The following is a 53329-nucleotide window of genomic DNA, read 5'->3' as shown; positions in this document are numbered from 1 at the left end:
CGCGCGGCGTGCGCAAGCTTCGGCTGACCGGCGGCGAACCGCTGGTGCGGCGCGACATGATCGATCTCGTGCGCGCCTTGGGACGCAAGCTGGGCGATGGGCTGGACGAACTGACGCTCACCACGAATGGCACGCGGCTGGCCGAGTTTGCGGATGATCTGGCGGCTGCGGGGGTCAAGCGGATCAACGTATCGCTCGATACGCTGGACCGCGCCGCCTTTGCAAAACTTTCGCGTCGTGACATGCTTCCGCAAGTGCTGGAAGGCATCGCGGCTGCAAAAGAAGCGGGGCTGAAGGTCAAGATCAACGCCGTGGCGCTGAAAGAGATCAACGAGGCGGAATTGCCCTCGCTGATCGCGTGGGCGCATGGCGAAGGCCATGACATGACGCTGATCGAGGTCATGCCGCTAGGCGAGGTTGAGGGGGATCGCTTTGATCATTACCTGCCGCTCGATGCGGTGCGCGGCGATCTGGAACGGCGCTGGACGCTGACACCCAGCGATGCGCGTTCGGGTGGTCCTGCGCGCTATGTCGATATTGCTGAAACTGGTGGGCGGCTTGGCTTCATTACGCCGTTGACCGGCAACTTCTGCGATGGTTGCAACCGCGTGCGGGTGACCGCAACCGGCCAGCTTTACATGTGCCTTGGCGGCGAAGGGCGTGTAGATCTGCGCGCTGCGTTGCGGTCTGACGATCCCGATGGCAAGCTGGCCGAATGCTTCGCCCGCGCGATGGGTGAAAAGCAGCAGCGCCACAGCTTCGCGATCGACAAGCCCGGTGGAGCGCCTGCCGTTTCGCGTCATATGTCGACCACCGGAGGGTGATAGCGATGGCGCGGCTGGTATTCATGGGGCGTCTGGAGGACGTGGCTGGCATGGGTGAAATGGCCGTTCAGGCTGGCCCGGTGGAGCAGGTTCTCGCGGGCCTTGATCCGGCGCTAGCGGTGGAACTGCTGGGCGAAAAAGTGCGCATGGCGCTTAACGGCAAATTGCTGACCGATATGGGCGGTGTGGTGCTGGTTGAGGGCGATGAACTGGCGTTTCTGCCTCCGGTCAGCGGTGGCTGAGGTCCGCCTTGCGCTTTCGCCGTTCGATCCGGCGGCGGAAATTGCCGGCTTCAACGCGCGTCATCCCCATGCGGGGGGCATCGTCACCTTTCTGGGGCAGGTGCGCGCGGGTGGCGGCGTAGAAGCGCTGGAACTTCAGCACTATGCGCCGATGACGCTGCCCGGCATGGAGGAACTTGCACGCATAGCGCAGGAGCGCTGGCCTGTTGAGGGGCTGCTGATTGTTCATCGTAGCGGCGTGATGGTGCCGGGCGATGCCATCGTGCTGGTTTGCGCGGCGGCACGTCACCGCCGCGATGCCTTTGCAGCGGCGGATTTCGCGATGGATCATCTCAAGAGCGAATCGTGGTTCTGGAAGCGAGAGAAGGCCGCGCAGGGCTGGCGCTGGATCGAGCCGCGGCCTGAAGATCATGAGGATCTGTCCCGCTGGGGTTAGGCGCCTAGCTTCGCCTTCAGTCCATCAATTCGCTGCGTTTCGGCTTGCACAAGCCCTTCCACTTCCGCTCGTGCCGCTCGCACTGCCTTTAGATCGGCATCCGAGCCGTCCACCGCGCGGTTGCTGGCTTCGGCTTCGAGCCGATCCAGATCGGCAAGCGGTAATGCGACGAGCGAACGCGCCGCTTCAAGCCCGGCGAGCGCGACTGATGCGACGGACCAGCTTTCGCTGCCTTTTGTAGCAGCGCCAGCCGCGCTGATAGTCCGAGTCGCAGAAGGGAGGCGTGATTCGAACGTGGCGTGGCCTTCGGCAGCCTTCGCGACGAGGGCGGACAAGCGGTCGGCAAGGCCCTCACTCATGATTGCTGGCGGCGTTGGGGCCGGGCGAACTGCCGATGCAGTTTGGTAGGCGTCCTCGGCTGGGCGGCGGGCGAGCGAAGGAAACTGGCTGCGGTCGGCGCAGCCCCCGATCAGCAGGGCAATTGCCGGTGCGGCCATTGCGGCAAGGGCGGAAATGCGCTTTGTCATTCCCGCGCCATAGCATGAGTGGCACCCGTCGCCAGTGTTCGCGTGTGGGGTCAGCGCAAAGACGCCTGATTTCAGGCAAGATCGCATTGACACGAGGCCCGGCTTTGACTATCCGCGCCCTTCTTTCCGGGGCCCTGCATATGGCGGGGAAACGGTCTTTTGCCCGTTGTCAGCGATTCGCAGGCGTAGGGCGCCTCATTTGGAATCGCCTCGGGCAACCGCAGGCTTTTGGAACGGATACACAGAACGATGTTCGCAATCGTGCGCACGGGCGGCAAGCAGTATCGGGTCGCTGCCGGAGACAAGATCGCGGTCGAGAAGCTGGCAGGCGAAGCCGGCGACAAGATCACGCTGGGTGAAGTCCTCCTCGCCGGTGAAGGCGATTCGCTGGCTGACGCCGCGAAGGTCACTGTTTCGGCAGAGATCATCGCTCAGGCGAAGTCGGAAAAGGTGATCGTGTTCAAGAAGCGCCGTCGCCACAACTATCGCCGCCGCAACGGTCACCGCCAGCAGATGACCCTGCTGCGCATCGTGTCGGTCGCCTGAGCGCAAACGGAATTCGGAGTAATCTGAGATGGCACATAAGAAAGCAGGCGGCTCTTCGCGCAACGGTCGCGACTCAGCAGGCCGCCGCCTTGGCGTTAAGAAGTTCGGCGGTCAGGAAGTGATCGGCGGCAACATCATCATCCGTCAGCGCGGAACCCGCGTATATCCGGGTGCGAACGTGGGCATGGGCAAGGACCACACCCTGTTCGCGCTGGCCGAAGGCCGCGTGCGCTTCCACGCCGGAAAGCTTGGCCGCAAGTACGTGTCGGTCGACATGATGGCTGAAGCAGCAGAATAACCGGATGGTCATTCAAAGGGCCGTCCTGATGGGATGGCCCCGCCAGCTTTTCGAAGCTGGCCGATAGAGGGGGAGGGCCAGGCCCGTCTCCCTCTTTTCATGTCTCCCTCGGATATCAACTCGCTTCCTCGCAATCGGACGTATTCCCCGTTCGATCCGGCGCAGGGCGCAATATCTCTGTCACGTCAGCAGCTTAGTTGCGCGTTGGCAGAGGGGCCGAGAATGGAGACTTGAGATGTTCATTCGCAGCGAACGGCTGTTCCTGCGGCCGGGCTGGCCGGAGGATTGGGCCGAACTCCACGCCCTGATCGATGACGAGGCCGTGGTCCGCAACCTTGCGCGCGCACCGTGGCCCTATGGTCCTGACGATGCCCGTCGCTTTGCCGCACTGCCGCAGGCAGGCCGACACCCGCATTTCTTCGTGACGCTTCCGGGCGTGCACGGGTCGCGGCTGATCGGATGCGTTGGGCTGACAGAAGCCGATGGTGATGCCGAAATGGGATACTGGATCGCGCAGCGTCACTGGGGGCAGGGCTATGCCACCGAAGCGGCGCGGGCCTTGCTGTCCCTTGCCCGCACGCTGGGGCACCGGCGCGTGATCGCCATGCCTTTTGCCGACAATGCCGCATCGGCGCGTGTGTTGGTCAAGGCCGGTTTCCGACCGACCGGCGAAGTGCGCCAGTTGCGCAGTCCGGCACGCATCGCGCCGACCGCAGCGCTTATTCATGCGGTCAACCTTGCAGCACCGGTCGATTGCGACGGGCCTGAGGATGGCGGTTTTGAGCCGATGCGACGGGCAGCATAACCAATAAAAAGGGCTTCCCGCAGGAAGCCCTTTTTCGTTCAGCCCCGCATCACGGCATCGGGAAATTCGCTGTCAGCCTTGCCGATCAGCGCCCGGTCGTCATGCTGCCAAGGGTGGAACCCCGGCAGGAAATAGCTGAGCCATGCGGGCAGGATGCGGCGGATCACGCCGGGTTTCCACAGAAGGTAGGCCGCCAGCTTCCACTTCCATTTCGCGCCGGTCAGGCCATCTTGCGCCAGCAGGTCCAGCGTGTCTTCGACGCGGTGCGTGATGAAGTTCTTCGTCACCACCACCATCATTAGCGATTTGACCTTCCAGCGTTTCCACCGGCTCCAGTCGCGCGTGGCGTGGAGCCAGGTGTCATAGGCGACGCCCTTGTGCTCGATCTCTTCGATTGCGTGCCAGCGCCACATGTCGGCCGCTTCCTGCTCAGCCCCGGCGAAATGCGCAGGGTTGGCAAGAAATTCGTGCGCCATCATCGCGGTGTAGTGTTCCAGCGCCATCGTTGCGGCAAGATTGAGGATGATCGGGCGGTCTTTGGTGAGCGCCAACATCTCTTCAACGCGCTTATCAATCCGCGCGATATCATAGCCCGCGTGTTCCGCCGCGCGGTTAAACGCAACGTGTTCGCGCGTGTGGTTGATTTCCTGGCGCACGAAGGCGCGGATTTCGGCTTCCAGCTTGGGTGGCACGCCATCGCGGTGGGCTTTTACCGCTTCGATGAAGAATGCTTCGCCGCGCGGGAACGTGGCGGACAGCGCATTGTGCCAAGCCGTTGCTACGGGATCATTGTTCAGCCACCAGCGGCCTGCGGGTTCGTTGCGGCCAAAGCGACGGTCGCGGATGGTGATCGTCAGGTCGGCGGGTGTCGGCGCAACCTTGCCGTTCGCGGCGCTGCGCTCTAGTGCGATAGTTTGGGTCATGGCTGTCATGGGTCACAATCTAGGCGTGCTTACATCAATGTCAATAAGGAAGCGTCTGCCGCCCGAAGAAAGCCGCATGGCCGCGCTCGAAGCCGCGCGCGCTCTGCTGGTGGAAACGGGACCGCAAGCCGTAACGCTTAAGGCTGTGGCCGGGCGAATCGGGCGCACGCACGCCAATCTTTTGCATCATTTCGGCTCGGCGGCGGGCCTGCAAAAGGCGCTGGCCAAACATCTGGCGGAAACTATTTGCGCGACGATTCGCGAAGCGGTGATCGCCAGCCGTTCCGGCATCGGCTGCCCGCGCGATGTGGTGGACCTCACGTTCGACGCTTTCGACAAGGAAGGCGCAGGCGCGCTTGCTTCGTGGATGCTGCTATCGGGCAATGAAGATGCGCTCGATCCCATCGTGGATACGATTCATGATCTGGTGGTGGATCTGGATGAATATCAGTCCGGTGCGCAGCGCAGCACTACGCTGGCGCTTACGCTGATGGCGCTGGGCGACGCGCTGATGGGTGGGCCACTGGCCCAGGCGCTTGATCTCCCGCGCACTGCCGCGCGGGACCGTGCCGAACAGATGCTGATCGAAGGGATCGCTGCGCAGGCTACTCAGGCGCCGTAAGCGACATCCACACCGGGGCGAGGGCTGGTGCAATGTCCTCGACCCGGCGATGATCCACTGCAAGGCCCAGATCGGGATAGGCGGCGCGCTGCCGCGGCGGGTCCGAATCGGTCAGCGGCACCACCACCAGCCTGCGGTTGACTTTCTGCCGCCAGTTCATGCGGGCGGTGTTTTCCTGCCCCACATAGCAGCCCTTGGTGAAACTGACCCCGTTCAGGTCCACCGCGTTGCATTCCAGCCACAAAACGTCGGAATTGCCCAGCTCTGCCTGTCCCTCGGTGACACCAAGCGAAAGGCGGTGCGCGCGCCAAGCATCGTCCGCAGCCTTGTCGTCAGCAGAAGCGGGCGCGATCCAGCGCTGACCGAGGGCGGAAAGGCGGGGGTCTGATGCGCCGCCATCGCCAGCGTGTGCTTCCCAGAACACGCCGAGTTCGTCCGCGCGTTCGATAGCAATCTTGCGCCGCAGCCGGTAAAGCGTCAGCCGTTTTGCCAGCGCGTTTGCCTGCGCGGCTTCGCAATCAATCAGCAGGCCATCAAACCCGTCTGGCCAGACGAGGAAGTCGAACATCACTTTGCCCTGCGGCGTCAGCAGCGCTGTCCATACCGGCAGCGCGCCTTTCACATCGTTGGTGACGAGGCCCTGCAGGAAAGCGGCAACGTCTTCGCCGGATTCCAGTGGCTTGAGGCGGACAAGGGCGCGTTCGAACAGGCGGGAAGGTGTGTCGGTCATGGGCTGGTAGATAGGCAGTGCCAAGGCTAAGGGGAAGGCCATGACGACCACGACTCTGACAATCCGTCGCCCTGACGACTGGCATGTTCACTTGCGCGACCGCGATGTGCTGGCGGGTGTCGCGCCCTATACGGCGCGGCAGTTTGCGCGCGCGATTGTCATGCCCAACCTTTCGCCACCGATGACCGATGTTGCGGGCGTTGCGGCTTATCGCGACCGTATTCTGGCCGCTTTGCCGCTGGGCAGTGATTTCACGCCGCTGATGACGCTTTACCTGACCGATTCGACTGATGTGGCCGAAGTTGAACGCGGTTTTGCCGAAGGCGTTTTCGTGGCGGCAAAGCTTTATCCTGCGCACGCCACCACCGGGTCGGCGCACGGCGTTACCGATATCCGCAACATCTACCCCGTGCTGGAAGTGATGCAGCGCATCGGAATGCCGCTGCTGATCCACGGCGAAGTGACTGAAGCGCACGTCGATATCTTTGATCGTGAGGCTGTGTTTATTGAACGCACACTGGCCTCGCTCGTGGCAGACATGCCCGAACTTCGTGTGGTGTTTGAACACATCACCACAGAAGAAGCCGCGCAATTCGTGGAAAGCGCCGGTCCGAACATTGCCGCGACGATTACGCCGCAGCACCTGCACATCAATCGCAATGCCATGCTGGTGGGCGGCATTCGCCCCCACGCTTTCTGCCTGCCCGTGGCCAAGCGTGAGAAGCATCGGCTTGCGCTGCGCAAGCTGGCGACGTCTGGCTGCGACCGGGTGTTCCTCGGCACCGATACCGCCCCCCATGCCAAGCACCTGAAGGAAGCGGCTTGCGGCTGTGCGGGCATTTTCAACGCGCCTTTCGCGCTGGAAAGCTATGTCACGGTGTTTGATGAGGAAGGCGCGCTCGACAAGTTCGAAGCCTTCGTCTCGCTCAATGGCCCGGCGTTTTATCGGATGCCGGTGAACGAAGGCACGATCACGCTGGAGAAAGCCCCGGTCGAAGTGCCTGAGGTTGTTGACTGCAACGGCACCATGATCGTGCCATTTCACGCGGGTGAGACGCTTAACTGGCGTATTGCCTAACCGGCGGAGCGCGACCGCTTCAGCATATCCCAGCTATAAAGCGCGATGGCCTTCCAGATCAGTGCAAAGCACGCAAGACGTGTGACGTCGAGCGATTCGCCAAACACCGTCAGCCCAAGAATGAAGCTGAGCGTGGGCGAAAGGAACTGGACGAAGCCTAGCGTCGATAGAGGCAACCGGCGCGCGGCAACGGCGAAAAGCAGAAGCGGAATGGCCGTCACTACGCCGGACGCCAGCAACATCGGCGTGATATGGCCACCCATGCCAAGGCTCGATCCTTCGGATGACAGGGCGGCTAACCACACGATCACGACGCCCGGCAACACCAGCAGCATCGTCTCTATCGTCAGGCCGGGCACGGCCCCCACCGGCGCTTTCTTGCGCACGAAGCCATAAAACGCGAACGTGAAGGCGAGCGACAGTGCCACCGCCAGCGTATCCAGTGCGCCACCCAGCAGCAGTGCGATACCCGCGCCTGCCAGCGCAACCGCTGCCCACTGCACCCGCGTCAACCGCTCGCCTAGAAAGACCGTGCCCAGCACCACGTTGATCAGGGGATTGATGTAGTAGCCAAGGCTGGTGGCCAGCACATGCCCGGTATTGATGGCGATCACGAAGATCAGCCAGTTAGATCCGATCAGCGTCGCGCTCAACGCCAGCAGGCCCAGCACATGGCGATTGCCCATCGCTGCCCGCACATCGGGCCACTGTTTGCGTGCCGAAATGATTGCAAGGCACACCGGCACGGTAAAGATCACGCGCCAACCCACGAGTTCGAGCGGCGGCACCGGGCGCAGTGCGTGAAAGAACAGCGGCAGGAGTCCCCAGCACACATAAGCGGCAAGTGCTGCGATGAGTCCGCGCCGCAAGGTCATGGATTCGTTCATATCCAGCGCCCTGCCAGTAATAACAGGCAGGGCCAAGCCCCTCGGAAAGAGTCGTTTCATCGGTGACCAGCTTCGGTCTGTCGCAAAATCTAAATCTGACGCTGCGGTTGCCATCTGTTCAGGTTGGAGAGCTTAAACCTTAACCAACGAAACAACAGGGCCAAGCTCCACACGGTGCGGGTCCGCCGAGAAATGAGGAGAACGATGATGTTCAACCTTAAGAATGCCGCATTGGCCCTTGTTGCCGCATCGACCGTTGCCACGGCAGTTCCGGCCGCCGCTGCCGTCCTGCCGCAGAGCCAGTCCGCCGCCGTGATGAACACCCAGTGGAACGAAGGCTGGGATGGTGAGCGCTGGGAACACGGTCGTGACCGCCGCGATTGGCGCAATGACCGCTACTATGGCCGCGGCGATCGCAATTACTATCGCAGCAATGACCGTGGTTACTATGGTGATCCGGTCTATCGGAACACCCGCGTTTGGCGCGGTAACGATGGACGTTACTACTGCCGTCGTTCGAATGGCACGACCGGCCTGTTGATCGGCGGCGCTGCCGGTGCCCTGCTTGGCCGCGAAGTGGCGGGTAACTATGGTGACCGCACGCTGGGCGCGATCCTTGGTGCTGCCGGTGGCGCGCTGCTGGGCCGTGAAGTTGACCGTGGCGGTTCGCGCTGTCGGTGATTTGGGTCGCTAAGAGTTAGACCGCCCTTCGGGTCGCACTGAAAGGTCGGCAAGGGAGCGCTCCGCTACGGCGAGGCGCTCCCTTTTTCTTAACCACACGGCACTAATCAGGATGGATGCGCTGCATACGCTTCACCATTCCGGGCCTGTGCCTTGCCCTTTCTGCTTGCGGTTCGCCGCAGGTGGAGCAGGATGGCGCGCCGCTCGATCCTGTCATGGCCGAAGCGTTGCAGGGGCAGTTGATGGTCGATCCAGATCTCAGCCAGCAGAACATGCGCAATCTGGCGATTGCGCCCGGTGGCCCGGTCGATCCCGCCTTGCCGCTCCCCGATCCGCAGAACTGACAGCCTTATTCGCTGCGCAGGCCTACGCCGATGCTGGCGCGCGGCTGGTCCATCTCGCTCGACGCGACCGGATAGGCGCAATAGTCTGCCGCGTAATAGGCGCTTGGCCGGTGGTTGCCTGAAAGCCCCACACCGCCAAAAGGCGCTGCCGATGATGCCCCATTCGTCGGGCGGTTCCAGTTGACCACGCCCGCGCGGATGTTTGCCCAGAAGCGGTTGTAATCCTGCGGATTACCGCCGATCAGCGATGCCGACAGCCCAAAGCGCGTATTGTTCGCCTCGGCAATCGCGGCGTCGAAGTCATCGACTTTCACGACTTGCAGCAGCGGGCCGAACAGTTCCACATCGGGCCGTTCTGCCACGCCCGTCACGTCGATGATCGCGGGCGAAAGGAACGGCAGATCGTCCTTCAGCCGTACCATGTGCTTGATCGGGCGACCGCCGGACGACAGCAGAAAGACGAAGCTTTCGGTCAGCCCGTCCGCCGTGCGGTTGTCGATCACCGGTCCCATGAACGGCGACGGTTCATCGAAAGGCGCGCCCACGATGATGCGGTCGGCAAGGCGCTTCACTTCGCCCACTACCTCGTCATACATTGATGCCTTGACGATCAGCCGGCGCGCTGCGGTGCATCGTTGCCCTGCGCTGGTGAAGGCCGATTGCACGATAAGTGTGGCCGCGTCCTGAACCTTTGGCGTGTCCCACACAACGATGGGGTTGTTGCCGCCCATTTCCAGCGCCAAGATCTTGCCGGGGTTTGAGGCCAGTTTCCGGTTGATCGCGATCCCGGCGTGGGCCGACCCGGTGAACAGCACGCCATCGATGCCATCATGCGCGACCAGCGCCTGCCCCTCTGCCGGGCCACCGATCAGCACTTGCAAGATTGCGGCCGAAATCCCCGCGCGATGGAAGCATTGTGCCAGCAATTCGCCAGTGGCGGGGGTCTTTTCGGAAGGTTTGAACACCACCACATTGCCCGCGATCAGCGCGGGCACGATATGCCCATTGGGCAGGTGCGCGGGGAAGTTGTACGGCCCCAGGACGGCCATCACGCCATGCGGCTTGTGGCGCAGCGCCGCCGTGCCCTGCAACGCCGAATCCAGCTTGCGCTGCGAAGTGCGGTCGGCATAGGCGCGGATCGAAATCTCGACCTTGTTGACGACGCTCTCAACCTCGGTCCGGGCTTCCCACATTGGCTTGCCCGTTTCGCGCGCGATTATCGTGGCGAGTTTATCGGCATCCTTGCGCACTTCGTTGGCAAAGCGGCGCACCAGTTCGATGCGCGTGGCAAGCGGTTGCGCCGCCCATGCGGGCCAGGCCCGCCGGGCGCGTGCGACCACATCGTCAACATCGCCAATCTTGCCGCGCCAGACTTCGGCACCGGTGGCAGGTTCAAACGATACGATTTCGGCAGTTGCCACGGATAATGCCTGCTCTTCCAATGCGTTCTTGCGAACAGTGTGGTCTGGTTCCTGGACTGTACCGTAACGTTCCAGACCTTACTGATTAAACAATATTCATCTGCCGGGCCACCCTCGGCGCACGATTTCACGCCACGGCATGACCCATTGGCAACGGCTTTTTTCCCATCGCTTCGCCCATGCGCCGGATGGCGGCCACTTTTGCATGAAGCGCGGACCAGTCGTCCTTCTCCGCAATGGGTTGCCATATGGCTTCGACTTCATCGATCAGCATGGATTGCGGGCCTTCGTCCGACCAGTAAGCATGGCTACTGTCGGTAGCGGAATAAGGTGCCAGCGCCTCGTTGAGCGCCGCGTCTACAAAGGCCTCGCGCCCGCCGCGATGCGCAAAGAAGAACGCATCCGGCCCGATCCCTTGCTCCACCATCACCTTCTCGCACACGCCGATCAGTGCCGTGTCTTCTTCGAGCCCGCGCGGCTCAAGGCCCAATCGCCAAAGCCACCGCCGCGTCATCGCTTGCTGGTACAGTTCGGGGTAGCGGTTCAACGCCTCAATCAGCGGAGCGGCCTCAACCAGCGTTCGCAGCGCCACCGCCAGTTGTCCGCAGTTCCAGTGGATAGCTTCGGGCTGGCGGCCGTAGGCATAAAGCCCCGCGTGGTCGAAATAGGCGGCGGTAAAGCCCGGCTCCCACTTCGGCAGCCAACGCCACGGGCCATAGTCGAAGCTTTCGCCGCTCACGTTCATGTTGTCGGAATTGAGCACGCCGTGGACGAATCCCGCCACCATGTAACTTGCCGCCATATCGGCCATCCGCTCTACCATCTGGTTGAAGAACCGCACGGCAGGGTGGGGGGCATCGGGGAAATCCGCGCCGGGGAAGTTCGCAAGGCAATAGGCCACCAATTGCGCCATCTCGTCTTCAAGCTGCAACGCGCCAAGCCGCTGGAACGTGCCGATGCGAATGTGCCCGTGGGACAGGCGCACCAGCACGGCAGAGCGTGTGGGCGAAGGTTCATCCCCCCGGAACAGCGATTCACCGGTTTCGATCACCGAAAACGTGCGGCTAGTGTTCACACCCAGCGCTTCAAGCATCTCGGTCGCAAGAATCTCCCGAACCGCGCCTTTCAGCGTCAGCCGTCCGTCGCCCGCGCGGCTCCACGGCGTCTGGCCCGAACCCTTGGTGCCAAGGTCCATCAATCGCCCGTCGGCATCCAGCATTTGCGCAAAGGTAAACCCGCGCCCGTCGCCAAGGTCCGGGTTGTAAACGCGGAACTGGTGCCCGTGATAGCGCAGCGCCAGCGGCCCTGGCATATTGTCGGGCAGTGGGGCAAAGCGTCCGAAATGGCGCAGCCAGTCCGCATCGCTCAAGTCAGCCAGGCCAACCTCACGCGCAGCGCGGTCATTGCGCCAGCGCAGCCGGGTTTCGGGGAAATCTGCCGCCTTGACCGTATCACCGATCCAGTCGGCCAGCGCCATGATGCGGGAGGAGGGGCGATAGATCGCGTCTTGCGGCAGCGCTGGCATCTGGCAATAGTGGCGATGCACATGCCTGCCCGCAAGCAGGCCCCACCCGATTTCACGCGGAATATCGAAAGATCATGGCAACCTACGAAGATCGCTACTGGACCAGCAGCGACGGATTGCGCCTGCATTTCCGCAATTATGATGGCGATTCCTCTCGCCCCCCGGTGCTTTGCCTGCCGGGATTGACGCGCAATGCCCGCGATTTTGAAGATCTGGCCGCATCGCTTGCCGGCAAATGGCGCGTGATCTGCCCCGAAATGCGCGGGCGGGGTGACAGCGATTATGCCAAAGACCCGATGACCTACACGCCGCTGCACTATCTGCAGGATGTAGAGGCGTTGCTCGTGCAGGAAGGGATCGATCGCTTCGTCTCCATCGGCACGTCACTGGGCGGGCTTCTCACCATGCTGCTGGCGATCAGCAACCCACAGCGCATCGCGGGGGCTGTACTCAATGATGTTGGCCCCGAAGTCTCGCCTGCGGGGCTGGAGCGCATTCGCGGCTATGTAGGGCAGGGGCGCAATTTCGAAACGTGGATGCACGCCGCCCGCGCGCTTCAGGAAAGCAGCGGCGATGTCTATCCCGATTGGGACATCACGCAGTGGCTGCGCTATGCCAAACGGATCATGGTGCTGGGCACCGGCGGTCGCATCGCTTTCGATTACGATATGAAGATTGCCGAGCCGTTCGAAGCGCCTGAAGGCGCGACGCCGCAGGTGGATATGTGGCCGATGTTCGATGCGCTCGCCACCCGCCCGCTCACCGTGCTGCGCGGGCAGAACTCCGATATCCTTACCGCTGAAACCGCCGCGAAGATGTCCACCCGGCCCGGCGTGGAACTGGTCACCCTGCCGCGCATCGGCCACGCGCCCACGCTTGATGAACCCGAAAGCATGGCCGCAATCGAAAGCCTGCTCGCACGGGTATGACAGGCCCCGTGACCGATACGGCAAAGTGCCCGCTCAAGGTGCTGCACCTGCATTCCACGTTCGATGCAGGCGGCAAGGAGCGGCGCGTTGTGGCGCTGATCAATCGTTGGTCCAAGCCGCCCTATGGCAATAGCATCGAACACCACATCGTTTCCGCCGTACCTTCGGCAATGGGCGCGCAATCGTTGATCGATAAGCGTGTAAAGGCGTTTTTCCCGTTCGGTTTCCCGCCTCTGGCTGGCAAACTGCGCATCGGTCGGCTGCAACGCCTCGCCCGCGCCATGCAGGGCTTTGATCTGATCCTCACCTACAATTGGGGCGCGATGGACGCCGTGATGGCCCACGCCGTATTCTCGCCATCGATGAACCTGCCGCCGCTGATCCACCATGAAGATGGCTTCAATGCCGATGAGGCGGGCGGGTTGAAACGCCATCGCAACTGGTATCGCATGATCGCCCTTTCGCGGGCGAGCGGCCTGATCGTCCCTTCGCGCCAGCTTGAGGATATTGCGATCAAGGCATGGCGTCAGCCGCGCGGGCGTGTTCGGCGCATTGCCAACGGCATCGATACCGCGCTCTATACCAAAAAGCCCCGGCCCGATGTGTTGCCACGTCTGGTGAAGCGCCCCGGTGAAAAGTGGCTTGGCACGCTGGCCGGCTTGCGTGCGGTCAAGAACCTGCCGCGCATGGTCCGCTCGATGCGCGATCTTCCGCCCGAATGGCATCTGGTCATTCTGGGGGAGGGACCAGAGCGCGAGGCGATCCTTGCTGAAGCGATCCGGCTGGAACTTGGGCACCGCGTTCACCTGCCGGGCCATGTTGCCGATCCGTCTGCTGCGATCGGTCTGTTCGATATCTTCGCGCTTTCTTCTGACAGCGAGCAGGCGCCGCTATCGGTGATAGAAGCTATGGCGTCGGGCCTTGCCGTTGCCAGCCCCGCGGTGGGCGATGTGGCTGAAATGGTCGCCGAAGAGAACCGCCTCTTCATCACACCACCGGGTGATGAAGAGGCGCTGACGGCTGCCGTGGCTGCGCTGGCCGGGGATGAAGCGCTGCGCCAGCGTATCGGCAAGGCCAATCGTGCTCGTGCTTTTGCGGAGTTCGACGAAAAGATCATGGCAAAGCGCTATTCCGAAGCCTATGCGCGGGTCTTGCCACGAAGCTGTTTCGATTGAACTGGCGCGCGGCGCTTCAGCCAGCGTTCACGCTGCGATCCGCAAACAAGCAATTCGGTTGAAAAGGCGGTCCCATCCGCTAAACACCGCGCCAGACAAACGCTAGCAATGTTCCACTATAGTCCCTGAAAGCGCTGCCTTGGCTCTCCGTCCCGATCGTCCGCAATCCCGTTCCGAACAACTGGCCGAACGCTCCGGCGCTCAGGGTGACGCCTTCCTGCGCGAAGTGGACGATGCCCTGCGCGAAGATCAGGTTGTCACCGCATTCCAGAAATATGGCAAGCCGGTGGGCGCGGCGATCATTGCCGGTCTGCTCGGCCTTGGCGGCTGGCTGTGGTATGACAATCACCGCAACACCGTGGCCGGCGAACAGGGCGAGGTGCTGACTCAGGCACTCGACAAGCTGGAAGTGCGCAATCTCAAGGCGGCAACCGAAGATGTCGCGCCGCTGACCAAGGATGGCAGCGATGGCTATCGCGCGTCGGCGCGGATGCTTCAGGCCGGTGTCCTGTCCGAACAGGGCAAGGCAGATGAAGCTGCAAAGGCGTTTGCCGCGCTTGCCGCCGATACCGCCTTGCCACAGGCCTATCGCGATCTCGCCACAATCCGCGAAGTATCGCTCACCTTTGACAAGATCGGTGCTAATAAGGTCGTCGAACGGCTCAAGCCGCTGGCGATCCCCGGCAACGCATGGTTTGGCAGCGCGGGCGAATTGGTCGGCATTGCCTATATGAAGCAGGGCAAGAATGATCTGGCGGGGGCCATGTTCGCGCAGATTTCCAAGGATGAAACCGTGCCCGACAGCTTGCGCCGCCGCACCCGCCAGATGGCCGGGCTGCTCGGCGTCGATGCGGTCGAGGATCCGGGCGCCGCTAAAGTGATCCAGCGCGCCACCGTTCCGGCTGCTAACTGATTTTTCCAAGGATACCATGCCGATGAAGTCCGAAACCACATTCCGCCCCAGCTTCCGGCGCGCATCGCTGGCCAGCGTGCTGGTTCTTGCGCTCGCGCTGGGCGGTTGCGGTATCTTCGGCGGCAAGGACAAGGCCAAGACCACGCCCACCGTTGGTCAGCGTGAGCCGATCCTCTCCAAGATCGAAGCCGGCACCAAGGTTGATGATTCGATTGGGTTGATCACCGTCGTCCTTCCCGCGCCGGAAGTGAACGCCGATTTCCCGCAGGGCGGTGGCAATGCCAGCAAGTCCTATGGCCATGCCTTCATTGGCGATTCGCCGCAGCGCGCGTGGACGGCCAGCATTCGCGGCTCTTCGGCAACGCAGCGCCTCGCCGCATCGCCGGTTGTCGGCGGGGGTAAGCTCTATGCGATGGATACCGACGGCACGGTTCACGCCTTCGATGCCATCACCGGTTCGCGTGCATGGGAAACCTCTGTCCGCGCGGAAAAGAGCAACGCCAGCTCCACTTTCGGCGGCGGCGCTTCGTTCGATGATGGCATCGTCTATGTGACGAATGGTGTGGGCGAAGTCGCCGCACTTGATGCGGCCAACGGTTCTATCAAGTGGCGCGTAAAGCCCGCCGGCCCGCTGCGTGGTTCGCCCACCGTCGCCTTCGGGCAAGTCATGGTGATGACGCAGGACAACCAGATCATCACGCTCAACGCCGCCGATGGCGCGGTCCTGTGGAACGAAAACGCTTCCGTGGGTCAGACCAACGTGTTTGGCGTTGCCTCGCCCGCGGCTGGGCAGGGCACCATCGTTGCGGGCTATTCGTCGGGCGAACTCGTTGCCTATCGCTATGAGAACGGTCGCCAGCTTTGGGCCGATGCCCTTGCGCGCACCAGCATCGCCACCTCGGTGTCCACGCTCACCGATATCGACGCCGATCCGATCATCGAAAATGGCCGCGTCTATGCGCTGGGGCAGGGCGGGCGCATGGCCGCCTATGAACTGGTCACCGGCCAGCGTATCTGGGAATTGAACCTTGCGGGCATTTCCACCCCCGCCATCGCGGGCGAATGGATCTTCGCGCTGACGGACGAGGCAAAGCTGCTGTGCATTGCCAAATCCAACGGCAAGGTCCGCTGGATGACGCAGCTTCAGCGCTTCAAGAACGAAAAGAAAAAGAAGAACCCGATCCTCTGGACCGGCCCGGTTCTCGCAGGCAACCGCCTGTGGATCGCCAATTCGCGCGGTGAAGTGATGACCGCTTCGGTAACCGACGGCACCGCCAGCGCCTTCACCGAACTCGGCTCCGGCGTCAGCCTCGCCCCGGTGATCGCCAACCAGACGCTCTATATCCTCGACGATGGCGGAAAGATCAGCGCTTTTCGCTGATCGCAAACGCTTTCCTAACCCTTGGGTCATAGGGATGTGCGCATGAGCGCGCGTCCCTCCCTTCCGCCATCAGACGTTTCAGCAGGCGTCGGCCTTGCGGGTCTTGCAGGCCTGCTCTTCTGGGTCATGGTCTGCCGCTTCTGGCCGCAGATCGTCGATGCCTTCGGCCTTGCCGCCCCGCACGAGGTGATGGACGGCCCCGGCGCGGCGATGATGGCGCTGCTCTTTTCGGGCACCGGCATGGTCGGCTGGTCGCTGCTGGTAGACAAGGTGCATCTGCGCCCATCGACCGGCATCAACTGGAACGCTCCGCGGCCGATCCGCGAAATTCTCGACATTTCGATGACCAAGATCGCAGGGCTTTGGGCGACTTGGGCCGTGATCGGCTTCGCCTATTGCCTCGGCCGCTGGTACTGGCGCGGGCAATATGTCTTTGCGATGGAAGTGCTGGAAACCATCGTCCCGTTCCTGTTCCTAGGTGCGGTGCCCTATGTCATCTGGCTGGATCGCGTGCTGGTGAACCCGCGCGATGCTTCCTGGCACTTCGGCGCGATGCTGATCGGGCGCGAACCGTGGGAGGCCGAAGAGGTCAAACGTCACGCCCTTTCATGGCTGGTCAAAGGCTTCTTCTGCGCCTTCATGATCTCGATCGTGCCCGGCGGCTTCGGGGCGGTGGTGCGCTTTGACTGGAGTCACGCGCTCCACGATCCCGTAGAGTTCGCCACGCTGCTGATCGAAACGATGTTCATGATCGATGTGCAGATCGCAATGGTCGGCTATCTCGTTACCATGAAGCCGCTCGATGCACAGATCCGCACTGCCAACCCGCACCTCGCCGCATGGGTTGCCGCGCTGATCTGCTACCCTCCGTTCATCCTGATGGGCGGCGGTGGCGTGCTGGATTACCACTGGAACGGCGCGGAATGGCCGCATTGGCTTGAAGGCCACACCACGCTGCTGTGGATATGGGCGGTTGCGCTGGTCATCCTTACCGGTATCTATGCTTGGGCCACGGTCGCTTTCGGCCTGCGCTTCTCGAACCTTACCTATCGCGGCGTGCTGACCAACGGCCCTTACCGCTTCACGCGCCACCCGGCCTATCTTTCCAAGAACGCCTACTGGTGGCTCGCGGGCCTGCCGTTCCTCACCACCAGCCATTCATGGGTCGATGCGATCCGCAACACGGCACTGCTCGCAATGGTCAGCGGCGTCTACTATTGGCGCGCACGGACCGAGGAAAAGCACCTTCTTGCCGAAGACGCCAAGTATCGCGAATACCACGCATGGATGGCAGAGCACGGCCCGATTACCAGCGCCTTGCGCAAGCTTGCGCGCGCAATCACACCCAAAAGGCCGGTCGCCCAGCCCGCGGAGTAAGCGTCAGACTTCGACGCCCTCGTCGGCTTCGAACATGCGGATGCGGCGGTCAAAAAGCCCTAGAGTCGCACGCTCCTGCGCCCACACCTTCATGTGCGGAGCGGCAAAATGCGCCTCAAGCGCTGCCTTGTCGCGCCACTTTTCGGCAATGTGGATCAATTCGGGGTCCAGCACGTCCTGTCCATAGGCATACTGCACGCACCCGTCCTCAGCCAGCGTCGCCGCGATCACCTTGGCCATCATCGGACGGATCGCTTCGATGTTCTCCACCGGAACGCGGACGGTGCCCATCACGATGATCATCAGAAGCTCTTCTCGCCATAGACCTGCGAAAGATCGCCGCCCCACGCACCATGATAGAGGTCAAGCAGCCGTTCTGCCGGAGTCTTGCCCGTCGCCACGATCTCGTCGAGCGGTTGGAGATACCCTGTTTCGTTGTCGCCCGCCTCGTTCAGCATGGCTCGCGCCGAAAGGCCGCCCCGCGCAATCGCCAGCACTTCTGCGGCCACATCGCGCAATTTGCCGCCCCCCGGCAACGCGGCGTCCAGCCCCAGCTTGGGCACTTCGGCCCGCAGGCGTTCGCGCCCCTCCATGTCCCAGCCCTTGACCAGATCCCACGCCGCATCCAGCGCCGTCTGATCGTAGAGCAGGCCCACCCACAGCGCGGGCAGCGCGCAAATTCGGCTCCACGGCCCACCATCGGCCCCGCGCATTTCGAGGAACGACTTCAACCGCACTTCCGGGAAGGCGGTGGAAAGGTGGTCTACCCAGTCCGATGCCGTCGGTTTCACACCGGGCAGAACCGAAAGCTTGCCATCGAGGAAGTCGCGGAATGAAAGCCCCGACGCGTCGATATATTTGCCGTCGCGGAAGACGAAATACATTGGCACGTCGAGCATGTAATCGACATAGCGTTCGTACCCGAAACCTTCGTCGAACACGAAAGACAGCATCCCCGTGCGCGCCGGGTCGGTATCGGTCCAGATGTGGCTGCGATACGAAAGGAACCCGCTGGGCTTGCCTTCTAGGAACGGCGAATTCGCAAACAACGCCGTCGCCAGCGGTTGCAGGGCCAGACTGGTGCGAAACTTCTGCACCATGTCCGCCTCGCTCGAATAATCGAGGTTGGTCTGAATCGTGCAGGTGCGCAGCATCATGTCGAGGCCCATCGATCCCACGCGCGGCATGTGCCGCAGCATGATGTCATAGCGCCCCTTGGGCATTATCGGCAGTTCTTCGCGGGTCTTGTCGGGCCACAGCCCAAGGCCAAGATAGGCCAGCCCCAGCTTGTCGCCGATGGCCTTCACCTGCGCCAGATGCCGCCCGGTTTCCGCACAGGTCTGGTGGAGATTTTCCAGCGGCGCACCCGAAAGCTCAAGCTGCCCGGCAGGTTCAAGGCTTACCGTGCCGTCCGGCCCGGCCATCGCGATGACGTTGCCGCCTTCCATGATTGGCTCCCAACCATATTCGGTCAGCGCCATCAGCAGATCACGAATGCCGCCCGGTTCGCCATAGGAAGGCGCGCGCCGATCTTCGGTGCGATAGACGAACTTTTCGTGTTCGGTGCCGATCCGCCACGCAGACTTGGGCTTTTCGCCCTTCTGCATGGGGGCCACGAGCATGTCGCGGCTTTCGATGATGGGATCGTTGCGATTTGAAACTTGCCGCGTGCTCATGCGCGCCGAGTTAATGTGCCAGACAGCTTTATACCAGTGTTATTCGTGAGAACTTTTGTTGCAAATCAGACCGAAATCGCGGCTGCTCAAATCCAGTCGCCGTTCAGCCCCATCCACAGCGCCATCCCGGCAATCGCCGCGGTTTCACCTCGCAGGATGCGCGGCCCCAGTGCAATCGCCACAGCCGCCGGATGCGCACGGATCGCGGCGCGTTCTGTTTCGTCAAAGCCGCCCTCAGGCCCCACCAGCAGCGCCGCCGCTCCCTTGTGCGCGGCAAAGGCTTCAGCCACCGGTGCGCCGCCGTTCTCGTCGGCAAAAAACAGCCTGCGCCCTTCGGGCCAGTTCCGCAGCAAGGCCTCCAGCTTCACCGTATCGCCCAGCGCGGGCAGGGCGGTGCGCGCGCATTGCTCCGCCGCTTCAACCATGATCGTCCGCGCGCGTTCGGGGTTCAGCTTGTCGGCCACGCAGCGCCGCGTTACCATCGGCACAACTTGGGCTACGCCGAGTTCGGTTGCCTTTTCCAGGACCAGATCGAAGTTCGGCTTCTTCAGCAGCGCAGCGTAGAGCCAAAAATCGGGCACATCCTCGCGCCCGCGCAATTGCCGCTCCACCTCCAGAATGACCGCGCGCTTGCCTGCTTCGGCAACCCGCGCCAGCCATTCGCCGGTCACGTCGTCGCACAGGATCACCGCGTCGCCGGGGGCCACGCGCATGACTTTGCCCAGATAATGCGCCTGCCCGCCTTCGATTGCCACGCGCAATCCATCCGACAGCGGCGTTTCCACGAATAGGCGAGGGGCCGACTTGGGCGGCCATGCGGGCGTTGCGGGCATGATTTCGCCCCTAGCGCAATTCGCGCAGGCCGGTAAGGCTTCGCGCCATGATCGAGACAGATCCCGCGCAAATCGTCCCTGATAGCGAGCATAAGGGCCTTGTCGCGCGTCTGCCGCAACCGTGGCGCAACTATGCGCTGCTCGCCCGGTTTGATCGTCCCATCGGCTGGTGGCTGCTGTTCTGGCCCTGCGCATGGGGACTGTTCCTTGGTCAAGGAACCGGCGAATGGGCCATGCTCGCGTGGATGCTGCTCGGCGCCATCGCCATGCGCGGCGCGGGTTGTGTCTATAACGATATCGTCGATGCCGATCTTGACGCACGCGTTGCCCGCACCGCGTTGCGCCCCATCGCCAGCGGTGCGGTAACGAAACGCGCCGCTTGGCTATGGCTGCTCACCCTCTGCGCTGTGGGCCTCGTCGTTCTTTTGCAACTCCGCTGGGAAGCGCAACTCGTCGCACTCGGTAGCCTCGCCCTTGTCGCTGCTTACCCTTTCATGAAACGCCTCACCGGCTGGCCGCAGGCATGGCTGGGTCTCGTCTTCACATGGGGGGCGCCGGTCGGCTGGGTAGAAGCGACTGGCTTTGAACGCCTTGCCCCTCTGGCTGCGCTTTATGCCGGATGCTGGGCATGGTGCATGGCATATGACACCATCTACGCCCTGCAAGACCGTGAGGACGATGCGCTGGTCGGCATCGGCTCCTCCGCGCTATCTTTTGGCAGGCATGTCAAAGCAGGCGTTGCTGCGCTCTATGCGCTGGCGCTGACGGGTTGGGCGGGGGCGGTCTGGCTTGCCCGGCCCGATCCGCTTGCGCTGCTCGCGCTGTTGCCCGTGGCGTTGCACTTGTGCTGGCAGGTCGTCACGCTCAAGGAAGACGGCGTCGATCCGCTCACCAAGTTCCGCTCGAACCGCACCGCTGGGCTGTTGATGGCCGCCGCCTGCTATGTCGTCGGAGCCGCTTGAGCCCCAAACAACGCCTCGTGCCGCGCGCAGATCGCCGGCCAGAGCCTAGCCGCTTCGGGCACGTTCAGCCAAAAAACGTCGCGCAGCAACGCCACCAGATCAGCATCCGAAGCCAGTTCCCGCCTCACTTCACCTTGCGCCGTTACCTCGGAAAACACTTTGCCACGCAGACCCAGATAGCGTGCGTCATCGCGCCGCTGCACCGCCAGATTCTGCACAAAAACCGATGCTGGATCGCTGCATTGCCAATCACATAGCGCCGAAAGCTGATCCTCTTCCGCAGCTTGCGCGCGAAAATCATAAGACATTGCGTTGTCACCTAGCCCTACGGAAAGACGCCAGAATCCGTCTTCAGTCGTCGCAAGACTGACCGGCAAGGGGGGCTGCTCCCATGCGCCCTGCCGCAGCGGCACTGATGCTCCCAGCCAACTGCCGAACCCGGCGTCCACCACTCTCGGCCCATTGCATTCAACCAGCAGGCACAGATGCGTCCCCATCGCCGCATCCCCGCGCACCTGCCGCATCACGCCCGCGCTTATGCGCATCACGTCAAACCCGATTGCCGCCAGCGCCGCGCTCAGCACGCCGTTGTGTTCGTAACACCACCCGCCGCGTCCGTCTTCGACCAGTTTGGCGAAAGCTGCGGCAGTATCGGTGCGCAGACGGCGGCCCATCTGCACGTCGATGTTCTCGAACGCGATGGCTTGCACATGCGCGCCGATGATGCCGTCCAGCGTTTCCAGATCGCAGCACGGCGCATCGCTGAAACCGATCCGCGCCAGATAGGCTTGAAGCTGTGCCTGCGTCAGTGGCTCAACCGCCATAGCTCACCACCTCGAATTCGATGCCGTCCCAGTCATAGAAGTAGAATCGACGACCCGGCACGTAATCCGCGTGGTTGAACGGCTCCAGTCCGGCGGCGATCACGATCTGCTCGGCAGCATCCAGATCGTCAACCTCTACGCCAATATGCTGCAACGGCACGCCTTTCTCAAAACGTTCGGCGTGCCCGCCGGGCGGTGCGTAGAACACAAGATACTGGTCGTCATTGCCCAAGTGGATCGAAAAGCCATCATCGATTGCAGGTCCGCGCCAGCGTTCATGCCAACCACACAGGCCGGTGAAGAAGGCGGCAGAGCGTTCGGGATCGCTCACGCGGATGTTGACGTGTTCGAGGCGGGCTGCGGGCATCAATCGGGTCCTTTTGGCTGCATTTGCGAATCGATGCTTGCGAACATGCAACCTCAAGCTAGCTTGAGATCAAGCCATTTCGTTCGCCGTCGCCAGAAGAGAGTGCCTATGCACCGCAACGATCTGATCCCCATCGGCACGCTGTCGCGCCGCACTGGCCTCGCCGTGTCTGCCATCCGCTATTACGAAGATCGCGGCCTCGTCACGTCTATCCGCACTGGCGGCAACCAGCGCCGCTTCCTGCGCTCGGACATCCGGAGGCTCAGTTTCGTTCAGATCGCGCAGAAGCTGGGGTTGGGTCTGGCAGAGATCGAGCGTGAACTGGCCGCCCTGCCGCGAGGCCGCACGCCAAACGTGATGGACTGGCAAAAGATCAGCCGCTCGCTCCGCAAGGAAATCGACAGCCGTATCCAGCTCCTCACCCGCACCCGCAACAAGCTCGACGAATGTATCGGCTGCGGCTGCCTCAGCCTGGAACGCTGCGCCTTATACAACAAGGAAGACCGCGCCAGCGCCGCGGGGCCGGGGCCGAGGTATGTGCTGGATTAGCCAGCCGCTTCAAGCAGTTCCACCGCGCCGCCCAGATCCACGCTGACCAGCCGCGAGACGCCGCGCTCCACCATCGTTACGCCGAACAGGCGGTGCATTCGGCTCATCGTTACGGCGTTGTGGGTGACGATGAGGTAGCGGGTGCGGGTTTCGGCGGCCATTGCGTCGAGCAGGTCGCAGAAGCGTTCGATGTTGGCGTCGTCGAGCGGGGCGTCCACTTCGTCCAGCACGCAGATCGGGGCGGGGTTGGTGAGGAAAAGGGCGAAGATCAGCGCGACGGCGGTGAGTGCCTGTTCACCGCCGGATAGAAGAGTCAACGATTGCAGGCGTTTGCCGGGTGGTTGTGCGAAGATTTCTAACCCTGCTTCCAACGGATCGTCGCTGTCCACTAACGCAAGGTGCGCCTCGCCGCCACCGAACAGGCGGGCGAAGAGGCGGCGGAAGTGGCCGTCTACCGCTTCAAAGGCGGCGCGCAACCGTTCGCGCCCTTCGCGGTTGAGGCTTCCGATTGATCCTCTAAGTCTATGAACAGCCTCGGTAAGTTCGGCCTGTTCGGCAACGGATGTGCCGTGGCGTTCCTCAGCCTCAGCCAGTTCGTCGGCGGCGACGAGGTTGACCGGGCCGATGCGTTCACGCTCCGTCGTCAGACGGTCCATCGCGGCGGACTCTTCGCCCGCGCTGGCAACATCGGCACTGGCGAAGCCGAAGCGTTCGGGCAGGAGCGGGGGCGGGCACTGGAACCTTTCTCCTGAGATTCCAGCCATTTCCTGCCGCCGTGCGTCTTCATTCTCGGCGCGGGCGACTGCGCCGGCGCGGGTTTCGCGGGCGGTGGTGAGGGCCTCGTTGGCCAAGGACAGCGCGCTATCTGCTTGTTTTGATGCGGTTTCTGCTGTGGCCAGTGCGGCGTCGGCGGTCGTGAGATCGGTGGCGAGGCGGGCGCGGATGCTTTCGCCTTGTTCGATCTCGATGATCAAACCCTTTGGTTTTGCAGCAGAAATTGCGCGTTCCGCCTCAAGTTCCTCGCGCCGTCCGGTCATTTCGGCAAGGCGCTTGGCGGCGTCTCCGGCGCGGGCCTGCCATGCGCGAATATCGCCACGGATGCCAGCAAGTCGTTCTTTTCCCACGGCAATCTGCTGGTCGAGCGCAGCCGCTGCCGCCGTTGTCGATTGCAGGGCAGTGCGGGCAGCATCGTTGCGGGCGCGGGCGGCCTCGAGTGCGGCGCGGCCTGCTTCGGGGTCTGGCAGGGTGGCGCGCTTGTCTTCGGCGGCGGAAAGTTCGCCGTGTGCCGCCTGACGTTGGTCCGCAAGGTCCGCCTGAGTTCTTGAAATTTCGGCTTTTCTTTGATCGAGGCGCGTGCGCGCAGCCTCTGCAGCATCAAGCGCACGCAGCGCTGCACGTTCGGAATCCGATGCTTCCGTGATGGATTTCTGAACTGCACCTAGATGCACAGAGATGGCACCTAGACGCTCCTGCACGCCTTCAAGCGCACTTTGCGCGGTGCTGACAGCCTCTTGGCGCGCAGGCAGAATCGCCTGCAATTCCATCAGTCGATTTTCGGCTTCCAAGGCCGCCGCTTCTGCCGCCCCTTCGCCCCGGGCGACGAAGCCGTCCCACCTTCTGAGGCTGCCCGCTTTCGTCACCAGCCATTCGCCCGGCTGTAGGATTTGTCCATCATCGCGGTCGCTCACGCGCACGAGTGTGAGTCTGGCGGTGAGTTCGGGTGGGCATTGCGGGACGTGGTGGGCGAGCGAATCCGCCAGCGGCTTTGGTGCGTCCGCGCCGGTCCAGAAGCGGCCTTCTGCATCAACGGGAGCGGGGCCGACCGGGGCGCTGGCATCGCGGCCCAGCACGGCGGCGAGGGCGCGTTCATAGCCCGGCGCAGCGCGCGTTCCGGCGATGGCGGATTGGCCCAAGCCTTTGGCAGAACGTGCCTTTTCGCGTGCCGCTTTGTCGCGCGCCAAGGCATCAGCCTCGCGTTCAACACCGGAGAGATCGGCGCGGGCCTGGGCGAGGGCATTGCTGGCGGTATCGCGCTGTGCGGAAAGTGTCTCGCGCTGGCTGGTGAGATCGGCGCGTGTCGCTTCGGCAGCTTCGATGGCAGCGGCGGCTTGCGATCTATTTGCTTCTGCTTCAGCGATTTGCGGGGCCGGATCGGCTTCGCGCGCCAAGGCTTCTGCCTGCTGCGCGATCCGTGTGGCGTCGGCATCGAGCCGTGTGAGACGCTGGCGGGCGGCGGCAACGGCAGCTTCGGCAACGCGCCATTCGGCATCGATCCCGGCCTGTTCCGCCACGCGCTGCGCCAGCGCAACTTCGGCGGCGCGGGCGGCGCGGTCTGCATCGTCGGCAGCGGCGGCAAGAACCGGGCGGCGGGCAGTGTCTTCTGCCAGCGCGGTTTCGGCTGTGGTAAGGCTTTGCTCCAGATTCGCCATTGCGGCGGCGGCGTCTTCGGTGAGCTTGTCCGCACTGGCGCGATCCTGCTCAATCCGGGCAAGCTGGCGGTCGATGTCCTGCACCCGCTGTTCGGCAGCTTCAAGTTGCGCGGTGAGTGATGCCATGCGTTGTCCGTGAGCGGCGGCATCCTGCCTGCGGTCGAACACTTCGTCGCGAGCTTCGGCCAGAGCGGCGGCGGCCTTGTGCTGGGCGGCTTGCGCCTGATTGGCGAGGAGGGCTGCCGCCTTCACCGCATCTTCGGCAGCCGTGGCCTGTTTGCGCGCGGCAGCTGCGGCGGCGGCGGCATCGCGCCAGCGGGCGAAGACGAGGCGGGCTTCGGAAAGGCGGATTTTCTCGCTGACCGCCTTGTAGCGTTCGGCAGCGCGGGCTTGGCGGCGAAGCGTGTTGATCTGGGCTTCGAGGCCGGAAAGCAGGTCTTCCAGCCGCGCAAGGTTGGTTTCGGTGGCGCGCAGTTTCTGTTCGGCGTCGCGGCGGCGAACGTGGAGACCCGCGATTCCAGCGGCCTCTTCCAGCATCATGCGGCGTTCGGTGGGCTTGGCCGCGATGACGGCGGCGATGCGGCCCTGACTTACCAGTGCAGGGCTGTGCGCGCCGGTGGCGGCATCCGCAAAGACCAGCGCAACGTCCTTGGCGCGCACGTCCTTGCCATTGACGCGGTAGGCGCTGCCTGCCCCGCGTTCTATGCGGCGGACGACTTCAAGTTCGGCACCGAACGGCCCGTCAGGGTCGGTTTCCGCCGTAAGCATGACTTCGGCAAAGGCGCGGGCAGGGCGGGTGGCGGTGCCCGCGAAGATCACGTCTTCCATGCCGCCGCCGCGCATCGACTTGGCTGAGCTTTCGCCCATGACCCAGCGGATCGCTTCGAGCAGGTTGGATTTGCCGCAGCCGTTGGGGCCGACCACGCCAGTGAGGCCGGGTTCGATGCGCAGTTCGGCGGGCTCGACAAAGCTTTTGAAACCGGAAAGTTTCAAGCGCTTGAAGTGCACTGCCTACGCCCCCCCGGCCGCTGCGCCTCGCCTCAGCGCGCGCCAGCCTTTTGCAGCATGGGTTCAAGCTCCTGCCAGCTTGCGACGCCTGTCTTGTTGCCGTTGATGAAGAAGGTGGGCGTGCCGGTGATGTCGAATTCCTTGCTCCACTTTTCGTTCACTTCGGCAAGTTTCGTGGCCTTTGCAGTGTCTGCAAGGCAGGTGGCCCCCTGGGCGGCGGCAACGCCGCGCGAGGCGAAAAATTCGCTCATGCCCGACACTTGCGCGATGCCGCCAAAGCGCTTTTCGGGCGGGAGCGCGGAAACCTGTTCGAGTGCTGCGTTGTTCGCCTGAAGATTGGTGAACATCTGCGGCTGCCAGCCCCAGAACTGTTCGGCGAGCGGTATCACCGCTTCGGGAGCGCCGCAGGTGGCGAGCAGGACCGACGGCATATCGAGCGCATTCAGCAGGAACAGGCGCAGTTCATAGGACACGCGGCCCGATGCGATGTAATCATCGCGCAGCTTGGGGAAGCCTTTTTCCGAAAACTCCGCGCAGTGCGAGCAGGACAGCGCGCCAAATTCCATCAGCTTGATCGGGGCATCGGGGTTGCCCATCACATAGCCGCCATCGGCATTGACCGAGAAGGTTTCTGCCCATGATTTGCCTGCCGGGGCGGGAATTTTGGCAATGGGTTCGCTGCTGGCGACATCGCCCGTGGCGGCGGCATCCTTCTTGTCACACGCGGTAACGCCGAGCGTGAGGGGCAGGGCGGCAAGAAGAAGAGCGCGGGCGAGTTTCATCGTCTGGATATTCCCGTTTCTGGCGGTTTGGGGCGGACGCTAGCCGATTGTGGCGGGGGTTTGAAGGGGTGTGGGGGTTGGGTTGTGGATGAGGGCAGGGTTTGGGAACATGCCCTCCCCCAGCCCCTCCCGCTTGCGGGAGGGGAGAAAGACGCGCGCTTTACTTCGTTCGCGCGAGGATTTGGGGGCGAAGGGCGTCCCAGTTGTGGGTGCCGGCCAGCAGCACGCCATCGATCATGAAGCTGGGGGTGCCGGTGACGCCAAGCTTTTCGACTGCATCATTAGTTTGCTGGGCCAGTTTGTTGGCCAGCGGTTCGTTGGCGAGGCAGCGGTCGAGCGTGGGACGGTCCACGCCCCTTGCGGCCATGAACTGATAGAACTTGAAGTCCGACGCGATGGCACGGGTGCGGGTGGAGAAGGGTCCGGTGGTCCAGCGTTGACGCTGGGCGGCGGTGGAATTGGTGAGCGGGCCGATCCACTGCGGTTGTGCGCGCATGAAGGCGGTGTGGACCTGAAAGAAGCGGTTGGCGGGGAGGCAGTTGGTGATGAGCGCCACGGTAACGTCAACCGGATCGCGCACGAAATTGCGCACTTCGACCGCGCCCTTGCCGGGGCCGACCATGCCGAGCTTCAACTGGCCTTCGGATTCCACTTCGAAGGCAGAACAGTGCGGGCAGGTGTAGCTGACGAACTCAACCAGACGCAGCGGGGCCTTGGGATTGCCGAGGATGTGATAGCCTTCGGGCGTGACCGAGGCCGTGGCGGCCCAGTTGGTGCCGCCAGCCGGGCGGGCGGGCTTCGGCTTGGCGGCGGGCGTCTGGCCGGTGAGCGAGAGCAGGGCCACGGTGGCCAGTGCGGCAGTTGCAAGTTTGCGGTTCATCCGACTTTCTTTCCCCCCGTTGCGCTATCGAGACTGCGCGCCAGCGATTCCAGCACGGTGCGCAGTTCGGGATCACCGATATCGCGCAACGAATCCCCCAGTTCCATTGGAATTGGCTTTAACGAAGGCGGCGCGGCGCGTGGTGTGTCTTTGGGTTTGGGTGCCTGAACCGCACCTTGCCGGATCTTCACTTTGGCGACGGCATTGTAGCCGAAGAAGCGGTTCACCCGGTCCATGATTTCTGGGATCACGTGCTGGATCAGCGGCGCATGAGCCGGGCTGACCAGCAATTGCAGGATGCCTTCGGACTTTTCGCCGGGGGGGAAGCGGATCGATTCTGGCATACAATGCCGCGCGTGGCGTTCACCCACGATTTCGGGCCAGCGGGTGACGACGCTGGATTGCACGAAGCCGAAGCGGCGGAATGCGGTGCGGCCGATGGCGGGCATAAGGTCTGCGATCTGGCGCGCTTCGCCGCCGCGTGGGCGTTCAAAGGGTTTGAACGCGGGTTTTGTGGCAGGCTTTGCAGCCTTGGCAACTTTGGATTTCTCCGCGTCCGAAGGGGTGGTTTTCATATCGCCTTGCGCCATGCCATAGGTGGGCGATGCAAGCCAGAGAGGATGCCGCAATCTCCTTCGATCCTGAGGCAATCGCGCCAAGTCTGCTGACGTGGTATGACGTTCATGCGCGGCGATTGCCGTGGCGTGCGTTGCCGGGTGAGGAGGGGGCCGATCCCTATCGCGTCTGGCTGTCCGAGGTTATGTTGCAGCAGACCACGGTGGCGGCCGTGGGGCCGTATTTCACCAAGTTTCTGGAGCGCTGGCCGACGGTCGACGATCTGGCGGCGGCGGATGATGCCGATGTGATGGCGGCATGGGCGGGGCTAGGATACTATGCGCGGGCGCGCAATCTGCTCGCCTGTGCGCGGGCGGTTGCTGCGCAGGGCGGGGTGTTCCCCGATACGGAGGAAGCCTTGCGCGCGCTTCCGGGGCTGGGCGACTATACGGCAGCGGCGGTGGCGGCGATTGCGTACGGACGGCGCGCGGTGGTGGTGGATGCCAATGTCGAGCGGGTGGTGGCGCGGCTTTTTGCCATTGATGAGCCTTTGCCCGGCGGGAAGGCGGCGATCCGCTTTGCTGCGGGACAGGTGACACCCGATGTGCGGGCTGGGGACTTTGCGCAGGCGATGATGGATCTGGGGGCGACGATCTGCACCGCGCGGTCACCCCGGTGCATGTTGTGCCCGCTGGCCGCGCAGTGTCGGGGGCGAGCCGAGGGCGCGCCGGAGCGTTTGCCGGTGAAGGCGGCGAAGAAGCCCAAGCCGGTGCGGCAGGGGCGCGCCTATTGGATCGAGCGCGATGGCGCGGTGCTGCTGTTGCGCAGGCCGGGACGCGGGATGCTGGGCGGGATGCGCGCGCTGCCTGACGATGGCTGGTCGGCCAAGGGGGATGGTGCGGCGGCGCTGGACGGTGATTGGAAGAGTGCGGGCGTGGTGCGGCATGGCTTCACGCATTTCGATCTCGAATTGCAATTGATGCTTTGCGCGTCGGCAGAAGCGGCTAGTCTCCCGGACGGAGAGTGGTGGCCGGTCGTGGAGATTGAGGCGGCCGGTCTGCCCACCGTGTTCGCCAAGGCGGCGCGGCTGGCGATTGCTGAGAGGAATGGCTGAGGATGCGGGATTTGGCAGTTTCGCGCAGGGCGCTGCTGGGATCATTCGGGGCGCTGGCGGGAACGTCCCTGCTGCCGCGTATGGCCTTTGCCAGCGCAGCAGCAGAGGCGAAGTTTCCGGCGGTGACACGGATGCTGGACGGCTATGTCAGTTCAGGCAAGCTGCCGGGGATGATCGCGGCGCTGGGCTGGGGGGCGGGTGAAGCTCCGCTGGATATTGCGCGCGGCGGGCTGGCCAAGGGTGAGGCGCCACCGCTCGATATGGACAGCCTTTTCCGCATCTATTCGATGACCAAGCCGATCACCGGCATGGCCGCGATGATGCTGGTGGACGAAAGCAAGCTGCGGCTCGATCAGCCCATTGCCGATCTGCTGCCCGCGTTTGGCAAGATGATGGTGCAGGTGACGCCTGATGGTTCGATCACCGATCTGCGCCCGGCCAAGGCGCAGATCACGGTGCGGCACCTGCTGACTCATACGGCGGGGCTAGGCTATTCGATCATCCAGAAGGGGCCGATCAGGGACGCCTATATCAAGGCGGGGCTGGTGCCGGGGCAGGCGAGCCGGATGCCGCTGCCGGGGATGGACGCGCCCAAGCCGCTGAAGAGCCTTGCCGAATTTGCCGATGTGCTGGCGACGATGCCGCTGGTGTACGAACCGGGGAGCGTGTGGAGCTATTCGGTGGGCTTGGACCTGCTCGGGCGGGTGATCGAAGTGGCTTCGGGAAAGCCCTTCGATGCCTTTCTGGCCGAGCGGGTGTTTGGCCCGTGCGGGATGACATCCACCTGGTTCCGTGTCCCCGAGAGTGAGGCGGGGCGTCTGTCCACCAACTATGCGGCGGTGGGCGGGATGTTGCTGCCGGTCGATCCGGGCAAGACTTCGATCTATCTAGACCGGCCCCCCTATCCGTTTGGCGGAGCGGGGCTGGTGTCTTCCCCACGCGATTATGACCGCTTTCAGCGGATGCTGCTGGGCTTCGGCACGATCGACGGGCGGCAGGTGATGAGCGAGGCTGCGGTGCGGCAGGGGACGAGCAATCTGCTGTCCGTGGGGGCTGATCTGTCGAAGGCGTTCATCAAGGGCAACGGCTTTGGAGCGGGTGGATCGGTCGGGCTGGGTGAGGACGCCGGGACGTATGGCTGGGCTGGAGCTGCGGGCACGGTGGGCTTCGTGAACTTCCGGGTGGGTCTGCGCGCGGGGTGCTTTACGCAATACATGCCGTCCGATGCCTATCCGGTGCACAAGGAATTCGCGCAGGCCGTGCTGGCCGACGTTACGGGGAAGAAGGCCGCAGCCTGATGGACACGACAATCGCATTTGCAGGCGGCGGGCTTGACCGCGCCGACCATATCCGTGCCGATGCCGAGCGGCTTGGCGATCTGATGAACTGGCGCGCGCGACTGCTGAAGCTGGAGGGGATCGATCCGGTAGTCGACCCCGATGGCGGGCTGGACTGGGGCACGCTGGCCGATGCAGACCCGGAAGCAGAACTGGTGTTTCTGGGGTTGACCGAGGACGGCCGTGGGTGCTTTGCGCAAGTGACGCCGCTCATCGTGGGCAGCGTGGCACCGCCCAATCCCCGGCTGTGGGCGGCGATGGGCAATCTTTCGCCCGGTGATCTCACGATCTATGGCGGCGCACGCAGTCTGGTGGACTGGCACGCGCGGCACCGCTTCTGCGCGCGATGTGGTTCGGCTACGGTGTTGCGCAAGGGCGGCTGGCAACGGACATGCACCAAAGAGGCTTGCAAGGCCGAGCACTTCCCGCGCGTCGATCCCGTCACCATCATGACAGTGGAGAGCGAGGGTGAGCTGCTGCTGGGCCGCCAGCCGCGCTTCCCGCCGCGCAGGTATTCGGCGCTGGCGGGCTTTGTGGAGCCGGGCGAGGGTCTGGAAGACGCGGTGCGGCGCGAGGTGCTGGAAGAGGCGGGCGTGAAAGTGGACGCGGTGCGCTATGTGGCGAGCCAGCCTTGGCCGTTCCCGTCCTCGCTGATGATCGCGTGTCATGCCTTCACGACCCAGCGCGAAATTACCATAGACGAAACCGAACTGGACGACGCCCGCTGGTTCACGCGTGAGGAAGTGCGATACGCGATGACCGGCGCGGAAGACGGTGCATTCATCGCGCCGCCGCCCTTTGCCGTGGCGCATCACTTGCTCAGCTGGTGGCTGGCGCAATGAACGCGCCCGCCAAGGTCATGCTCGACATCTGGTCGGACGTGATGTGCCCGTGGTGCATGATCGGGCTGAACCAATTGGACAAGGCGCTGGCCGGGATGGCGGGCGAAGTGGACGCCACGGTGCGGTTCCACCCCTTCGAACTGAACCCGCACATGCCCGAGGAAGGCGAGGAGCAGGCGGCGCATATCCAGCGCAAATATGGCCGTACGCCGGAGCAATCGGCAGGCGTGCGCGATACACTGAAGCAGGCGGGGGCACGCGCTGGCTATTCGTTCGACTACACCGGAGAGGGCGAAGCGCCGCCCGCGATGATGTGGAACACGCGGATGGCACACCGGCTGCTGACGTGGGCCTTGCGCGATTTCGGGCCGGAGCAGCAGGTGCGCCTGAAGCGGGCGCTGTTCGATGCGCACTTTCAGGCGCGGCGGAATGTGTCTGACCCGGAAGTGCTGGCCGATGTAGCGGAAGCCGCTGGGTTGCCGCGCTTGGGAGCGTTGCAGGCGATGATCGACGCTGAGATCGACACGCAGGTTGTGGCCGGGCAGCAGCAGGCTTGGGACATGAACGTGACCGGCGTTCCCGCCGTGCTGATCAACGGCAAGCTGATCGTGCCAGGCGCGCAGGAGCCGGAGGTTTACGCCGACCTGATCCGCAAGGTGCTGGCGCGTGAGGCAGCAGGAAAGGCTTAGACCAGCCCCAGCTTGGCCAGATCAGACGCGATCTGCGCAGGCAGCACTTCACCCGTCTCGCCTTCGCCAAGGTCCGCAGGCGCGTCAGCTTCTTCCAGATAGCGCCAGCCTTGGTGGGCGCGTTTGGGTTTGGGGTGGACGTCGATCAGTTTGGTGCTGACGACGATGTGGGTGTGGCCGTTTTCAGCTTCTTCGAACGCGACGATTTCCGAGCGGGCGACGAGTTGGTGCTTGTGAATCCAGTAGAGCGAGCCGCCGATCATTTCCTCGGCGCGCTTGGGGCGGTTGCGGGTGCTGAGGTAGGCCACCTTTGCCCCGCCACGGCGGCCTGAATCCGAAAACCATTCATGGATTTCGGCGAGGGATTGGGCACCGTAGGCGACTTTGGTCATGTTTAGGGGCATTGTTTCAAGACTCGATGAGTGTGCTTCAACAGGCCCTCCCCCGACCCCTCCCGCAAGCGGGAGAGAAAACCATGCGAAAGGTTAAGCCGCCAGCCCGCTCAACACCGCAAGGCCGAGGAACGAGAAGAAGCCCATGACATCTGTGGCCATCGTAACGAATACGGCAGAAGAGACAGCCGGGTCCACTTTCAGGCGATCGAGCGTGACCGGGACCATGATGCCGGCAAGGCCCGCCACCAGATTGTTGATCACCATTGCCGAGCCGATGACCGCGCCCAACAGCGGGTTGGAGAACAGGAGCGCGGTGGCGCTGCCGATCAGGATGCCGAGCGCTGTGCCATTGGTGGCAGCGATGCGCAGTTCGCGCAGGATCATGCGCACGGTGTTGGAACTGGTAAGCTGGTTGGTGGCAATGGCGCGCACCACCACGGCGAGCGTTTGCGTACCCGCATTGCCACCCATGCCCGATACGATGGGCATCAGCACGGCCAGCAAGGCAAAGCGGGCAATCGCGCCCTGAAACATGCCGACGACCGACGCCGCAACCATCGCGGTGCCAAGGTTCACGATCAGCCACGTGAGGCGCGTACGCACCGTTAGCAGTATGGGTTCGTTGATGTCGCCATCGCCTGCACCGGAGAGGCGCAGGATATCTTCGCTCGCCTCTTCCTGAATGATGTGGACGATATCGTCGACGGTGATCTGGCCGACCAGACGCCCGGATTCGTCAATGACTGCGGCGGAAATCAGAGCGTATTTCTGAAAGCGCAGCGCGACTTCTTCCTGATCCATCGTGACGGGGATCAGCGTCTGATCGCGCTTCATCACATCGGCCAGCGGCACGCTGCGCGGCGCGCGCAGAATCCATGACAGGCTGCAAGTGCCGACCGGGTGATGCTTGTGATCGACGATGAACACTTCCCAGAATTCGGTGGGCAGCTCGTCATCGCGGCGCAGATAATCGATCAGGTCGCCCACGGTCATCGCTTCGGGCACCGCGATCACATCGCGGCTCATCAGGCGGCCAGCGGTTTCTTCCGGGTAGGACAGCGCGGATTCGATGGCCGCGCGGTCTTCCGGCTCCATCTCGGCGAGGACGGCCTGCTGGTCTTCCTCGTCAAGGTCTTCGATCAGCGCAACGGCGTCATCCGTTTCCATCTGCTCGGCGAGTTCGGCAACCTCTTCGGGTTCCAGTTCTTCGACCAGATATTCGCGGACGTAATCGTTGAGTTCGGCAATGACTTCGCCGCCGAGAAGGTCGTTGATCGCGCGCGCGAGCTTTACGCGATCATCCTGTTCGATCAGTTCGAAAAGGTCGGCAATGTCGGCCGGGTGGAGCGGTTCGACGAGGTTGTAGACGGTCTCGTCGTCGCCCGCCTCAAGCGCTTCGGCAACCTTGCGCACGAAACCGGGACGCAGGGTGTTGTCTTCCTGATCAAGGCTATCGGCGTTTCTGACGGTTTCGGTCGGGCGCACGGCTTCGACCGGCGCAGTTTCCGCGTCGGGGAGCAGGGTTTCGAGTGTGTCGTCGTCGCGCTCCATACGGGCGGGTTACCCACTGGCGTATCAATTGCAACCGCTCGGCAGACCTATGCGTGACTTTATTTTTCGAACCACTATATCGGCGCGCAAGACAACAAGGATTTGCGACCAATGGCTGACGAAAATCTCGTTCTTTCGCTCGATTCCGGTGATGTGGTGATCAAGCTGCGTCCTGATCTCGCCCCCGGCCACGTAGAGCGGATCAAGGAACTTGCCGGTGAAGGCTTTTACGATGGCGTGAAGTTCCATCGTGTGATCCCCGGCTTCATGGCGCAGGGCGGCTGCCCGCAGGGAACCGGCATGGGCGGTTCGGATAAGCCGGATCTGAAGGCCGAATTCAACGCAGAACCGCACGTGCGCGGCGTGTGCTCGATGGCTCGCACCAGTGCGCCGCACTCGGCGAACAGCCAGTTCTTCATCTGCTTTGATGACGCGCGTTTCCTCGATAAGCAGTACACCGTGTGGGGCGTGGTCGAAAGCGGCATGGAACACATCGACGCGCTGCCCAAGGGCGAACCGCCGGCAAACCCCGGCGTGATCCGCAAGGCGAGCGTTGTGGCTGCCTGATCGGCTTTCACGCCGAGTTTGGAGAGGGGCGGGGCCGCAGGGCTGCCGCCCCTTTTTGCGTTGGAGAGGGCATGAACCTGATCGAACATGCGATTGCGGCGCTGCTGATACAGGCGCTGGTAGGGCTGACGACGCGGAACTGGTGGGCAGGGGCGGCGCTGGCCTGCGGCTATTTCATCGGGCGCGAGGTTGCGCAGGCGGAATACCGCTGGATCGAACAGTTCGGGCAGGGCCTGCGCGCCAACATGCCGTGGTGGGGCGTGTTCGACGGGCGCGTGTGGGATAATGCCGATCGGTTGGCCGACTGGATCGGGCCGATTGTGACTACGGTGCCGTTGGCGTGGGCAATGGGGCGGCGGCAGCCGTAATCTTCCCCATTTGCACTTGGTGAAAACGGAGAGGATTTGTTCAGGCTGACAACCGCCGCACGGCCTCTTCCTTTGCGATCAGCGGAAGGAGGGCTGCCATCTCCGGGCCGTGGTCGTGGCCGGTCAGGGCTTGGCGCAGGGGGAGGAAAAGGGTTTTGCCCTTGCGGCCGGTGCTGTCCTTTAGCGCCGATGTCAGCGCGCGCCACGGGTCTGCCTGCCAATCGAGTGCGGTGGCAACCGTTGCCGCTTCGGCAAGGAAGGCGCGGGTTTCGTCGTCGAAGGCCGGTGCGGTGACCGGGCCTGTGACGACTTGCCACCATTCGCGCGCTTCATCGATATGCGCGAGGTTTGGGCGGATCGCGTCCCACGCTGGTTCGCCCATGCCAGCAGGCAGGAGATGCGCGACGCGGGCGTAGGGCAGGCGGTGGACGATCTGAGCGTTGACGCGGTGCAGGTCTGCTTCGTCAAAGCGGGCGGGCGCGCGGCCGAAGCGGGATAAATCGAAGCTCGCGGCGAGCGCATCGGCGCCGAGCGACGGGTCGACCGAATCGGACGTGCCCAAACGGGCGAGCAGCGCGACGATGGCTTCGGGTTCGATGCCCTGTTCGCGGAAATCTGCCATGCCGAGCGCGCCAAGGCGTTTGGACAGTTTGCCTTCGCTGCCGGTCAGCAGGGCTTCATGAGCAAAGCGCGGCGGCGTTGCGCCCAGCGCGGTGAACATCTGGATCTGCGTGGCGGTGTTTGAAACGTGATCTTCACCGCGCAGAACATCAGTGATGCCCATCGCGATATCGTCGATGGCGGAGGGCAGCATGTAGAGCCATGATCCATCGGCGCGGCGGATCACTGGGTCTGACATCTGGCGCGGGTCGAAGTTCTGCGCCCCCCGAATGCCATCGTTCCACATGATTGGCTGATCGTGATCGAGGAGGAAGCGCCAGTGCGGCTTCTCGCCCGCAGAAGCTTTGGCAGCGTGGTCTGCCTCGGTGAGCTTCAGCGCAGCACGATCGTAGATCGGGGGGAGGCCGCGCCCCAAGAGGATCTTGCGCTTGAGATCCAGTTCCTGCGCGGATTCATAGGCGCGATAGATGCGGCCTGCGGAAACGAGACGCTGGAATTCGCGCTCATAAAGGTCGGTGCGGAGCGACTGGCGTTCCTCACCTTCGGGCACGAGGCCAAGCCATTGCAGATCGGCGCGGATCGCTTCGACATACTCCTCGCGGCTGCGTTCGGCATCGGTATCGTCTATGCGCAGCACGAACTTGCCGCCGGTCTTCTTTGCCAGCAGCCAGTTGTGCAGCGCAGTGCGGACGTTGCCGACATGGAGCTTGCCAGTGGGCGATGGGGCGAAGCGGGTTACCGTGGTCATGCGCAACGCCCTAGCGCGCCGGGCGTTCAAGGGGAAGGGATGAGCGCTACGGCGTGAATCGTGGCGTTGTAGAGCGCGTCGTGCCGGTCGGCGCGAACGAAGCCGGTTATGGCATCGGTGAAGGCTGCGCGATTGCCGGCCTGTGCGGAGCGGGCAAGGGCCACCAGCGTTACTTCATCAGGCGTCATTGCAAGGCAGCAGGGGCGGTTGACCATAAAGGGTTCGGGCCAGACCTGCTTCACCGTTTGGACAAGGCCGTGGACGGCGCAGGCGGCTTCAACGCTGCGATAACGCTGGGCGAGGTCGGGCACGGGATCGCGCCCGGCCGCATCGAACAATGCGCACAGGCGCATGGCCATCGTAACGTGCAGGCTCTTGAGCGAGAGGCCGCGCACGTCGTGCGGGCGGGACAGGCTTTCGATCAGCGCGGAAAAGCGGGTGGACGATTCACCGAGCGGCTGGGGAGCGGGCATGGGCATCCTTTCTTGCGAACGAATCGCAAATTAGGTTGCCCACCCTCTCTCGTCAATGCGAATCATTCGCAAAAACTTAGCCGGTGCGGAAGCTGTGCGTGATCGGATAACGGCGGTCGCGGCCATAATTGCGTGCGCCGAGCTTTACGCCCGGAGGAGCCTGCCTGCGCTTGTATTCGGCAAGGTGCAGCAAGCGTTCGATGCGGATCACGGTATCGCGATCATGTCCTTCGGCAACGATCTGGTCGACACTCTTTTCATGCTCCACAAGGCCGAGGAGAATGGCGTCGAGCACGTCGTAAGGAGGGAGCGAATCCGAATCTTTCTGGTCCGGGCGCAGTTCGGCGCTGGGCGGCTTGGTGATGATCCGCTGCGGCATAACCGGGCCATCAGGGCCAAGGCCGATCTTGGGGCGCTTTATATTGCGCCATTCGGAAATGGCAAAGACGGTGGTTTTGTAGGCGTCTTTCAACGGGTTGTAGCCGCCGTTCATGTCACCATAGATGGTGGCGTAGCCGACGCTCATCTCGCTCTTGTTCCCGGTCGTCACCAGCATAGGGCCGAATTTGTTCGACAGCGCCATAAGCGTGACACCGCGAATGCGCGACTGGATGTTTTCCTCGGTCAGGTCTGGTTGCTTGTCCGTGAAGGCGGGGGCAAGCATGGTATCGAAAGCATCGACCGCCGGGACAATCGGCACGGTATCGAGCCGAAGCCCCAGCATCTGGGCGCAGCCTGCCGCATCATCAAGGCTTTCCTGGCTGGTGTAGCGGCTGGGCAGCATCACGCACCACACGCGGTCCGGGCCCAGCGCATCGGCGGCGATGGCGGCGCAGATTGCCGAATCGATGCCACCCGACAGGCCAAGCACCACGCCCGGAAAGCGATTGCGGTTCACATAGTCGCGCAGCGCCATGACCATCGCGCAATAGATGTCTTCGGGGTGTTCCGCGAGTTCGTGGACTTCACCCGGTTCGCACCGCCAGATGGAACCTGATCCGCGCGCTGTCTGCGTCCAGACGGTGGTGACGATCGATTCTTCCCAATCGGGCATCTGCACCCACAGCGCGCCTTCGGGGCCGACGACGAAGCTAGCACCGTCGAAGGCCAGCTCATCCTGCCCGCCCACGCGATTGAGATAGGCAACGGGAATGCCCGTATCGATAGCGCGGCGTTTGGCCACACCATCGATGCGCAGAACATCCTTGTCGATTTCATAGGGGCTGCCGTTGATGCAGATGAAGATTTCCGCGCCAAGTTCGGCCAGATGACGGCACACGTCCGGGTGCCAGATGTCCTCGCAAATCGGCAGGCCCAGCATCGCGCCCTTGAACAGCACGGGTTCAGGCAAGGGGCCGGGCATGAAATAGCGCTTTTCATCGAACGTGCCGTAGTTGGGCAGTTCATACTTGAAGCGTGTGGCCGCGATGCGCCCGCCTTCGAGCAGGGCCACGCCATTATGCAGCGCGCCATCGCGCACGAAGACCGATCCGACGAGCATGGCGGGGCCACCGTCTGCCGTGACACGGGCCAGCTTTTCCAGTTCCACCGCTGCGTAGGCGACCAGCGCTGGCTTCATGATCAGGTCTTCCGGCGGATAGCCGATCAACTGCAGTTCGGGAAAGACGATCAGGTCCGCATCGGGCACCTTTTCGCGCACGGCGAGCATCGCGGCGGCATTGGCGGCAAGATCGCCGACCGACTGGTTGAGCTGGGCGAGGGTGATGCGAAGTGTATCTGCCATGATCTGATCACTAGGCGGCAACACAGGGGTGCTGCAAGAGTTGCAAAGCTGTCATCTTGGGCTAAGGGCGCTGACGGGGACTGAACCGAGGGAATCGCACGCATGAAGATCATGGCTGGCAACTCAAACCTGCCGCTCGCACGCGCCATTTCGGCCTATCTCGAAATGCCGCTGACCGACGCCAGCGTGCGCCGTTTTGCCGACGAGGAAGTCTTCGTGGAAATCCACGAAAACGTGCGTGGCGAAGATGTGTTCGTGGTGCAGTCCACCAGCTATCCAGCGAACGACAACCTGATGGAACTGCTGATCTGCATCGACGCGCTGCGCCGTGCATCGGCAAAGCGCATCACGGCGGTGGTCCCCTATTTCGGCTATGCCCGCCAAGACCGAAAGCCCGGCCCGCGCACGCCTATCTCGGCCAAGCTGGTCTGCAACCTGATTACCGAGGCTGGGGCCGACCGCGTTCTGGCCGTCGATCTTCACGCCGGGCAGATTCAGGGTTTCTTCGATATCCCGACCGATAACCTGTTTGCCGCACCGGTTATGGCGGCGGATATCCAGACCCGTTACGGCACGCAGGAACTGATGGTCGTTTCGCCCGACGTGGGCGGCGTGGTTCGCGCCCGCGCGCTGGCCAAGCGCCTGAACAACGCGCCACTGGCGATTGTGGACAAGCGACGTGATCGCCCCGGCCAGTCGGAAGTGATGAACATCATCGGTGACGTGAAGGGCCGCATGTGCATCCTGATCGACGATATCATCGATTCGGGCGGCACACTTTGCAACGCGGCGCAGGCATTGATGGACGCGGGTGCGGCGGGCGTATCGGCCTATATCACTCACGGCGTTCTGTCGGGCGGCGCAGTGGCCCGCGTCGGCAATTCAGCGCTGAAGGAATTGGTCATTTCCGATACGATCATGCCAACCGAGGCGACTGCATCGTGTGACCGCATCCGCGTGCTAACCATTGCTCCGCTGATTGGCGAAGCGGTGCGCCGTATTGCCGATGAAAGCTCGGTTTCCAGCCTTTTCGACTAAGTTTTGTTGTCTGATTTCAGCCGTTCCAGCCATGCGCGGGCCTGTTTGGGTTCGCCCACGGCGTTGGCGAGGGGCTTGCCGCGCGCGGCCATGAATTCATCATGGAGCGTGAATGGTTCCATGAACAATTGTTCGCGTGCCTCGGCAATTTCATCGGCAAGGTCTGAAAGCGCTTTTATCACCGGAGCGGTGGCGGCACGCATGATCTTGTCGGCATTGTGGTCGAACAGGCCCCATTTGCCTGCTGCCGTCACTTCCAGCGCTGCAATCAGCGCTTCTGTATAGTCCGCTTCCATTTCAGAGCGGCGCTTGTCGAGACGTTCGAGACGATCAGCCCTTGCCATCTGCCCGGCCTAGGCGAGGCGGTGTCGATGCGCAACCGCGCTTATTCCCCCATGCGCACCCGCGCTCATTCCCAAGGTTTCACCTCGCCCGGTTCCAGCCGGCGGATCGTTTCCAGTCTGCGCGTTTGCCGCGATTCGAGGCCGATGGTCATCAGCGGTTGGGGACGTTCCACGAACTGGCGGGGACTCATCCCGAAAAGTTCGGTGAATTCGCGGATCAGGTGGCTCTGATCATAATAGCGCAGGGCGATGGCTTCGGCCTCGGCGTGATCGGCCACACCGCGTAAGTGGCTGGCCATATCGAGTGCGCGGGCGCGGCGGAGCACCTGTTTGGGAGCCATCCCGAAATCGCGACGGACGATGCGTTCAAGCCGCCGCTGATCGACGTCAAATTCTTCGGCCAAGCGCGCAATGCTGACGGTGGGATCGGTGAAGGCAGCGGCTTCGAACCGTGCGGAAATAGGATCGGGTTCGCGCACGGCGCGGTCGGCGATCAGACTGCGCATTTCGTGCTCCATCGCTCGCACCCAATCTTCGGGCGAGTCATCGGGATGACACAAATCGAGCCAGCGCTGTTCGGGCAGGCCAAGGTCGGTGAAGGTTTCCAGCCTGTCCACCAGATCGGCCAGCTTAGGACCATTGATCGCGTGGCACACGCCCGGACGCAGGAACACCCCCACACTGGTGAAACTGCCGGTTACGCTGATCGGCATCCGCCGCGAATGCGGGCCGAAAAGCATGGCCGCGTTGCCTGCCGCTTTGTCTCCGACCGCTGTGGATGCCTGCCAATGCCCCCGCAACTGGATGCGAATACAGGCAAAATCGCTCAACAGTCCGCAATCAAGGCGATGATCGGGCGGCGTATCGACCACGGTTACATAAAACCGCCCGACCCAGCGTTCGAGATCGGCAGCAGGAGCGCGGCTATAAGAAATGGGCTGGCCATCGCGCGTGGCATTGGGTGAAGCAATCGCGCGATTCACGCCGGGCGATCGTTCCGCCCCCGGCCGGTTACTTCGTGTCATCCACTATGCCCCCAGGCAACCCGCTATGGTTGATGGTGCCGTAATGCCCCCGCATCAATGCACCTGTGCGCCGTGTCACGCTGCATCGAATGTTACAACTGTTCAATACGCGGAAGTGTAAATCTTGCGCTACGGGTTGACCTCCCGATGCGCAGGCGGGCACAGGCAATGATATGAAGCTGGACCAAGATATCGCCCTCGCGCTGCGCCTTGCCGATGCTGCCGCCGCCGCGATCCGACCGCACTTCCGCACCGTAACGGCTGAACGGAAAGACGATGCCACCCCGGTTACCTTGGCTGACCGGGCGGCAGAGGAGGCCATGCGCCGGATACTGACTGCCGAAGTTCCGCGCGACACGATAATTGGTGAGGAATTCGGCTCCACTGCAGGCACATCAGGCCGAAGCTGGGTTCTTGACCCTATCGATGGCACGGCAGGTTTTCTTGCCGGGCGTCCGATCTTTGGCACGCTGATTGCGCTCGTCGTCGAAGGTTTTCCCGTGCTTGGCGTGATCAATCAGCCGATCACGGGCGAGCGATGGGTGGGGGCGATGGGAATGCAGACCACGTTCAACGGTAAGCCGGTGCGCACTCGCATCTGCCGCGAACTTTCCGAAGCGACACTGGCCACGACAGGGCCGCATTACTTTGATGATCACGATGGCGGGCACTTCATGGGCCTTGCCGCGAAAACCGATCACAAGCGCATGGTGATGGGCGGTGATTGCTATAACTACGCCATGCTCGCCACCGGCCAGCTAGACGTGGTGTGCGAAGCGGGGCTGAAACTGCACGATTGGGCGGCCTTGGTGCCCGTGGTCGAAGGTGCGGGCGGCACGATGGCGGACTGGAATGGCGAGCCGTTGCACGCCGGGTCCGACGGTCATGTCATCGCGCTGGGTGACCCGGCGCGGTTGGACGATGTGGTGGAAGCACTGGCCTGCGGGCACTGAGCAGACTGGGCCTACAGGCCAGCGCGCAGCATCCAGTCGTGGAACAGGCGCACCGGGCGCGATTGCAAGGCGCGCGGGCGGCATACGAACCAGTAGGAATAGGGGCTGTCCACGTCGATGTCGTAAAGCCTGGCAAGGCGCGAATCGTGGCTGCGATGATAGTGGTCATCGTGCATGATCGCGATGCCGAGGCCTTGGGCCGCTGCTTCGAGGATGAGCTGGCCCGAATCGAAGTGGTCGATCGCAGCAGGTTCCAGCTTTTCGAGGTGGAGCGCCTTTTTCCACGCCTCGAAACTCATCGGCAGATCATTGTGGACGAGGAACGTCTGCTTCGAAAGCTTGGCAATGTCGGGGCGCTCGCCCAGTTCGCTGGCCAGCGCGGTGGACGTGATAGCGTGGACGCGGTTGTGATCGAGCCGCACCGAATGGAGCGAGGCGTCCGGCCCTTCTGACAGAACGATGGCCGCGTCGATCGTATCGCCCAGTTTGGTTTCGGCGGCGTGGCCCGAATCGATATCGATGTGCAGTTGCGGGTGTAGCTTGCGCAGTTCGCCAAGGCGCGGGAACAGGCGCTGGCTGCCGAAAAGGGGCAGCACGCCAAGGCGCAAGCGCATGACCTTGCCGGTATCGATCAGGCGGTCCACGCGATCCGCCATCTCGTCGATCAGCGGGGCGACAGCATCGTAAAGCTGCTGGCCTTCCTCAGTGAGTTTAAGCGCCTGATGCTTGCGCTCGAACATCGGCTTGCCCACGAAATCTTCAAGCGCGCCAAGGCGGCGGGACAGCGCCGAGGGACTGAGCGCAAGTTCTGCCGCCGCCGTCTTGGCCGAGCCTGCGCGCACGACGCGAATGAACGCCTCTAGCGAGCGCAGGGGGGGGAGGCGGCGGATCATCTTTCTACCCTATTCTTCAGTGGCCAGTCCGGCCAGCGGTGCATGAAGCCGGAGCCGGGTGAGGCGGCGTTCATCGCCTCCTGTCACCTCAAGCCGCCAGCCACTCGCATGTTCAAGCACGCGCCCAACGGGCGGCACTTCGCCCGCCAATACCACGGCAAGCCCGCCGAGCGTATCCACGTCTTCCTCCACTTCTGCAAGCCGGGGATCAACCGTTTCCGCTACGTCATCCAGCTCTGCACGGGCATCGGCGTCCCATGTATCGGGATCGATCCGGCGGAGCAGTTCCTGCGGGGCGTCGTCGTGCTCGTCCTCGATCTCACCAATGATCTCCTCAACGAGATCTTCGATGGTTATGATGCCATCCGTGCCGGAATATTCGTCTATGACCACGGCAAGGTGGGTACGCCGGCTGCGCATGTCTGCCAATACGTCAAGCGCGCCCCGTGCCTGCGGCACGAACAGGGGCTGGCGCATCAGGCTGGTCCAATCCTTGGGTGGCTGCTTGCCGGAAAGAAGCATCCCCGCGACGATCACGAAAACGTCCTTAACGTGGACCATGCCGATGATCTCGTCGAGCGATTCGCCAAAGACCGGCATCCGGCTGTGACCATGTTCGGCGAAGGCAGCCACGAGTTCCTCGAACGTGGCCGAGGCGGGCACGGCGATGATTTCGCCACGGGGAATCGCCACGTCATCGGCATCGTGTTCGCTGAAATGGAGCAGATTGCGCAGCATCTGGCGTTCAAGCGGATTGAGATCGCCGTTGCTGCCGTCCTGATGGTTCGGCTCGCCCTCGTGCTCGTCTATCGCTTCTTCGATCTGCGCGCGCAGCGACTGGTCGTGGTCCGGCCCTTTGAAAAAGGCCCTGATCGCGCGCCACAGCGCGCGACTACTACTGTCTCCGTCTCCAGAACGGCTGTCGCCGGTGGAGTCATTGCCCTCAGGCACTGTTCAATTCCCTCTTAAGCTCAGTCTTCGACCGCATATGGGTCGGCAATGCCCATCAGTGCAAGCGACTTCCGCTCGAGGTCTTCCATTTCGTCGGCTTCGGCCTCGCCAAGTTCATGGTCGTAACCTGCGAGATGGAGAAGGCCGTGGACGATGAGGTGGGTGGCGTGGACTTCGACCGATACGCCCTTTTCCGCAGCTTCGCGGGTGCAAACGCCGTGGGCGAGGATCATGTCGCCCAGCATTCCGGGCGCATTCGTATCGCGTGCAGCGTGCAACACTTCCTCGCGCGACAGCATCGGGAACGACAGGACATTGGTGGCCTTGTCCTTGGCCCGCCATTGCTTGTTCAGCGCGTGAACCTCTTCATCATCGGCCATGACAAGGCTGACGAGCAAGTTTTCATGGCCCAGTTCCGGTGCAATGCGCGCGGTTGCTTCGGCAGCGCGGTTGGCGAGGGCCTCCCAATCGGTGTCCTCGCCCCACACGGGGTCAATATCAATTTCAAGGATGGGCGCGGTCAAGCGTCCTTCCCTTCATATGCCTCGACGATCCGGCCAACGATGGGATGGCGCACCACATCGGCCGTCTTGAAGCGCACCGTGGCGATGCCTTCGACGCCTTCAAGGCGCTGCACTGCATCGTTGAGGCCGCTTGCCCCAACGCCGCCGGGCAGGTCGACCTGCTTGGGGTCACCGCACACCACCATCCGGCTGTTCTGGCCAAAGCGGGTGAGGAACATCTTCATCTGCGCAGGCGTGGTGTTCTGTGCCTCGTCGAGAATGACGAAGGCATCGGCGAGCGTGCGACCGCGCATGAACGCGATGGGCGCAATTTCGATTTCACCGCTGGCGATGCGGCGTTCGACCTGTTCGGGTGGCATACAATCGTACAGCGCATCGTAGAGCGGGCGCAGATAGGGATCGACCTTTTCCTTCATGTCGCCGGGCAAGAAACCAAGGCGTTCGCCCGCTTCAACTGCCGGGCGCGAAAGAATCAGGCGCTGGACCGAACCGCTGATGAGCTGCGCCACGGCCTGCGCCACGGCGAGATAGGTCTTACCCGTGCCTGCGGGGCCGAGCGCGAAGATCACGTCATGGCTGATCAGAGCGCGCATGTAGTCGATCTGGGTGGCGCTGCGCGGCACGATGGTTTTTTTGCGCGTGCGGATCATGATGGGCGGTGCGCCACCGGGAGCGCCTGTGATGATGCCCTCCAGTGTCGGCTCTACGCTCATCGCAATCAGCGAATCGACCGCGCCCGAATCGAGATCCTGCCCCGACAGCAAGCGCTGGTGCATTCCTTTCAGCACTTCGCGTGCGCGCGCCACCGAATCGTCCGGCCCTTCGATCAGCACGCGATTGCCACGCGCCGATATGTAAACTCCCAGCCGGTTCTCGATATGCACGAGATTGGTGTCGAACTGGCCGAACAGGGTGCCAAGCACGGTCTGCTCGTCAAACTCGACCTCGACACGGGCACGCCTGTGCGCGTCAGGGCGGTGTTGCGATTCCGGTCGATGATGCGCTTCGTCGGCGCGGTGGGGTTTACGGGCCATGTGCTCCTTTCAGATTAGGGCCTGATGCAGAGCATAGGTACGGATATTGCGCGCACAAGACGCGTGCCGACTATTCCACAGCCGTATTAGACAAGCCGACCCGATAGCGAGTTCGGCCCGGCATCAACCAGTTCGACCGTGACCATCTGCCCAATGTCGGCATCACCCGTGAAATGTACCGATTGCAGCCACGGCGATTTGCCCAGCCACTGGCCGCGATGCTTGCCCCGGCGTTCGACCAGAACGTCACAGGTCTTACCCACGCTGTCCTTGTTGAACGCCAGTTGATCGCGGTTGATGGCGGCCTGAAGGCGTTGCAGGCGCTCGTCCATTACACTGGCGGACACATGATCGGGCATCGTTGCTGCCGGGGTGCCGGGGCGAGGCGAATACTTGAAGCTAAAGGCCTGCGCATAGGCGACCTGTTCGACAAGGCGCAAGGTGTCTTCAAACTCGGTGTCGGTTTCGCCCGGAAAGCCGACGATGAAATCGCCAGACAGCGCGATGTCTGGCCGGACGGCGCGGATGCGTTCCAGCAGCGCCATGTAGCTATCAACCGTATGGCTGCGGTTCATAGCCTTCAGCACGCGGTCGTTGCCTGCCTGCACCGGCAGGTGCAGGAACGGCATCAGCTTTTCCAACTCACCATGCGCGGCGATCAATCCGTCGGTCATGTCGTTGGGATGGCTGGTGGTGTAGCGGATACGTAGCAGATCTGGATTTGCGGCCAGTGCGCGAGCAAGGCCATCGAGGCCAACAGTGCGGCCCTTGTCATCCTCACCCGTCCATGCGTTGACGTTCTGCCCCAGCAGCGTGATCTCACGTGCGCCGCCCGCAACCAGAAGCTTTGCCTCTTCGACCAGATCGGCAAACGGGCGGCTGATTTCGGCACCGCGCGTATAGGGCACCACGCAGTAGGTGCAGAACTTGTCGCACCCTTCCTGCACCGTCAGAAAGGCGGTGGGCGCAGACTTGCGGCGCTTGGGCAGGGCGGCAAACTTGGCCTCGGCGGGCATGTCAGTCTCGGTGGCGCGCTTTCCGGCGGCGGCATCGGCAACCATTTCGGGCAGGCGGTGGTAAGACTGGGGGCCTACCACCACCTTCACGCTGGGCGCACGGGCCATGATTTCCTCGCCCTCTGCCTGCGCCACACAGCCAGCAACGGCGATCAGCGGAGCACTGCCATCATCGCGCCGCAAGCGGCCAATGTCCGAATAGACCTTCTCGGTCGCCTTTTCGCGGATATGGCAGGTGTTCAGCACGACCAGATCGGCGTCGTCACCTTCTGCCGCCGCCGACATACCCTCAGCGGCGAGCAGTTCGGCCATGCGTTCTCCGTCATAGACGTTCATCTGGCAGCCGAAGCTCTTGACGCGGAAGGTTTTGGGGGAGGGCGCAGCGGAAGACATGACGCGCGCCGATAGTGGATTTGTCTGGCTTTGTCTAACGCGCCACGCTCATCGCGGTGAGGATACGGTCACGGGCCGCCGTGGCCATTACCTTGCGATTGGCGGCTTCTTCTGCGGTCAACGGCGGCAGGAAGTGCACCGTTACCGGCACCGACCTGTGTCGAGCGAGAATTTTGAGAAAGTTGTCCAACCCAGGTTCTTCGCCGACCCAGGCAATAGAGGCTACGTTCTGGCCATAATCCAGCCAGACCGGCTGTATTGCAATGCCCGGCGGCGGTGGATCAAGCGCTGAGAGCAGCGAGGATTTGAACGGCAGAAGGCTGAGCCCATCGCTGGTGGTGCCTTCAGGAAAAACGGCGAGTGCGCCCGTATCGGTCAGCGCATCGCGAACCTGTTCGACCTGTGAATGAACCGACCGCCGATCATGGCGGGCGACGAACACGGTGTCGTTCATTTCGCAGAGCCATTTGAGCAGGCCCACATCGGCAAGCCCGGAGTGCGCCACGAAAGCGCTGCCGCTGGCGCCGGAGATTACCGGTATGTCGAGCCAACTGACATGATTGGAAAGGAGGAAGGCTCCCTTGCGTTCAGGCGCGCCCTCGATTCGCACCCGTGCGCCTGCGATCCACGCGATGCCGCCCAGAAAGATGCGCGGCCAAGGGTTGTGAAGGCGTAAAATACGCCAAAGATAATAGAGCGGCACGCAAGCCAGCAGCAACAGCAGCATTGCCAGAATGCGCACCGCGATGCGCGCTCGTCCGACAAGGGAAATTGCCGGACGATCAAAAGCGTCAGCCGTCGCGTTCAAGCTTGACGCCGTAAAGCTCCATGCGGTGATCGACGAGCCGGTAACCGAGCTTTTCGGCAATCTGGCGCTGGAGCTGTTCAAGTTCGGGATCGACGAACTCGATGACCTTGCCGGTCTCAACGTCGATCAGGTGGTCGTGATGCGCCTCTGGCGTGGCTTCATAGCGCGCACGCCCGTCGCCAAAGTCGTGGCGATCAAGGATGCCCGCTTCTTCGAACAGGCGCACGGTGCGATAGACCGTGGCAATGGAAATGCGCGGATCGATCGACGAAGCGCGTTCGTGCAGCTTCTCTACATCGGGGTGATCGTCGCTTTCCGAAAGGACACGCGCAATGGTCCGACGCTGGTCGGTGATGCGCAGGCCGCGTTCGGCGCAGAGAGCTTCAATGTCGATCGCCTGGTGCACTGGGAACTCATCAAAAAAGGATCGGCCCGCCTGTCTATAGACTGGCGGGCCGAATCTTCAACTGCGTGCAATCGTATTGCGCGACAGCCTGTTCAGATCAGGACGCAGCCTTGCGACCGCGCTTTGGTGCGGGCTTGCGGCCAAGGCCGATCTTCTTGGCAAGTTCCCGGCGCTTTTCAGCATAGGCAGGAGCGACCATCGGATAGTCGGCAGGAAGATTCCAGCGCGTGCGATACTGCTCCGGGGTCATGTTATAGCGCGTAGCAAGGTGGCGCTTGAGCATTTTCAGCTTCTTGCCATCTTCCAGGCAGACGATGTGATCGTTCTTCACCGAAGAGCGGATCGAAACGGCCGGTTCGGGCGCAGGTTCTTCGACAGGGGCGGGCTGATCGAGACCGGCTAGCGCCGAATAGACATTGGTGATCAGCGTGGGCAGGTCACCCACGGCAACGCTGTTGTTGCTGACATGTGCTGCCACGATGTCAGAGGTGAGCGTGATCAGTGTCTCCCGCATATCGTTTTGAATTTCACTCATTGCGAACCGGCCTTCTTTGGAATTGGTTATCGGGCTTCGACTGCAATCAACTTTGATTGGTGACCCAGATCACGTCTTATAGTCCTATGAACGAAAGTTACAACCAGAACTTGCCCTTGTCTGGAATCATTTTGCAAAATCCTGCTAACGCTAGCAAGTATCGGATTAATCCTGAAAGATCAATTCCTGGCTGATTGCATCGATACGGCCTCCTCCCGGTGTCCTGTAATAGGACGGACGCCTGCCGATCTCTCGAAAACCGTGTGCAGCGTAAAGAAATGCCGCTGGATTTCCGTGGCGCATTTCAAGGAATACCCGCGCCATGCCAGTTGCCTTGGCCGATTCAAGAAAACGTGAAAGCAGCAAATGACCTAAGCCTCGGCGCCGATACTCTGGTGCAATCGCAAAAAGTAGAAGTTCTTCCTCGTCCAGAATGGCGCGACTCATGAAAAAACCGGCGATATCGGTTGTTTCCGCAATATGCGCCGCGCCGTCTGGTGCGATCAGGCCATAACGACAATTACTTATGGTGAACGCATCGGAAACTTGCCGCCGATTCCATGCCTCACCGAATTCGGCGGAAAAGGCCCGTTCCATTACCGACATGATGCGGTCGATATCGTCGGGCGGGGCGATCATATCTTGATGAACGTCTCTGGTCAGGCTGTTTTGGCAGGCAGCCGTGCGTCGGGTGCCCTGCCATAAAGAGGACGAGGGGCGGCGTGGAGGTGCCGCGCGCCAAGTAACCCGAACGCGCGCGCATCGGGCCGCAGGTCAAGCGCTATGACCTCGGGGCGTTCAATGGCGCAGGGTGCGGCCTGGCTGCCGGCAACGATCCCCGCCAAACTCCGTGCCAGCACTTGTGTCGAGGGCAGCGATTCGACCACGCCAAGCGATGCACCGTCTGCGCCGAATGTCTGGAAAAACCATTCGCCGTGCCCGCCTGTCATGCACACGTCAATTGCCGCGCCGGGATGGTCTGCGCGCGCCATTGCCGCGACAAGCGACAGGCTTTCATAACCCTCTACGGTTGCATTCCACGCCAGCGCCAGTGCGCGGGCTGCTGCGATCCCGACGCGAATGCCGGTAAAACTGCCGGGGCCAACGTCAACTGCGATCACGTCTGCGCGCCCTTTTTCGGGCAGGGCAGCGATCATTGGCACCAGCCTTTCGGCGTGGCCACGACCAAGTGCCAGGCATTCGCCTGCGATAAGTTCGTCGTCCTCAAACAGCGCGACCGAGCAGGCTTCTGTCGCACTGTCGATCACCAATCTGCGCATTCAGGCCGCGCGCACTTCACTGACTTCGGGGACGTAGTGCTTGAGCAGGCTTTCGATGCCGTTCTTGAGCGTTGCGGTAGAGGAGGGGCAGCCGGAGCACGCGCCTTGCATCTGCAGATAGACCACACCTTCGCGGAAGCCCTTGTAGATGATGTCGCCGCCATCGTTGGCCACGGCGGGCCGCACGCGGGTTTCGATCAGATCCTTGATCTGTTCGATCACGTCCGCGTCTGCCGGATCATCGGCAAAATTTTCGTCCGCTTCGGCAGGAACGGAAATTCCGGCGGCAGTTCCGGCGGCGAACAGCGGGGCCTGTGCAACGAAATGGTCCAGCAGAAGCGATAGCACCTGCGGCTTGAGCGAGGCCCATTCAACGCCGGGGGCGGCGGTTACCGAAATGAAATCGCGCCCGAAGAATACGCCCGTCACATCGCCCAGATCAAACAGGGCTTGCGCCAGTGGCGACGCTTCGGCCGCTTCGGGCGACGTGAATTCGCGCGTGCCGGATGCCATGACCAGTTCGCCGGGCAGGAACTTGAGTGTGGCGGGGTTGGGCGTCGTTTCGGTCTCGATGAACATGATTCGCATGTAAGGCAGCCGCGCAGGCGGTCAAGTGGATCAAGCGGATAGTGGCTGCGCACGAAGGCCTTGCAGACGAATTTTCCGCTGTGCTGGACGATGGACGCATGGCGCTTGCAATGGCAGCCCGCTATGGCAGGGCGATGAACCCCACTTGTCGCGCCCTGCGCTTTATCGCCCCTGCTGCACTGCTTGTTGCCGCTACCTCTGTACTGGCCGCTCCGGCGAAGCCTGCCGCCCAGCCTGCGGCACCTTCATCGAAAGTCATTCCCCTGCCGTTGAACCCCATCGTTCCGGCGACCGAGCGGGTTTGCAGTGCGGCCAAAGCCAGTGGGTTAGGGGCATCGCAGCTTAAACCGGCAGAAGGGGCCAAGCCTGCCAAGGCGGATTACGTGCTGGTCAACTACATCGGCTACCTTGCCGCAAATGGCGAAGTGTTCGATCAGAACATGCAATCGGCATTCCCCGTAGAGGGCGTGATCCCTGGCTTTTCCGAAGGCCTGCAGATGATGGCCAAGGGCAGCATCTGGCGCTTTTGCGTGCCGTCCGCACTTGGTTACGGGGCGCAGGAATCCGGGCCGATCCCTGCCAATTCCGATCTCGTCTTCCAGGTTGAGCTAGTAGACTTCAAGAGTGCGGCAGAAGTGGAAGCCATGCGTGCGGCACAGGCCGATGCCACCTCGGCGGCGAGTGAGGCTGCGGCAGAGGCGGCTGAAGAAGCCGCAAAAGCCGCTGCTGCCGCAGCGCCGCAATAACAGGTCTATTCACTGGTCCTTCATCCACATGCTTCCTATAGTCGGGCGATGCGATCGAAAAACACGCGCGCCCGGCGCATAGGCCTCGTTCTTTCCCTCCTGCTGGTTTCCACGGCTCCTGTCGTCGCCCAGACGCCCGCCAAGGCGCCTGCCGCCGCTGCGGCCAAGGCATCGATCCCCTGGCTCTATCAGGGTTCCGACGTGCCGCAGGACAAGGCGTGGACCTTTGGCGTTCTGCCCAATGGCCTGCGCTATGCCGTGCGCCACAATGGCGTGCCGCCCGAACAGGTTTCGATCCGCGTGCTGGTGGATGCAGGGTCGATGTATGAGACCGAAGACCAGCGCGGGTATGCACACCTTCTCGAACACCTGACCTTCCGTGAATCGAAGTATCTGAAGGAAGGGGAAACGATCCCCACTTGGCAGCGCCTTGGTGCCACATTCGGTAGTGATACCAACGCTGAAACCAGCCCCACGCAAACTGTTTACAAGCTGGACATTCCGCAAGCCGATCCTGCCAAGCTGGACGAAACGTTCCGGCTGCTGTCGGGCATGATCACCGCGCCGATCTTTACCGATCACGGCGTGAAGACCGAAGTGCCGATCGTGCTGGCCGAAATGCGCGAACGCACCAGTGCGCAGTCGCGCGTGCTGGATGAAACGCGGAACCTGTTTTTCAAGGGGCAGTTGCTGGCCGCGCGCAATCCCATCGGCACCGTGCCTACGCTTGAGGCGGCAAATGGTGCAAAGGTTAAGGCCTTCCACGACAAGTGGTATCGCCCGGACAATACCGTGATTGTGGTGGCGGGCGATGCCGATCCGGCCACGCTCGTTGCGCGTATCGAACAGTGGTTCGGCGGTTGGAAGGTTGCGGGCAAGAAGTCTCCGCAGCCCGATTTCGGCAAGCCCGTCGCCCCTGTCGGGATCGACCCGGCCAACCCCGTGGGCGAAGCCAAAGTCATGGTCGAACCCGATCTGCCGCGCATCGTGAACTGGGCCGTGCTGCGGCCCTGGAAAAAGGTGAACGATACCATCGCCTACAATCAGGCACTGATGTTGGACCGGCTGGCGCTGGCGCTGATCAACCGCCGCCTTGAAGGCCGCGCGCGGGCAGGGGGCAGCTACCTTGCCGCCTCGGTGGACGAGATGAAGCAGGAGCTTTCGCGCTCTGCCGATGCCACCATCGTAACGGTCACCCCGCTGGGCGAAGACTGGAAAAGCGCCGTCACTGATGTGCGTGCGGTGATCGCCGATGCATTGGCCACACCGCCTTCGCAGGAAGAGATCGACCGTGAGGTGGCCGAGTTCGAAGTGGCATTCAAGGTGGCTGTGGAAACGCAGTCGACCCTTGCCGGGTCAAAGGCTGCAGACGACATCGTCAACGCCGTGGACATTCGCGAGACCGTGGCGAATCCAGATACCGTCTATCAGATTTTCAAAAGCTCAACCCCGCTGTTCAAGCCAGATGCCGTTCTGAAAAGTACGCGCGCGCTGTTTCAGGGCACGGTTGTTCGCCCAATGATGATCACGCCCAAGACGGGCGAGGCGGACGAGGCCGCGCTGCGCACCGCGCTCACTGCGCCGGTCGAGGCCGCATCCGGCAGCCGCGTCGCCGCCAATTCGCTCAAGTTCGAAGATCTTCCGCCGGTCGGTACGCCCGGCACCGTGGCCACAGCACGACCCATTGGCCTGCTGGGCATCGAACAGATAGAACTGTCCAATGGTGTGAAGGTTCTGCTCTGGCCCAACGATGCCGAGCCCGGACGCATCATCCTTAAGGCGCGCTTCGGTGGCGGCTATTCTGCGATCAGTCCGCA

60 protein-coding genes (2 of these 60 cut by a window edge) are annotated in these 53329 nt (G+C 62.7%); 27 read left to right on the top strand and 33 right to left on the bottom strand.

The window, feature by feature from the left end; genetic code table 11:
* The 3 genes in view from moaA to HGI47_RS09570 are tightly spaced (at most 5 nt apart) and all read left to right on the top strand, a layout consistent with a single transcriptional unit that may run on beyond the window.
* Positions 1-824: the 3' portion of a GTP 3',8-cyclase MoaA gene (gene moaA / locus HGI47_RS09580; RefSeq protein WP_168852515.1), read on the top strand. The gene continues 181 nt to the left of window position 1, outside the view; 824 of the gene's 1005 nt are visible here — the last part of the coding sequence; the start codon falls outside the window, past its left edge; its stop codon occupies positions 822-824.
* A 5-nt stretch (positions 825-829) separates the two neighbouring features.
* Positions 830-1066 carry a MoaD/ThiS family protein gene (locus HGI47_RS09575; protein WP_168852514.1) on the top strand — a complete coding sequence of 79 codons (237 nt, stop codon included), beginning with the start codon at positions 830-832 and terminating at the stop codon, positions 1064-1066.
* Positions 1059-1502, top strand: a complete 444-nt coding sequence (locus HGI47_RS09570) for a molybdenum cofactor biosynthesis protein MoaE (RefSeq protein WP_168852513.1) — start codon at positions 1059-1061, stop codon at positions 1500-1502. Before HGI47_RS09575 ends, HGI47_RS09570 begins: the two co-directional genes overlap by 8 nt.
* Here the strand turns inward: HGI47_RS09570 and HGI47_RS09565 are convergent.
* Complete coding sequence (locus HGI47_RS09565; RefSeq protein WP_168852512.1) at positions 1499-2029, bottom strand: hypothetical protein; 531 nt, start codon at positions 2027-2029, stop codon at positions 1499-1501. The two genes, HGI47_RS09570 and HGI47_RS09565, sit on opposite strands and share 4 nt — an antisense overlap.
* 249 nt (positions 2030-2278) lie before the next feature.
* Between HGI47_RS09565 and rplU the strand changes: the two genes are divergently transcribed.
* From rplU to HGI47_RS09550, 3 genes are all read left to right on the top strand, one after another.
* Positions 2279-2575, top strand: a complete 297-nt coding sequence (gene rplU, locus HGI47_RS09560; RefSeq protein WP_011444588.1) for a 50S ribosomal protein L21 — start codon at positions 2279-2281, stop codon at positions 2573-2575.
* Positions 2576-2603: 28 nt separating this feature from the next.
* Positions 2604-2873: a 50S ribosomal protein L27 gene (gene rpmA, locus HGI47_RS09555; RefSeq protein WP_168852511.1), complete on the top strand. Its 270-nt coding sequence runs from the start codon at positions 2604-2606 to the stop codon at positions 2871-2873.
* 235 nt (positions 2874-3108) lie between these two features.
* A complete protein-coding gene (locus HGI47_RS09550; protein WP_168852510.1) occupies positions 3109-3678 on the top strand; it encodes a GNAT family N-acetyltransferase in 570 nt (189 codons plus the stop codon).
* Between the two features lie 38 nt (positions 3679-3716).
* Here the strand turns inward: HGI47_RS09550 and HGI47_RS09545 are convergent, their stop codons facing one another.
* The gene (locus tag HGI47_RS09545) at positions 3717-4601 is read right to left on the bottom strand and encodes a metal-dependent hydrolase (RefSeq protein ID WP_168852609.1); all 885 of its coding nucleotides are present in this window, start codon (positions 4599-4601) and stop codon (positions 3717-3719) included.
* A 37-nt stretch (positions 4602-4638) separates the two neighbouring features.
* Here HGI47_RS09545 and HGI47_RS09540 point away from each other — a divergent pair, with 37 nt between their 5' ends.
* The gene (locus HGI47_RS09540) at positions 4639-5223 is read left to right on the top strand and encodes a TetR/AcrR family transcriptional regulator (protein ID WP_168852509.1); all 585 of its coding nucleotides are present in this window, start codon (positions 4639-4641) and stop codon (positions 5221-5223) included.
* Here HGI47_RS09540 and HGI47_RS09535 read toward each other — a convergent pair.
* Positions 5207-5953: a folate-binding protein YgfZ gene (locus HGI47_RS09535; RefSeq protein ID WP_168852508.1), complete on the bottom strand. Its 747-nt coding sequence runs from the start codon at positions 5951-5953 to the stop codon at positions 5207-5209. The two genes, HGI47_RS09540 and HGI47_RS09535, sit on opposite strands and share 17 nt — an antisense overlap.
* Before the next feature lie 40 nt (positions 5954-5993).
* On the opposite strand from HGI47_RS09535, the gene pyrC reads away from it, so the two are divergent.
* The gene (gene pyrC, locus HGI47_RS09530) at positions 5994-7031 is read left to right on the top strand and encodes a dihydroorotase (RefSeq protein WP_168852507.1); all 1038 of its coding nucleotides are present in this window, start codon (positions 5994-5996) and stop codon (positions 7029-7031) included.
* On the opposite strand, the gene rarD is transcribed toward pyrC, so the two are convergent.
* A complete protein-coding gene (gene rarD, locus HGI47_RS09525; protein WP_168852506.1) occupies positions 7028-7918 on the bottom strand; it encodes an EamA family transporter RarD in 891 nt (296 codons plus the stop codon). The genes pyrC and rarD overlap by 4 nt on opposite strands.
* A gap of 207 nt (positions 7919-8125) precedes the next feature.
* Between rarD and HGI47_RS09520 the strand changes: the two genes are divergently transcribed.
* Positions 8126-8599, top strand: coding sequence for a glycine zipper 2TM domain-containing protein (locus HGI47_RS09520; RefSeq protein WP_370521676.1), 474 nt, complete (start codon positions 8126-8128; stop codon positions 8597-8599).
* A gap of 116 nt (positions 8600-8715) precedes the next feature.
* The gene (locus HGI47_RS09515; protein ID WP_168852504.1) at positions 8716-8943 is read left to right on the top strand and encodes a hypothetical protein; all 228 of its coding nucleotides are present in this window, start codon (positions 8716-8718) and stop codon (positions 8941-8943) included.
* 5 nt (positions 8944-8948) lie between these two features.
* Here the strand turns inward: HGI47_RS09515 and astD are convergent, their stop codons facing one another.
* Both astD and HGI47_RS09505 read right to left on the bottom strand, forming a co-directional pair.
* Entirely contained in the window at positions 8949-10364 is a 1416-nt protein-coding gene (astD, locus tag HGI47_RS09510) for a succinylglutamate-semialdehyde dehydrogenase (RefSeq protein WP_168852503.1), read from the bottom strand.
* 127 nt (positions 10365-10491) lie between these two features.
* Complete coding sequence (locus HGI47_RS09505) at positions 10492-11889, bottom strand: protein adenylyltransferase SelO (RefSeq protein WP_168852502.1); 1398 nt, start codon at positions 11887-11889, stop codon at positions 10492-10494.
* Positions 11890-11963: 74 nt separating this feature from the next.
* On the opposite strand from HGI47_RS09505, the gene HGI47_RS09500 reads away from it, so the two are divergent.
* The 5 genes from HGI47_RS09500 to HGI47_RS09480 all read left to right on the top strand — a co-directional run bounded on the left by HGI47_RS09500 (position 11964) and on the right by HGI47_RS09480 (position 17664).
* Positions 11964-12818, top strand: a complete 855-nt coding sequence (locus tag HGI47_RS09500; protein WP_168852501.1) for an alpha/beta fold hydrolase — start codon at positions 11964-11966, stop codon at positions 12816-12818.
* Positions 12815-13993 (top strand): glycosyltransferase family 4 protein, encoded by a 1179-nt coding sequence (locus tag HGI47_RS09495; protein ID WP_168852500.1) that lies wholly within the window; start codon positions 12815-12817, stop codon positions 13991-13993. The genes HGI47_RS09500 and HGI47_RS09495 overlap by 4 nt, the downstream gene beginning before the upstream one ends.
* A 139-nt stretch (positions 13994-14132) precedes the next feature.
* Entirely contained in the window at positions 14133-14906 is a 774-nt protein-coding gene (locus tag HGI47_RS09490; protein WP_168852499.1) for a tetratricopeptide repeat protein, read from the top strand.
* A gap of 22 nt (positions 14907-14928) precedes the next feature.
* On the top strand, positions 14929-16287 hold the full coding sequence (locus HGI47_RS09485; protein WP_240950105.1) for a PQQ-binding-like beta-propeller repeat protein: 1359 nt from the start codon (positions 14929-14931) through the stop codon (positions 16285-16287).
* 42 nt (positions 16288-16329) lie between these two features.
* Entirely contained in the window at positions 16330-17664 is a 1335-nt protein-coding gene (locus HGI47_RS09480; protein ID WP_168852497.1) for an isoprenylcysteine carboxylmethyltransferase family protein, read from the top strand.
* Between the two features lie 3 nt (positions 17665-17667).
* Here HGI47_RS09480 and HGI47_RS09475 read toward each other — a convergent pair whose 3' ends face one another.
* From HGI47_RS09475 to HGI47_RS09465, 3 genes are all read right to left on the bottom strand, one after another.
* Positions 17668-17967, bottom strand: coding sequence for a putative quinol monooxygenase (locus HGI47_RS09475; RefSeq protein ID WP_168852496.1), 300 nt, complete (start codon positions 17965-17967; stop codon positions 17668-17670).
* The gene (locus tag HGI47_RS09470; RefSeq protein ID WP_168852495.1) at positions 17967-19340 is read right to left on the bottom strand and encodes a glutamate--cysteine ligase; all 1374 of its coding nucleotides are present in this window, start codon (positions 19338-19340) and stop codon (positions 17967-17969) included. The genes HGI47_RS09475 and HGI47_RS09470 overlap by 1 nt, the downstream gene beginning before the upstream one ends.
* A gap of 86 nt (positions 19341-19426) precedes the next feature.
* Positions 19427-20173, bottom strand: a complete 747-nt coding sequence (locus HGI47_RS09465) for a 16S rRNA (uracil(1498)-N(3))-methyltransferase (RefSeq protein WP_168852494.1) — start codon at positions 20171-20173, stop codon at positions 19427-19429.
* A gap of 47 nt (positions 20174-20220) precedes the next feature.
* On the opposite strand from HGI47_RS09465, the gene ubiA reads away from it, so the two are divergent.
* Positions 20221-21135: a 4-hydroxybenzoate octaprenyltransferase gene (gene ubiA, locus HGI47_RS09460; RefSeq protein WP_168852493.1), complete on the top strand. Its 915-nt coding sequence runs from the start codon at positions 20221-20223 to the stop codon at positions 21133-21135.
* On the opposite strand, the gene HGI47_RS09455 is transcribed toward ubiA, so the two are convergent.
* Positions 21114-21959 (bottom strand): arylamine N-acetyltransferase, encoded by an 846-nt coding sequence (locus HGI47_RS09455; RefSeq protein ID WP_168852492.1) that lies wholly within the window; start codon positions 21957-21959, stop codon positions 21114-21116. The genes ubiA and HGI47_RS09455 overlap by 22 nt on opposite strands.
* The gene (locus HGI47_RS09450) at positions 21949-22326 is read right to left on the bottom strand and encodes a VOC family protein (RefSeq protein ID WP_168852491.1); all 378 of its coding nucleotides are present in this window, start codon (positions 22324-22326) and stop codon (positions 21949-21951) included. The genes HGI47_RS09455 and HGI47_RS09450 overlap by 11 nt, the downstream gene beginning before the upstream one ends.
* 108 nt (positions 22327-22434) lie before the next feature.
* Between HGI47_RS09450 and soxR the strand changes: the two genes are divergently transcribed.
* Positions 22435-22875, top strand: coding sequence for a redox-sensitive transcriptional activator SoxR (soxR, locus tag HGI47_RS09445; RefSeq protein WP_168852490.1), 441 nt, complete (start codon positions 22435-22437; stop codon positions 22873-22875).
* Here the strand turns inward: soxR and HGI47_RS09440 are convergent.
* From HGI47_RS09440 to HGI47_RS09425, 4 genes are all read right to left on the bottom strand, one after another.
* Positions 22872-26312 (bottom strand): AAA family ATPase, encoded by a 3441-nt coding sequence (locus tag HGI47_RS09440; protein ID WP_168852489.1) that lies wholly within the window; start codon positions 26310-26312, stop codon positions 22872-22874. The genes soxR and HGI47_RS09440 overlap by 4 nt on opposite strands.
* A gap of 32 nt (positions 26313-26344) precedes the next feature.
* Positions 26345-27094 carry a thioredoxin domain-containing protein gene (locus HGI47_RS09435; RefSeq protein WP_168852488.1) on the bottom strand — a complete coding sequence of 250 codons (750 nt, stop codon included), beginning with the start codon at positions 27092-27094 and terminating at the stop codon, positions 26345-26347.
* 160 nt (positions 27095-27254) lie between these two features.
* Positions 27255-27974, bottom strand: a complete 720-nt coding sequence (locus tag HGI47_RS09430) for a thioredoxin domain-containing protein (protein WP_168852487.1) — start codon at positions 27972-27974, stop codon at positions 27255-27257.
* Positions 27971-28549, bottom strand: a complete 579-nt coding sequence (locus tag HGI47_RS09425) for a DUF721 domain-containing protein (RefSeq protein WP_168852486.1) — start codon at positions 28547-28549, stop codon at positions 27971-27973. The genes HGI47_RS09430 and HGI47_RS09425 overlap by 4 nt, the downstream gene beginning before the upstream one ends.
* 29 nt (positions 28550-28578) lie before the next feature.
* On the opposite strand from HGI47_RS09425, the gene HGI47_RS09420 reads away from it, so the two are divergent.
* The 4 genes from HGI47_RS09420 to HGI47_RS09405 are packed head-to-tail and all read left to right on the top strand — an operon-like array spanning position 28579 to position 32511.
* Positions 28579-29643 (top strand): A/G-specific adenine glycosylase, encoded by a 1065-nt coding sequence (locus HGI47_RS09420; RefSeq protein WP_168852485.1) that lies wholly within the window; start codon positions 28579-28581, stop codon positions 29641-29643.
* Positions 29644-29645: 2 nt separating this feature from the next.
* Positions 29646-30941, top strand: coding sequence for a serine hydrolase (locus HGI47_RS09415; protein WP_168852484.1), 1296 nt, complete (start codon positions 29646-29648; stop codon positions 30939-30941).
* Positions 30941-31822, top strand: coding sequence for an NAD(+) diphosphatase (gene nudC / locus HGI47_RS09410; protein ID WP_206066095.1), 882 nt, complete (start codon positions 30941-30943; stop codon positions 31820-31822). The genes HGI47_RS09415 and nudC overlap by 1 nt, the downstream gene beginning before the upstream one ends.
* Positions 31807-32511, top strand: a complete 705-nt coding sequence (locus HGI47_RS09405) for a DsbA family oxidoreductase (protein WP_370521675.1) — start codon at positions 31807-31809, stop codon at positions 32509-32511. The genes nudC and HGI47_RS09405 overlap by 16 nt, the downstream gene beginning before the upstream one ends.
* Here the strand turns inward: HGI47_RS09405 and HGI47_RS09400 are convergent.
* Both HGI47_RS09400 and mgtE read right to left on the bottom strand, forming a co-directional pair.
* Positions 32508-32915, bottom strand: coding sequence for a DUF1489 domain-containing protein (locus tag HGI47_RS09400; protein ID WP_168852482.1), 408 nt, complete (start codon positions 32913-32915; stop codon positions 32508-32510). The genes HGI47_RS09405 and HGI47_RS09400 overlap by 4 nt on opposite strands.
* 81 nt (positions 32916-32996) lie before the next feature.
* Complete coding sequence (mgtE, locus tag HGI47_RS09395; protein WP_206066094.1) at positions 32997-34457, bottom strand: magnesium transporter; 1461 nt, start codon at positions 34455-34457, stop codon at positions 32997-32999.
* A 111-nt stretch (positions 34458-34568) separates the two neighbouring features.
* On the opposite strand from mgtE, the gene HGI47_RS09390 reads away from it, so the two are divergent.
* Both HGI47_RS09390 and HGI47_RS09385 read left to right on the top strand, forming a co-directional pair.
* Entirely contained in the window at positions 34569-35024 is a 456-nt protein-coding gene (locus HGI47_RS09390; protein WP_168852481.1) for a peptidylprolyl isomerase, read from the top strand.
* A 71-nt stretch (positions 35025-35095) separates the two neighbouring features.
* Complete coding sequence (locus HGI47_RS09385; RefSeq protein ID WP_168852480.1) at positions 35096-35392, top strand: hypothetical protein; 297 nt, start codon at positions 35096-35098, stop codon at positions 35390-35392.
* Between the two features lie 40 nt (positions 35393-35432).
* Here the strand turns inward: HGI47_RS09385 and gltX are convergent, their stop codons facing one another.
* The 3 genes from gltX to HGI47_RS09370 form a co-directional block, all read right to left on the bottom strand.
* Positions 35433-36761 (bottom strand): glutamate--tRNA ligase, encoded by a 1329-nt coding sequence (gltX, locus tag HGI47_RS09380; protein WP_168852479.1) that lies wholly within the window; start codon positions 36759-36761, stop codon positions 35433-35435.
* A gap of 26 nt (positions 36762-36787) precedes the next feature.
* Positions 36788-37234 carry a hypothetical protein gene (locus HGI47_RS09375; RefSeq protein ID WP_168852478.1) on the bottom strand — a complete coding sequence of 149 codons (447 nt, stop codon included), beginning with the start codon at positions 37232-37234 and terminating at the stop codon, positions 36788-36790.
* 76 nt (positions 37235-37310) lie between these two features.
* Positions 37311-38978: an NAD+ synthase gene (locus HGI47_RS09370; protein WP_168852477.1), complete on the bottom strand. Its 1668-nt coding sequence runs from the start codon at positions 38976-38978 to the stop codon at positions 37311-37313.
* 102 nt (positions 38979-39080) lie between these two features.
* Here HGI47_RS09370 and HGI47_RS09365 point away from each other — a divergent pair, with 102 nt between their 5' ends.
* On the top strand, positions 39081-40016 hold the full coding sequence (locus tag HGI47_RS09365) for a ribose-phosphate pyrophosphokinase (protein WP_168852476.1): 936 nt from the start codon (positions 39081-39083) through the stop codon (positions 40014-40016).
* Here the strand turns inward: HGI47_RS09365 and HGI47_RS09360 are convergent.
* Together HGI47_RS09360 and HGI47_RS09355 are read right to left on the bottom strand one after the other, a co-directional pair.
* Entirely contained in the window at positions 40013-40360 is a 348-nt protein-coding gene (locus HGI47_RS09360; RefSeq protein WP_168852475.1) for a hypothetical protein, read from the bottom strand. The two genes, HGI47_RS09365 and HGI47_RS09360, sit on opposite strands and share 4 nt — an antisense overlap.
* Before the next feature lie 65 nt (positions 40361-40425).
* On the bottom strand, positions 40426-41385 hold the full coding sequence (locus tag HGI47_RS09355) for a helix-turn-helix domain-containing protein (RefSeq protein ID WP_168852474.1): 960 nt from the start codon (positions 41383-41385) through the stop codon (positions 40426-40428).
* Positions 41386-41558: 173 nt separating this feature from the next.
* On the opposite strand from HGI47_RS09355, the gene HGI47_RS09350 reads away from it, so the two are divergent.
* The gene (locus HGI47_RS09350) at positions 41559-42338 is read left to right on the top strand and encodes an inositol monophosphatase family protein (RefSeq protein WP_168852473.1); all 780 of its coding nucleotides are present in this window, start codon (positions 41559-41561) and stop codon (positions 42336-42338) included.
* 11 nt (positions 42339-42349) lie between these two features.
* Here the strand turns inward: HGI47_RS09350 and HGI47_RS09345 are convergent, their stop codons facing one another.
* From HGI47_RS09345 to HGI47_RS09295, 11 genes are all read right to left on the bottom strand, one after another.
* On the bottom strand, positions 42350-43231 hold the full coding sequence (locus HGI47_RS09345) for a LysR substrate-binding domain-containing protein (protein WP_168852472.1): 882 nt from the start codon (positions 43229-43231) through the stop codon (positions 42350-42352).
* A gap of 9 nt (positions 43232-43240) precedes the next feature.
* Positions 43241-44182, bottom strand: coding sequence for a hemolysin family protein (locus HGI47_RS09340; RefSeq protein ID WP_168852471.1), 942 nt, complete (start codon positions 44180-44182; stop codon positions 43241-43243).
* A gap of 20 nt (positions 44183-44202) precedes the next feature.
* Positions 44203-44706 (bottom strand): rRNA maturation RNase YbeY, encoded by a 504-nt coding sequence (ybeY, locus tag HGI47_RS09335; RefSeq protein WP_168852470.1) that lies wholly within the window; start codon positions 44704-44706, stop codon positions 44203-44205.
* Complete coding sequence (locus tag HGI47_RS09330) at positions 44703-45740, bottom strand: PhoH family protein (RefSeq protein ID WP_168852469.1); 1038 nt, start codon at positions 45738-45740, stop codon at positions 44703-44705. Before HGI47_RS09330 ends, ybeY begins: the two co-directional genes overlap by 4 nt.
* Positions 45741-45826: 86 nt before the next feature.
* Positions 45827-47149, bottom strand: coding sequence for a tRNA (N6-isopentenyl adenosine(37)-C2)-methylthiotransferase MiaB (miaB, locus tag HGI47_RS09325; protein ID WP_168852468.1), 1323 nt, complete (start codon positions 47147-47149; stop codon positions 45827-45829).
* Between the two features lie 34 nt (positions 47150-47183).
* Positions 47184-47957: a 1-acyl-sn-glycerol-3-phosphate acyltransferase gene (locus tag HGI47_RS09320; protein ID WP_206066093.1), complete on the bottom strand. Its 774-nt coding sequence runs from the start codon at positions 47955-47957 to the stop codon at positions 47184-47186.
* Positions 47941-48363 (bottom strand): Fur family transcriptional regulator, encoded by a 423-nt coding sequence (locus HGI47_RS09315; protein WP_144905629.1) that lies wholly within the window; start codon positions 48361-48363, stop codon positions 47941-47943. Before HGI47_RS09315 ends, HGI47_RS09320 begins: the two co-directional genes overlap by 17 nt.
* 97 nt (positions 48364-48460) lie before the next feature.
* Positions 48461-48898 carry a MucR family transcriptional regulator gene (locus tag HGI47_RS09310; protein WP_168852467.1) on the bottom strand — a complete coding sequence of 146 codons (438 nt, stop codon included), beginning with the start codon at positions 48896-48898 and terminating at the stop codon, positions 48461-48463.
* Between the two features lie 165 nt (positions 48899-49063).
* Positions 49064-49537: a GNAT family N-acetyltransferase gene (locus tag HGI47_RS09305; RefSeq protein ID WP_168852466.1), complete on the bottom strand. Its 474-nt coding sequence runs from the start codon at positions 49535-49537 to the stop codon at positions 49064-49066.
* Positions 49538-49557: 20 nt separating this feature from the next.
* Positions 49558-50178: a tRNA (adenosine(37)-N6)-threonylcarbamoyltransferase complex dimerization subunit type 1 TsaB gene (tsaB, locus tag HGI47_RS09300; protein WP_168852465.1), complete on the bottom strand. Its 621-nt coding sequence runs from the start codon at positions 50176-50178 to the stop codon at positions 49558-49560.
* A complete protein-coding gene (locus tag HGI47_RS09295) occupies positions 50179-50757 on the bottom strand; it encodes a NifU family protein (protein ID WP_168852464.1) in 579 nt (192 codons plus the stop codon).
* Positions 50758-50807: 50 nt separating this feature from the next.
* Here HGI47_RS09295 and HGI47_RS09290 point away from each other — a divergent pair, with 50 nt between their 5' ends.
* Together HGI47_RS09290 and HGI47_RS09285 are read left to right on the top strand one after the other, a co-directional pair.
* Positions 50808-51512: an FKBP-type peptidyl-prolyl cis-trans isomerase gene (locus tag HGI47_RS09290; protein WP_370521674.1), complete on the top strand. Its 705-nt coding sequence runs from the start codon at positions 50808-50810 to the stop codon at positions 51510-51512.
* Between the two features lie 48 nt (positions 51513-51560).
* Positions 51561-53329 carry the 5' portion of a pitrilysin family protein gene (locus tag HGI47_RS09285; protein ID WP_168852463.1) on the top strand. 1129 nt of this gene lie beyond the right edge of the window, so only the first 1769 of its 2898 coding nucleotides appear in the window; it begins with the start codon at positions 51561-51563; the stop codon falls past the right edge of the window.

The sequence above is a fragment of the Novosphingobium sp. ERN07 genome, assembly GCF_012641335.1.
Taxonomy (GTDB): Bacteria; Pseudomonadota; Alphaproteobacteria; order Sphingomonadales; family Sphingomonadaceae; genus Novosphingobium.
Note: the sequence above shows the minus strand (reverse complement) of the source record. Positions and strands in the feature narration are given on the sequence as shown.

What these genes read in the sequence shown, in the direction of transcription:
- HGI47_RS09575 (WP_168852514.1), top strand. Translation starts at nt 830, where the DNA reads ATGGCGCGGCTGGTATTCATGGGGCGTCTGGAGGACGTGGCTGGCATG.
- HGI47_RS09565 (WP_168852512.1), bottom strand. Translation starts at nt 2,029, where the DNA reads ATGACAAAGCGCATTTCCGCCCTTGCCGCAATGGCCGCACCGGCAATT.
- rplU (WP_011444588.1), top strand. Translation starts at nt 2,279, where the DNA reads ATGTTCGCAATCGTGCGCACGGGCGGCAAGCAGTATCGGGTCGCTGCC.
- rpmA (WP_168852511.1), top strand. Translation starts at nt 2,604, where the DNA reads ATGGCACATAAGAAAGCAGGCGGCTCTTCGCGCAACGGTCGCGACTCA.
- HGI47_RS09550 (WP_168852510.1), top strand. Translation starts at nt 3,109, where the DNA reads ATGTTCATTCGCAGCGAACGGCTGTTCCTGCGGCCGGGCTGGCCGGAG.
- HGI47_RS09545 (WP_168852609.1), bottom strand. Translation starts at nt 4,601, where the DNA reads ATGACCCAAACTATCGCACTAGAGCGCAGCGCCGCGAACGGCAAGGTT.
- HGI47_RS09540 (WP_168852509.1), top strand. Translation starts at nt 4,639, where the DNA reads ATGTCAATAAGGAAGCGTCTGCCGCCCGAAGAAAGCCGCATGGCCGCG.
- HGI47_RS09535 (WP_168852508.1), bottom strand. Translation starts at nt 5,953, where the DNA reads ATGACCGACACACCTTCCCGCCTGTTCGAACGCGCCCTTGTCCGCCTC.
- pyrC (WP_168852507.1), top strand. Translation starts at nt 5,994, where the DNA reads ATGACGACCACGACTCTGACAATCCGTCGCCCTGACGACTGGCATGTT.
- rarD (WP_168852506.1), bottom strand. Translation starts at nt 7,918, where the DNA reads ATGAACGAATCCATGACCTTGCGGCGCGGACTCATCGCAGCACTTGCC.
- HGI47_RS09520 (WP_370521676.1), top strand. Translation starts at nt 8,126, where the DNA reads ATGTTCAACCTTAAGAATGCCGCATTGGCCCTTGTTGCCGCATCGACC.
- HGI47_RS09515 (WP_168852504.1), top strand. Translation starts at nt 8,716, where the DNA reads ATGCGCTGCATACGCTTCACCATTCCGGGCCTGTGCCTTGCCCTTTCT.
- HGI47_RS09505 (WP_168852502.1), bottom strand. Translation starts at nt 11,889, where the DNA reads ATGCCAGCGCTGCCGCAAGACGCGATCTATCGCCCCTCCTCCCGCATC.
- HGI47_RS09500 (WP_168852501.1), top strand. Translation starts at nt 11,964, where the DNA reads ATGGCAACCTACGAAGATCGCTACTGGACCAGCAGCGACGGATTGCGC.
- HGI47_RS09495 (WP_168852500.1), top strand. Translation starts at nt 12,815, where the DNA reads ATGACAGGCCCCGTGACCGATACGGCAAAGTGCCCGCTCAAGGTGCTG.
- HGI47_RS09485 (WP_240950105.1), top strand. Translation starts at nt 14,929, where the DNA reads ATGAAGTCCGAAACCACATTCCGCCCCAGCTTCCGGCGCGCATCGCTG.
- HGI47_RS09480 (WP_168852497.1), top strand. Translation starts at nt 16,330, where the DNA reads ATGAGCGCGCGTCCCTCCCTTCCGCCATCAGACGTTTCAGCAGGCGTC.
- HGI47_RS09475 (WP_168852496.1), bottom strand. Translation starts at nt 17,967, where the DNA reads ATGATCATCGTGATGGGCACCGTCCGCGTTCCGGTGGAGAACATCGAA.
- HGI47_RS09470 (WP_168852495.1), bottom strand. Translation starts at nt 19,340, where the DNA reads ATGAGCACGCGGCAAGTTTCAAATCGCAACGATCCCATCATCGAAAGC.
- HGI47_RS09465 (WP_168852494.1), bottom strand. Translation starts at nt 20,173, where the DNA reads ATGCCCGCAACGCCCGCATGGCCGCCCAAGTCGGCCCCTCGCCTATTC.
- ubiA (WP_168852493.1), top strand. Translation starts at nt 20,221, where the DNA reads ATGATCGAGACAGATCCCGCGCAAATCGTCCCTGATAGCGAGCATAAG.
- HGI47_RS09455 (WP_168852492.1), bottom strand. Translation starts at nt 21,959, where the DNA reads ATGGCGGTTGAGCCACTGACGCAGGCACAGCTTCAAGCCTATCTGGCG.
- HGI47_RS09450 (WP_168852491.1), bottom strand. Translation starts at nt 22,326, where the DNA reads ATGCCCGCAGCCCGCCTCGAACACGTCAACATCCGCGTGAGCGATCCC.
- soxR (WP_168852490.1), top strand. Translation starts at nt 22,435, where the DNA reads ATGCACCGCAACGATCTGATCCCCATCGGCACGCTGTCGCGCCGCACT.
- HGI47_RS09435 (WP_168852488.1), bottom strand. Translation starts at nt 27,094, where the DNA reads ATGAAACTCGCCCGCGCTCTTCTTCTTGCCGCCCTGCCCCTCACGCTC.
- HGI47_RS09430 (WP_168852487.1), bottom strand. Translation starts at nt 27,974, where the DNA reads ATGAACCGCAAACTTGCAACTGCCGCACTGGCCACCGTGGCCCTGCTC.
- HGI47_RS09425 (WP_168852486.1), bottom strand. Translation starts at nt 28,549, where the DNA reads ATGAAAACCACCCCTTCGGACGCGGAGAAATCCAAAGTTGCCAAGGCT.
- HGI47_RS09420 (WP_168852485.1), top strand. Translation starts at nt 28,579, where the DNA reads ATGCAAGCCAGAGAGGATGCCGCAATCTCCTTCGATCCTGAGGCAATC.
- HGI47_RS09415 (WP_168852484.1), top strand. Translation starts at nt 29,646, where the DNA reads ATGCGGGATTTGGCAGTTTCGCGCAGGGCGCTGCTGGGATCATTCGGG.
- nudC (WP_206066095.1), top strand. Translation starts at nt 30,941, where the DNA reads ATGGACACGACAATCGCATTTGCAGGCGGCGGGCTTGACCGCGCCGAC.
- HGI47_RS09400 (WP_168852482.1), bottom strand. Translation starts at nt 32,915, where the DNA reads ATGCCCCTAAACATGACCAAAGTCGCCTACGGTGCCCAATCCCTCGCC.
- mgtE (WP_206066094.1), bottom strand. Translation starts at nt 34,457, where the DNA reads ATGGAGCGCGACGACGACACACTCGAAACCCTGCTCCCCGACGCGGAA.
- HGI47_RS09390 (WP_168852481.1), top strand. Translation starts at nt 34,569, where the DNA reads ATGGCTGACGAAAATCTCGTTCTTTCGCTCGATTCCGGTGATGTGGTG.
- HGI47_RS09385 (WP_168852480.1), top strand. Translation starts at nt 35,096, where the DNA reads ATGAACCTGATCGAACATGCGATTGCGGCGCTGCTGATACAGGCGCTG.
- gltX (WP_168852479.1), bottom strand. Translation starts at nt 36,761, where the DNA reads ATGACCACGGTAACCCGCTTCGCCCCATCGCCCACTGGCAAGCTCCAT.
- HGI47_RS09375 (WP_168852478.1), bottom strand. Translation starts at nt 37,234, where the DNA reads ATGCCCGCTCCCCAGCCGCTCGGTGAATCGTCCACCCGCTTTTCCGCG.
- HGI47_RS09370 (WP_168852477.1), bottom strand. Translation starts at nt 38,978, where the DNA reads ATGGCAGATACACTTCGCATCACCCTCGCCCAGCTCAACCAGTCGGTC.
- HGI47_RS09365 (WP_168852476.1), top strand. Translation starts at nt 39,081, where the DNA reads ATGAAGATCATGGCTGGCAACTCAAACCTGCCGCTCGCACGCGCCATT.
- HGI47_RS09360 (WP_168852475.1), bottom strand. Translation starts at nt 40,360, where the DNA reads ATGGCAAGGGCTGATCGTCTCGAACGTCTCGACAAGCGCCGCTCTGAA.
- HGI47_RS09355 (WP_168852474.1), bottom strand. Translation starts at nt 41,385, where the DNA reads ATGACACGAAGTAACCGGCCGGGGGCGGAACGATCGCCCGGCGTGAAT.
- HGI47_RS09350 (WP_168852473.1), top strand. Translation starts at nt 41,559, where the DNA reads ATGAAGCTGGACCAAGATATCGCCCTCGCGCTGCGCCTTGCCGATGCT.
- HGI47_RS09345 (WP_168852472.1), bottom strand. Translation starts at nt 43,231, where the DNA reads ATGATCCGCCGCCTCCCCCCCCTGCGCTCGCTAGAGGCGTTCATTCGC.
- HGI47_RS09330 (WP_168852469.1), bottom strand. Translation starts at nt 45,740, where the DNA reads ATGGCCCGTAAACCCCACCGCGCCGACGAAGCGCATCATCGACCGGAA.
- miaB (WP_168852468.1), bottom strand. Translation starts at nt 47,149, where the DNA reads ATGTCTTCCGCTGCGCCCTCCCCCAAAACCTTCCGCGTCAAGAGCTTC.
- HGI47_RS09310 (WP_168852467.1), bottom strand. Translation starts at nt 48,898, where the DNA reads ATGAGTGAAATTCAAAACGATATGCGGGAGACACTGATCACGCTCACC.
- HGI47_RS09305 (WP_168852466.1), bottom strand. Translation starts at nt 49,537, where the DNA reads ATGATCGCCCCGCCCGACGATATCGACCGCATCATGTCGGTAATGGAA.
- tsaB (WP_168852465.1), bottom strand. Translation starts at nt 50,178, where the DNA reads ATGCGCAGATTGGTGATCGACAGTGCGACAGAAGCCTGCTCGGTCGCG.
- HGI47_RS09295 (WP_168852464.1), bottom strand. Translation starts at nt 50,757, where the DNA reads ATGTTCATCGAGACCGAAACGACGCCCAACCCCGCCACACTCAAGTTC.